The organism is Pseudomonas peli (genome assembly GCF_050563605.1).
GTDB classification, from domain to species: domain Bacteria; phylum Pseudomonadota; class Gammaproteobacteria; order Pseudomonadales; family Pseudomonadaceae; genus Aquipseudomonas; species Aquipseudomonas peli_A.
On sequence record NZ_JBNXUH010000019.1, the window covers coordinates 1 to 54,441 of the forward strand.

General features: G+C 60.7%; 56 protein-coding genes, 2 tRNA genes and 1 pseudogene (1 of these 59 only partly in view). 32 read left to right on the forward strand and 27 right to left on the reverse strand.

The annotated features are described in order from the left end of the window. The 7 genes from ACQ4LH_RS17775 to ACQ4LH_RS17805 all read left to right on the forward strand — a co-directional run. The coding region (locus ACQ4LH_RS17775) for a molybdopterin dinucleotide binding domain-containing protein (RefSeq protein ID WP_430698431.1) at window positions 1-276 on the forward strand (276 nt) is incomplete at its 5' end. 11 nt (window positions 277-287) lie between these two features. Beyond that, window positions 288-773 (forward strand): nitrate reductase cytochrome c-type subunit, encoded by a 486-nt coding sequence (locus ACQ4LH_RS17780; RefSeq protein ID WP_430698432.1) that lies wholly within the window; start codon window positions 288-290, stop codon window positions 771-773. Window positions 774-782: 9 nt separating this feature from the next. Continuing rightward, window positions 783-1,379: a cytochrome c3 family protein gene (locus ACQ4LH_RS17785; RefSeq protein ID WP_430698433.1), complete on the forward strand. Its 597-nt coding sequence runs from the start codon at window positions 783-785 to the stop codon at window positions 1,377-1,379. Between the two features lie 88 nt (window positions 1,380-1,467). Further along, window positions 1,468-2,466: an alpha/beta hydrolase gene (locus ACQ4LH_RS17790; protein WP_430698434.1), complete on the forward strand. Its 999-nt coding sequence runs from the start codon at window positions 1,468-1,470 to the stop codon at window positions 2,464-2,466. A 295-nt stretch (window positions 2,467-2,761) separates the two neighbouring features. Beyond that, a complete protein-coding gene (locus tag ACQ4LH_RS17795) occupies window positions 2,762-3,472 on the forward strand; it encodes a 4'-phosphopantetheinyl transferase family protein (RefSeq protein WP_430698435.1) in 711 nt (236 codons plus the stop codon). A 72-nt stretch (window positions 3,473-3,544) separates the two neighbouring features. Continuing rightward, a complete protein-coding gene (locus tag ACQ4LH_RS17800) occupies window positions 3,545-4,834 on the forward strand; it encodes a M18 family aminopeptidase (RefSeq protein WP_430698436.1) in 1,290 nt (429 codons plus the stop codon). After that, window positions 4,834-5,232 (forward strand): GFA family protein, encoded by a 399-nt coding sequence (locus ACQ4LH_RS17805; protein WP_430698437.1) that lies wholly within the window; start codon window positions 4,834-4,836, stop codon window positions 5,230-5,232. The genes ACQ4LH_RS17800 and ACQ4LH_RS17805 overlap by 1 nt, the downstream gene beginning before the upstream one ends. A gap of 1 nt (window position 5,233) precedes the next feature. Here the strand turns inward: ACQ4LH_RS17805 and ACQ4LH_RS17810 are convergent, their stop codons facing one another. After that, entirely contained in the window at window positions 5,234-5,950 is a 717-nt protein-coding gene (locus tag ACQ4LH_RS17810; RefSeq protein WP_160087426.1) for a UTRA domain-containing protein, read from the reverse strand. Window positions 5,951-6,292: 342 nt separating this feature from the next. Between ACQ4LH_RS17810 and ACQ4LH_RS17815 the strand changes: the two genes are divergently transcribed. The 8 genes from ACQ4LH_RS17815 (at window position 6,293) to zapE (ending at window position 13,145) form a co-directional block, all read left to right on the forward strand. Continuing rightward, window positions 6,293-7,351 (forward strand): ABC transporter substrate-binding protein, encoded by a 1,059-nt coding sequence (locus ACQ4LH_RS17815; RefSeq protein ID WP_430698438.1) that lies wholly within the window; start codon window positions 6,293-6,295, stop codon window positions 7,349-7,351. Window positions 7,352-7,409: 58 nt separating this feature from the next. Beyond that, window positions 7,410-8,216, forward strand: a complete 807-nt coding sequence (locus ACQ4LH_RS17820; protein WP_430698439.1) for an alkaline phosphatase family protein — start codon at window positions 7,410-7,412, stop codon at window positions 8,214-8,216. Beyond that, entirely contained in the window at window positions 8,213-9,058 is an 846-nt protein-coding gene (locus ACQ4LH_RS17825; RefSeq protein ID WP_430698440.1) for an ABC transporter permease, read from the forward strand. Before ACQ4LH_RS17820 ends, ACQ4LH_RS17825 begins: the two co-directional genes overlap by 4 nt. Then, window positions 9,045-9,842 carry an ABC transporter permease gene (locus ACQ4LH_RS17830; RefSeq protein WP_430698441.1) on the forward strand — a complete coding sequence of 266 codons (798 nt, stop codon included), beginning with the start codon at window positions 9,045-9,047 and terminating at the stop codon, window positions 9,840-9,842. The genes ACQ4LH_RS17825 and ACQ4LH_RS17830 overlap by 14 nt, the downstream gene beginning before the upstream one ends. Then, entirely contained in the window at window positions 9,839-10,828 is a 990-nt protein-coding gene (locus tag ACQ4LH_RS17835) for an ABC transporter ATP-binding protein (protein WP_430698442.1), read from the forward strand. The genes ACQ4LH_RS17830 and ACQ4LH_RS17835 overlap by 4 nt, the downstream gene beginning before the upstream one ends. Next, window positions 10,828-11,481 carry an HAD family hydrolase gene (locus ACQ4LH_RS17840; protein WP_430698443.1) on the forward strand — a complete coding sequence of 218 codons (654 nt, stop codon included), beginning with the start codon at window positions 10,828-10,830 and terminating at the stop codon, window positions 11,479-11,481. The genes ACQ4LH_RS17835 and ACQ4LH_RS17840 overlap by 1 nt, the downstream gene beginning before the upstream one ends. A 108-nt stretch (window positions 11,482-11,589) precedes the next feature. Further along, window positions 11,590-12,024, forward strand: a complete 435-nt coding sequence (gene arsN2, locus ACQ4LH_RS17845; RefSeq protein WP_430698444.1) for an arsenic resistance N-acetyltransferase ArsN2 — start codon at window positions 11,590-11,592, stop codon at window positions 12,022-12,024. Continuing rightward, on the forward strand, window positions 12,024-13,145 hold the full coding sequence (gene zapE, locus ACQ4LH_RS17850) for a cell division protein ZapE (RefSeq protein WP_430698445.1): 1,122 nt from the start codon (window positions 12,024-12,026) through the stop codon (window positions 13,143-13,145). Before arsN2 ends, zapE begins: the two co-directional genes overlap by 1 nt. On the opposite strand, the gene lpdA is transcribed toward zapE, so the two are convergent. Both lpdA and ACQ4LH_RS17860 read right to left on the reverse strand, forming a co-directional pair. Then, window positions 13,142-14,542 carry a dihydrolipoyl dehydrogenase gene (gene lpdA, locus ACQ4LH_RS17855; RefSeq protein WP_430698446.1) on the reverse strand — a complete coding sequence of 467 codons (1,401 nt, stop codon included), beginning with the start codon at window positions 14,540-14,542 and terminating at the stop codon, window positions 13,142-13,144. The two genes, zapE and lpdA, sit on opposite strands and share 4 nt — an antisense overlap. Window positions 14,543-14,567: 25 nt before the next feature. Further along, window positions 14,568-15,776: an MFS transporter gene (locus tag ACQ4LH_RS17860; protein ID WP_430698447.1), complete on the reverse strand. Its 1,209-nt coding sequence runs from the start codon at window positions 15,774-15,776 to the stop codon at window positions 14,568-14,570. 120 nt (window positions 15,777-15,896) lie between these two features. Here ACQ4LH_RS17860 and ACQ4LH_RS17865 point away from each other — a divergent pair, with 120 nt between their 5' ends. After that, window positions 15,897-16,478, forward strand: a complete 582-nt coding sequence (locus ACQ4LH_RS17865; RefSeq protein ID WP_430698448.1) for a PaaI family thioesterase — start codon at window positions 15,897-15,899, stop codon at window positions 16,476-16,478. A 39-nt stretch (window positions 16,479-16,517) separates the two neighbouring features. Next, a complete protein-coding gene (locus tag ACQ4LH_RS17870) occupies window positions 16,518-17,096 on the forward strand; it encodes a TetR/AcrR family transcriptional regulator (RefSeq protein WP_430698449.1) in 579 nt (192 codons plus the stop codon). Window positions 17,097-17,171: 75 nt separating this feature from the next. Here ACQ4LH_RS17870 and ACQ4LH_RS17875 read toward each other — a convergent pair whose 3' ends face one another. The 4 genes from ACQ4LH_RS17875 to ACQ4LH_RS17890 all read right to left on the reverse strand — a co-directional run bounded on the left by ACQ4LH_RS17875 (window position 17,172) and on the right by ACQ4LH_RS17890 (window position 21,559). Then, window positions 17,172-17,966: an SDR family NAD(P)-dependent oxidoreductase gene (locus tag ACQ4LH_RS17875; RefSeq protein ID WP_430698450.1), complete on the reverse strand. Its 795-nt coding sequence runs from the start codon at window positions 17,964-17,966 to the stop codon at window positions 17,172-17,174. A gap of 242 nt (window positions 17,967-18,208) precedes the next feature. Beyond that, complete coding sequence (gene ahpF / locus ACQ4LH_RS17880; RefSeq protein WP_430698451.1) at window positions 18,209-19,762, reverse strand: alkyl hydroperoxide reductase subunit F; 1,554 nt, start codon at window positions 19,760-19,762, stop codon at window positions 18,209-18,211. Between the two features lie 152 nt (window positions 19,763-19,914). After that, complete coding sequence (gene ahpC, locus ACQ4LH_RS17885) at window positions 19,915-20,478, reverse strand: alkyl hydroperoxide reductase subunit C (RefSeq protein WP_090252986.1); 564 nt, start codon at window positions 20,476-20,478, stop codon at window positions 19,915-19,917. Between the two features lie 115 nt (window positions 20,479-20,593). Further along, window positions 20,594-21,559, reverse strand: a complete 966-nt coding sequence (locus tag ACQ4LH_RS17890) for an NAD(P)H-quinone oxidoreductase (RefSeq protein ID WP_430698452.1) — start codon at window positions 21,557-21,559, stop codon at window positions 20,594-20,596. A 127-nt stretch (window positions 21,560-21,686) separates the two neighbouring features. Here ACQ4LH_RS17890 and ACQ4LH_RS17895 point away from each other — a divergent pair, with 127 nt between their 5' ends. Further along, complete coding sequence (locus ACQ4LH_RS17895) at window positions 21,687-23,768, forward strand: carboxy terminal-processing peptidase (protein WP_430698453.1); 2,082 nt, start codon at window positions 21,687-21,689, stop codon at window positions 23,766-23,768. 93 nt (window positions 23,769-23,861) lie between these two features. Beyond that, window positions 23,862-25,622, forward strand: a complete 1,761-nt coding sequence (locus ACQ4LH_RS17900) for a bifunctional diguanylate cyclase/phosphodiesterase (protein WP_430698454.1) — start codon at window positions 23,862-23,864, stop codon at window positions 25,620-25,622. A gap of 15 nt (window positions 25,623-25,637) precedes the next feature. On the opposite strand, the gene ACQ4LH_RS17905 is transcribed toward ACQ4LH_RS17900, so the two are convergent. Genes ACQ4LH_RS17905 through ACQ4LH_RS17915 form a run of 3 tightly spaced genes read right to left on the reverse strand, consistent with a single transcriptional unit; the run spans window position 25,638 to window position 26,790 of the window. Then, window positions 25,638-26,108 (reverse strand): sel1 repeat family protein, encoded by a 471-nt coding sequence (locus ACQ4LH_RS17905; protein ID WP_430698455.1) that lies wholly within the window; start codon window positions 26,106-26,108, stop codon window positions 25,638-25,640. Continuing rightward, window positions 26,108-26,473 carry a hypothetical protein gene (locus ACQ4LH_RS17910; RefSeq protein ID WP_160015055.1) on the reverse strand — a complete coding sequence of 122 codons (366 nt, stop codon included), beginning with the start codon at window positions 26,471-26,473 and terminating at the stop codon, window positions 26,108-26,110. The genes ACQ4LH_RS17905 and ACQ4LH_RS17910 overlap by 1 nt, the downstream gene beginning before the upstream one ends. Further along, window positions 26,470-26,790 carry a helix-turn-helix domain-containing protein gene (locus ACQ4LH_RS17915; protein WP_430698456.1) on the reverse strand — a complete coding sequence of 107 codons (321 nt, stop codon included), beginning with the start codon at window positions 26,788-26,790 and terminating at the stop codon, window positions 26,470-26,472. The genes ACQ4LH_RS17910 and ACQ4LH_RS17915 overlap by 4 nt, the downstream gene beginning before the upstream one ends. Before the next feature lie 152 nt (window positions 26,791-26,942). Here ACQ4LH_RS17915 and ACQ4LH_RS17920 point away from each other — a divergent pair, with 152 nt between their 5' ends. Next, window positions 26,943-27,647, forward strand: a complete 705-nt coding sequence (locus ACQ4LH_RS17920; protein WP_430698457.1) for a substrate-binding periplasmic protein — start codon at window positions 26,943-26,945, stop codon at window positions 27,645-27,647. 11 nt (window positions 27,648-27,658) lie between these two features. On the opposite strand, the gene ACQ4LH_RS17925 is transcribed toward ACQ4LH_RS17920, so the two are convergent. The 4 genes from ACQ4LH_RS17925 to ACQ4LH_RS17940 form a co-directional block, all read right to left on the reverse strand. Beyond that, window positions 27,659-28,114, reverse strand: coding sequence for a YkvA family protein (locus ACQ4LH_RS17925; RefSeq protein WP_430698458.1), 456 nt, complete (start codon window positions 28,112-28,114; stop codon window positions 27,659-27,661). 370 nt (window positions 28,115-28,484) lie between these two features. After that, window positions 28,485-29,192, reverse strand: coding sequence for an FKBP-type peptidyl-prolyl cis-trans isomerase (locus ACQ4LH_RS17930; RefSeq protein WP_430698460.1), 708 nt, complete (start codon window positions 29,190-29,192; stop codon window positions 28,485-28,487). Window positions 29,193-29,382: 190 nt separating this feature from the next. Further along, a tRNA-Asp gene (locus ACQ4LH_RS17935) sits at window positions 29,383-29,459 on the reverse strand. A 21-nt stretch (window positions 29,460-29,480) separates the two neighbouring features. Next, a tRNA-Val gene (locus ACQ4LH_RS17940) sits at window positions 29,481-29,556 on the reverse strand. Between the two features lie 266 nt (window positions 29,557-29,822). Here ACQ4LH_RS17940 and rdgC point away from each other — a divergent pair. Both rdgC and sugE read left to right on the forward strand, forming a co-directional pair. Further along, window positions 29,823-30,743, forward strand: a complete 921-nt coding sequence (gene rdgC / locus ACQ4LH_RS17945) for a recombination-associated protein RdgC (RefSeq protein WP_090252960.1) — start codon at window positions 29,823-29,825, stop codon at window positions 30,741-30,743. 163 nt (window positions 30,744-30,906) lie between these two features. Next, window positions 30,907-31,221, forward strand: a complete 315-nt coding sequence (gene sugE, locus ACQ4LH_RS17950) for a quaternary ammonium compound efflux SMR transporter SugE (RefSeq protein WP_090387039.1) — start codon at window positions 30,907-30,909, stop codon at window positions 31,219-31,221. Between the two features lie 57 nt (window positions 31,222-31,278). Here the strand turns inward: sugE and ACQ4LH_RS17955 are convergent, their stop codons facing one another. From ACQ4LH_RS17955 to ACQ4LH_RS17965, 3 genes are all read right to left on the reverse strand, one after another. Next, complete coding sequence (locus tag ACQ4LH_RS17955) at window positions 31,279-33,153, reverse strand: MFS transporter (protein WP_430698461.1); 1,875 nt, start codon at window positions 33,151-33,153, stop codon at window positions 31,279-31,281. A gap of 129 nt (window positions 33,154-33,282) precedes the next feature. Continuing rightward, window positions 33,283-33,612, reverse strand: a complete 330-nt coding sequence (locus ACQ4LH_RS17960) for an AzlD domain-containing protein (protein ID WP_160015060.1) — start codon at window positions 33,610-33,612, stop codon at window positions 33,283-33,285. Further along, entirely contained in the window at window positions 33,612-34,325 is a 714-nt protein-coding gene (locus ACQ4LH_RS17965; RefSeq protein WP_430698462.1) for an AzlC family ABC transporter permease, read from the reverse strand. Before ACQ4LH_RS17965 ends, ACQ4LH_RS17960 begins: the two co-directional genes overlap by 1 nt. A 148-nt stretch (window positions 34,326-34,473) precedes the next feature. On the opposite strand from ACQ4LH_RS17965, the gene ACQ4LH_RS17970 reads away from it, so the two are divergent. From ACQ4LH_RS17970 to ACQ4LH_RS17980, 3 genes are all read left to right on the forward strand, one after another. Further along, a complete protein-coding gene (locus ACQ4LH_RS17970; protein WP_430698463.1) occupies window positions 34,474-35,733 on the forward strand; it encodes an MgtC/SapB family protein in 1,260 nt (419 codons plus the stop codon). Window positions 35,734-36,035: 302 nt separating this feature from the next. Continuing rightward, complete coding sequence (locus ACQ4LH_RS17975; RefSeq protein ID WP_430698464.1) at window positions 36,036-36,992, forward strand: alpha/beta fold hydrolase; 957 nt, start codon at window positions 36,036-36,038, stop codon at window positions 36,990-36,992. A gap of 14 nt (window positions 36,993-37,006) precedes the next feature. Beyond that, window positions 37,007-37,897, forward strand: a complete 891-nt coding sequence (locus ACQ4LH_RS17980) for a metal-dependent hydrolase (protein WP_430698465.1) — start codon at window positions 37,007-37,009, stop codon at window positions 37,895-37,897. Window positions 37,898-37,924: 27 nt separating this feature from the next. On the opposite strand, the gene rmuC is transcribed toward ACQ4LH_RS17980, so the two are convergent. The 4 genes from rmuC to ACQ4LH_RS18000 form a co-directional block, all read right to left on the reverse strand. Next, window positions 37,925-39,289 carry a DNA recombination protein RmuC gene (gene rmuC / locus ACQ4LH_RS17985; RefSeq protein WP_430698477.1) on the reverse strand — a complete coding sequence of 455 codons (1,365 nt, stop codon included), beginning with the start codon at window positions 39,287-39,289 and terminating at the stop codon, window positions 37,925-37,927. Between the two features lie 177 nt (window positions 39,290-39,466). Further along, on the reverse strand, window positions 39,467-39,871 hold the full coding sequence (locus ACQ4LH_RS17990; RefSeq protein WP_160087476.1) for a tetratricopeptide repeat protein: 405 nt from the start codon (window positions 39,869-39,871) through the stop codon (window positions 39,467-39,469). 382 nt (window positions 39,872-40,253) lie between these two features. After that, window positions 40,254-41,006: an RES family NAD+ phosphorylase gene (locus tag ACQ4LH_RS17995; protein WP_339524586.1), complete on the reverse strand. Its 753-nt coding sequence runs from the start codon at window positions 41,004-41,006 to the stop codon at window positions 40,254-40,256. Between the two features lie 214 nt (window positions 41,007-41,220). Beyond that, a complete protein-coding gene (locus tag ACQ4LH_RS18000; protein ID WP_430698466.1) occupies window positions 41,221-41,589 on the reverse strand; it encodes an antitoxin Xre/MbcA/ParS toxin-binding domain-containing protein in 369 nt (122 codons plus the stop codon). A 147-nt stretch (window positions 41,590-41,736) separates the two neighbouring features. Here ACQ4LH_RS18000 and ACQ4LH_RS18005 point away from each other — a divergent pair, with 147 nt between their 5' ends. The 3 genes from ACQ4LH_RS18005 to ACQ4LH_RS18015 are packed head-to-tail and all read left to right on the forward strand — an operon-like array spanning window position 41,737 to window position 44,888. Beyond that, a complete protein-coding gene (locus ACQ4LH_RS18005; RefSeq protein ID WP_430698467.1) occupies window positions 41,737-44,325 on the forward strand; it encodes an intermembrane phospholipid transport protein YdbH family protein in 2,589 nt (862 codons plus the stop codon). 15 nt (window positions 44,326-44,340) lie between these two features. Beyond that, a complete protein-coding gene (locus ACQ4LH_RS18010) occupies window positions 44,341-44,532 on the forward strand; it encodes a YnbE family lipoprotein (RefSeq protein ID WP_090252927.1) in 192 nt (63 codons plus the stop codon). A gap of 11 nt (window positions 44,533-44,543) precedes the next feature. After that, complete coding sequence (locus tag ACQ4LH_RS18015; protein ID WP_090252924.1) at window positions 44,544-44,888, forward strand: YdbL family protein; 345 nt, start codon at window positions 44,544-44,546, stop codon at window positions 44,886-44,888. A gap of 190 nt (window positions 44,889-45,078) precedes the next feature. Here the strand turns inward: ACQ4LH_RS18015 and ACQ4LH_RS18020 are convergent, their stop codons facing one another. From ACQ4LH_RS18020 to oscA, 5 genes are all read right to left on the reverse strand, one after another. Next, window positions 45,079-46,071 (reverse strand): sulfate/molybdate ABC transporter ATP-binding protein, encoded by a 993-nt coding sequence (locus ACQ4LH_RS18020; protein ID WP_430698468.1) that lies wholly within the window; start codon window positions 46,069-46,071, stop codon window positions 45,079-45,081. A gap of 3 nt (window positions 46,072-46,074) precedes the next feature. Next, window positions 46,075-46,947: a sulfate ABC transporter permease subunit CysW gene (cysW, locus tag ACQ4LH_RS18025; protein WP_275963556.1), complete on the reverse strand. Its 873-nt coding sequence runs from the start codon at window positions 46,945-46,947 to the stop codon at window positions 46,075-46,077. 10 nt (window positions 46,948-46,957) lie between these two features. Then, the gene (gene cysT, locus ACQ4LH_RS18030) at window positions 46,958-47,776 is read right to left on the reverse strand and encodes a sulfate ABC transporter permease subunit CysT (protein ID WP_257779197.1); all 819 of its coding nucleotides are present in this window, start codon (window positions 47,774-47,776) and stop codon (window positions 46,958-46,960) included. 153 nt (window positions 47,777-47,929) lie between these two features. After that, window positions 47,930-48,940 carry a sulfate ABC transporter substrate-binding protein gene (locus ACQ4LH_RS18035; protein ID WP_430698469.1) on the reverse strand — a complete coding sequence of 337 codons (1,011 nt, stop codon included), beginning with the start codon at window positions 48,938-48,940 and terminating at the stop codon, window positions 47,930-47,932. 162 nt (window positions 48,941-49,102) lie between these two features. Continuing rightward, window positions 49,103-49,285: a sulfur starvation response protein OscA gene (oscA, locus tag ACQ4LH_RS18040; protein ID WP_430698470.1), complete on the reverse strand. Its 183-nt coding sequence runs from the start codon at window positions 49,283-49,285 to the stop codon at window positions 49,103-49,105. 262 nt (window positions 49,286-49,547) lie between these two features. Between oscA and ACQ4LH_RS18045 the strand changes: the two genes are divergently transcribed. Together ACQ4LH_RS18045 and ACQ4LH_RS18050 are read left to right on the forward strand one after the other, a co-directional pair. Next, window positions 49,548-50,129: an alpha/beta hydrolase gene (locus ACQ4LH_RS18045; RefSeq protein WP_430698471.1), complete on the forward strand. Its 582-nt coding sequence runs from the start codon at window positions 49,548-49,550 to the stop codon at window positions 50,127-50,129. Window positions 50,130-50,215: 86 nt separating this feature from the next. Beyond that, a pseudogene (locus tag ACQ4LH_RS18050) lies at window positions 50,216-51,167 on the forward strand (sigma 54-interacting transcriptional regulator). Here the strand turns inward: ACQ4LH_RS18050 and ACQ4LH_RS18055 are convergent. Beyond that, on the reverse strand, window positions 51,164-52,081 hold the full coding sequence (locus ACQ4LH_RS18055) for a choline sulfate utilization transcriptional regulator (RefSeq protein WP_430698472.1): 918 nt from the start codon (window positions 52,079-52,081) through the stop codon (window positions 51,164-51,166). The pseudogene ACQ4LH_RS18050 and the gene ACQ4LH_RS18055 sit on opposite strands and share 4 nt — an antisense overlap. A gap of 112 nt (window positions 52,082-52,193) precedes the next feature. Between ACQ4LH_RS18055 and betC the strand changes: the two genes are divergently transcribed. Together betC and choX are read left to right on the forward strand one after the other, a co-directional pair. After that, window positions 52,194-53,702, forward strand: a complete 1,509-nt coding sequence (betC, locus tag ACQ4LH_RS18060; protein WP_430698473.1) for a choline-sulfatase — start codon at window positions 52,194-52,196, stop codon at window positions 53,700-53,702. Between the two features lie 54 nt (window positions 53,703-53,756). After that, window positions 53,757-54,441 carry the 5' portion of a choline ABC transporter substrate-binding protein gene (gene choX / locus ACQ4LH_RS18065; RefSeq protein WP_430698474.1) on the forward strand. Its footprint extends 239 nt past the window's final position, so 685 of the gene's 924 nt are visible here — the first part of the coding sequence; it begins with the start codon at window positions 53,757-53,759; its stop codon lies beyond the right edge, outside the window.

Below are 54,441 nucleotides of genomic sequence, written 5' to 3' on the forward strand. Positions count from 1 at the left end.
CAGCGTCNGACSYGGGTGTACATGCRCCCGGATGATGCCARGGCGCTCAACGCCCGGCGCGGCAGCGAAGTCAAAGTGATTAGCCGGCGCGGTGAAATGCGCGCACGTATCGAAMCCCGCGGGCGCAACAAACCGCCACAAGGCCTGGTGTTCGTGCCGTTCTTCGACGCCAACAAGCTGATCAACAAAGTCACCCTGGACGCCACCGACCCGATCTCCAAGCAGACCGACTACAAGAAGTGTGCAGTGAAGATCGAACTGATCAGCGTGGCCTGAGGAGAACTCTGATGAACATTCGCCTACTGCCTCTCCTGCTCCTGGCCGCGTTCGGCATTGCCGTGGCCGCCGAGGTCAATTACCCACTGGACGCACCGGCTCCGGATGGCCGCCGCCCAGGCGGCACCATCAGTCAGAGCCTGCCAGCACCTCCCATCGCCAACGAGGAAAACAAGGACCTCAAGCGCGAGCGCAACTACCCCGAGCAGCCACCGACCATTCCGCACAGCATCAGCGGCTACCAGATCGACAAGAACGGCAACAAGTGCCTGGCCTGCCATAGCCGCGCCAACAGCGCACGCAGTCAGGCGCCGATGATCAGCATCACCCATTACATGGACCGCGACGGCCAGGCCCTGGCGGCGGTGTCGCCACGGCGCTACTTCTGCAACCAATGCCACGTCTCACAGAACGACGTGCAGCCGCTGGTGGGCAATAGCTTCGAGACCATCGACACGCTGTTGCAGAACGAAGCCAATACCCCGGCGAAACCCTGAGGAGGCGTCATGAAGTCATTGTTCGCCCTGCTCAAGGACTACTGGCGCATCCTGCGTCGCCCGAGCGTGCATTACAGTCTGGGCTTTCTCACCCTCGGCGGCTTTGTCGCCGGGATCATCTTCTGGGGTGGTTTCAACACCGCGCTGGAGGCCACCAACACCGAAGCTTTCTGCATCTCCTGCCACGAGATGCGCGACAACGTGTATGTCGAGCTGAAAGACACCATCCACTACAGCAACCGCTCCGGGGTGCGCGCCACCTGCCCGGACTGCCACGTACCGCACCAGTGGACCGACAAGATCGCGCGCAAGATGCAAGCTTCCAAGGAGGTGTGGGGCAAGATCTTCGGCACCATCAACACCCGCGACAAATTCCTCGCCCACCGCCGCGAACTGGCTGAACACGAGTGGGCGCGACTGAAAGCCAACGACTCGCTGGAATGCCGCAACTGCCACAACTTCGAATTTATGGACTTTACCCGCCAGGGCCAGCGCGCAAGGCAGATGCACTCCACCGCCCTGGCCAGCGGTGCCGCCACCTGCATCGACTGCCACAAAGGCATCGCCCACAAGCTGCCGGATATGAGCGGGGTTCCAGGCTGGTGAAACGCTAAACCCATAGGCTCAGATACGCCAGCCGGGTCGTAGACGCATCGCAAGGAGCCACTTGTGCCACAGACAAGGAGTACTCGCGATGAACGACTTTGTAGTCAGCGCCCGCCGTGTAAAACAAGCCGTGTTCGATGCCGAACCCGGCCCCTCACATATGCTGCTGGTACCTTCGGATGCCAACGAACCCATCCCAAAACACGGACGCATGGGTGAAAACTGGGTCAAGGCCTGGGTGCAGCAGTTACTGGCCGAGGCCATCTGGGGCACGGATGAGCGCACAGGCGCCGAGCGCGGCGACATCCTGGTCTACGTGCATGGCTACAACAACAGCGCCCCTGAAGTACTTAAACGCCATCGCCAATTGCAGAGCGACCTCAAGGCCCTGGGCTGGAAAGGCGTTGTGGTGTCGTTCGACTGGCCCAGCGACAACAAGACCGTTGGCTATCTGGAAGATCGCCACGACGCCAAGCTCAGCGCGATGCAGCTGGTTACCGACCTGATCGCCCTGCTGGCCGCCAAGCAGACCCCGGATTGCGCGGTGAACACGCACATTCTTGCCCACTCCATGGGCACCTACGTGGTGCGCGAAGCCTTCGACGACGCCGACGACGCAAGGCTGGAAAACAACAGCTGGATGATCAGCCAACTGTGCTTTATCGGCTCCGATGTCTCGGCCTCATCGTTGAGCCAGGGCCATGCCAGCAGCGACTCGCTGTACCGCCACTGCACGCGCCTGACCAACTACTTCAGCTTTGGCGACAGCGTGCTGAAGCTGTCCAACGTCAAACGCGCCGGCGTAGCACCACGCGCAGGTCGGGTGGGCTTGCCGGATAACGCGCCGGACTCGACAGCCGATGTCGACTGCACCGCCTACCATCAACAGCTGCTCAGCGATAAAGCCCTGCAGGCCCGCGACCAGCCGCATAAGTTTCTCGGCAGCGAGGACCACTCGTGGTACATCGGCAACCGCGTGTTCACCCGCGACCTGTTCGAAACCCTCAAGGGCGATCTGGACCGCAGCATCATTGCCGCCCGCAGCCCAATACCTGGCAGTAGACGTTTAAGCTTGGTGGGTAAATAGCGCTGGGCGTGGAGCGTTAGGCAGACAGCGCGACGGCCCGAAGGGTGGCGGCCAGGGATAGCCGACCAAAAAAAACGGGAGCCCAAACGGGCTCCCGTACTCATTCTCAGAGAAATGCCGGAACAAGCCTCACGCCTGCGCCAGCTACAACCTCACCTGCGTCCCCGAAGAAACGCATGCCGCAGTGTGGCAAAAAAGCCTCGGCAACTCCGTTTAGCTTTGTTGCCGCTTTGCAAAGAAATGTAAACGCCCGCAGCGGCTGGCCGTACAAACCGCCGCGCGGCAGAATAGGCCGATGAATACAGCCTACTTGCCATCCTGCTGCAGCCCACTGAATGACCTCTGGCCACTGCCGCATACGCTGCCGGCGGTGCAGCTGATCAGCACCCGCTTTAGCCCCGAGCTGCTGGATGCAGCGGACTTCAGCCGCTGCGCAGTCGAGCCGGTGCGCGGCGTGGCCAAACGCCAAGCCGAATACCTGGCCGGGCGGCTGTGTGCGCGTGAGGCCTTGATGCGTTTGACTGGCATAGCTGCCACGCCGGCGTGCGGTGAGGACCGTGCGCCGCAGTGGCCGTTAGGTATGGTCGGTTCGATCACCCACGGCAGCGGCTGGGCCGGCGCCGTAGTGGGCAACAACGCGGATTGGCGCGGCCTGGGCCTGGACATCGAGCAGATCATGCCGGCCAGCCGCGCCGAACGCCTGGCTGGGGAAATCCTCACCCCAGCCGAATTATTCCGTCTGGAAGCCTTGCCGAGCGAACAGCGCGCGCAACGCATCAGCCTGACCTTCTCGCTCAAGGAAAGCCTGTTCAAGGCGCTCTACCCGCAGGTGCTGCAGCACTTCTACTTTCAGGATGCCGAGCTGCTCAGCGTCGACGCCGACAATAAAGTGCGTATGCGTCTGCTGATTGACCTGCATGCCGACTGGCCCGCCGGCAGTGAGCTGCAAGGCCAATTCACCGAGTTCGACGGTTATCTGCTCAGCCTGGTCAGCATCGCGCGCTGATCTGTCGAGCGCGGCAGCCCAAAGCGCTAGGCAAATCCGCTAAACTCGGCCGATTGCCGTCTGGAGTGCCCTATGCGCGAAGATTTGAATCAAGGCCTGATCGAGTTCCTCAAGGCCTCGCCAACCCCTTTTCATGCCACCGCCAGCCTGGCTCAGCGCCTTGAAGCGGCCGGTTTTCAGCACCTGGACGAGCGCGCCAGCTGGCACACCGAGGCCGGCGGCCGCTATTACGTCACGCGCAACGACTCCTCGATCATCGCCTTCAAGCTAGGCAAGCGCGCGCCGCTGGAAGGCGGTATCCGCCTGGTTGGCGCGCACACCGACAGCCCGTGCCTGCGGGTCAAACCGCAACCTGAGCTGCAGCAACAGGGCTTTTTCCAGCTCGGCGTTGAGGTATACGGCGGTGCATTGCTGGCGCCCTGGTTCGACCGCGACCTGTCGCTGGCCGGTCGGGTGACCTATCGCCGCGACGGCAAGGTGGAAAGCCAGCTGATCGACTTCCAGAAGCCGATTGCGATCATTCCCAACCTGGCCATTCACCTCAACCGTGAGGCCAACCAGGGCTGGGCGATCAACCAGCAGATCGAGCTGCCGCCGATCCTGGCGCAGCTATCCGGCGATGAGCCGGCCGATTTCCGCGCCCTGATCACCGATCAACTGGCCCGCGAACACGACTTCAGCGCCGATGCGGTGCTCGATTACGAACTGAGCTTCTACGACACGCAAAGTGCTGCGGTGATTGGCCTGAATGGCGACTTTATTGCCGGCGCGCGGCTGGACAACCTGCTGTCCTGCTACGCCGGGCTGCAGGCGTTGTTGGCGGCACCGGATGAAGAAAGCTGCGTGCTGGTGTGCACCGACCACGAGGAAGTCGGCTCCTGCTCGGCCTGCGGCGCCGACGGCCCGATGCTCGAACAGGTTTTGCGCCGCGTACTGCCGGACGGCGATGCCTTCGTGCGTACCATCCAGCGCTCGCTGCTGGTCTCAGCCGACAACGCCCACGGCGTGCACCCCAACTACGCCGACAAGCATGATCAGAACCACGGCCCAAAACTCAACGCTGGCCCAGTGATCAAGATCAACAGCAACCAGCGCTACGCCACCAACAGCGAAACCGCCGGGTTCTTCCGTCATCTATGCCTGGAAAATGAAGTGCCGGTGCAGAGCTTCGTCACCCGCAGCGACATGGGTTGCGGCTCGACCATCGGCCCGATCACCGCCAGCCAGCTGGGCGTACGCACCGTGGACATCGGCCTGCCGACCTTCGCCATGCACTCGATCCGCGAACTGGCCGGCAGCCATGACCTGGCGCATCTGGTGAAAGTGCTGACGGCGTTTTACGCCAACGCCGAGCTGCCGTGATGCTGACGGGTAGCTGTTTGTGCGGTGCGCTGGCCTACAGCGTCGCGCGCCTGGACAAGCCTATTGGCCACTGTCACTGCATGACGTGTCAGAAAGCTCATGCAGCCCCGTTCGCCACTACGGCTGGCGTGCTGCGTGAGGATTTTCACTGGCTGCGTGGTGAAGACAAGCTCTCCAGCTATGAGTCTTCGCCGGGAAAGCTGCGCCACTTCTGTTCAGTCTGCGGTTCTCAGCTGGTGGCTGAACGACCTGCCCAGCCCCACGTAATCATCCGCGTGGCCACGCTGGATCAGGACCCCGGCGAACGCCCTGCCCAGCATATCTGGACCAGCCACGACCGACCCTGGCTTTCAACCGCAGCGCTGCCTAGCCATGACGAGTGGCCGCCAGGTCGCTAAATCACTCCGGCACCTCGACGCTCACATGCAGGGCGTCGTGGCGCCAGAACTCCAGATCGCAATCAATCAACCGACCATGCTGGTCGCGGTTGATCCGCACGATACGCAGCGCCGGGCTGCCCACCGCCACTTTCAATGCCGACGCGGCTTCGCTGTGCAACGCCGTGGGCACCATATCGAAGCGCACACGGCCGTAATGAATGCCGTATTCGCTGGCGTACAACTCGGTCAGCGAACGGGTCAGATCGAAATCCAGGATGCCGGCGAAGTAATTCGGATTGAGGTAGTGCTCGACATACAGCACCAGACGGCCGTCGATGCGCCGCGCGCGGCGGATCTGGTAGACGCTGGACAGCGCCGGCAAGGCCAGTAGCTGACAGATCTCGGCGCTGGCCGGAATCAGCTTGGCGCTCAGCACTTCAGTGGCCGGCACCCGCCCCTGCTCGCCGACCATCGCATGGAAATGGCTGCGCACCAGCGGGTTGTAGGCCACGCGCGGCGGCGAGACAAACCAGCCGCGACGCTCCTCACGATAGATCAGCCCCTGAGCCTCAAGCTGGCCCAGCGCCTCACGCAGGGTGATGCGCGTGGTATCGAATACCTCGCTGAGCTTGCGCTCGGCCGGCAACTGACTTCCCGACGGCAACAGGCCGTGTTCGATCTGCTCTTCCAATGCCCGGCATATAGCTGTGACTGCCCGCGGCGCTTCATCGCGCATCAAGACCTCCAAAATTGGACTAGTCCAGCCCCATTTCGGGGCATCAACATGTGAATGCAGCTGTAAAAACCATGTTTCAAGTTTAAGCAGTCTTGATGACCACGCCATGACAACTTTCTTTCAGCGCCAGTAAAAGCTGATAAAACTTGGCCTGCACGCCATACATGACTGAATTTGTTCATGGTCTACGCTAGTGGTGCGCCAGTTTGTGCAACCCGGCTCGAGCCGGTAAATGACCAACATACATAAAACTGTCATTTAACAAGCCTAAATTGGCCTGGGTCTTGCTGATCTAGACCAGAACTTTTCACTGCACGCACTTCAATCGCAAAGGAGTTTCCAATGAAACAACTGCTGCTGGCTTCACTGATGGGCTCAGCCATCGCCCTGGCCACCTCGGCCATGGCTGCTGAAACGGACTTGCAAGCACTGGAAAAGGCCGCGCGCGCTGAAGGCGCGGTGAACAGTGTGGGCATGCCGGACAGCTGGGCCAACTGGAAGGACACCTGGGTTGACCTGAACAAGCTGTATGGCTTGAAGCATATGGACACCGACATGAGCTCGGCCCAGGAAATTGCCAAATTCGCCGCTGAGAAAGACAACGCCACCGCCGATATCGGCGACGTAGGCGCGGCCTTTGGCCCCATCGCAGTGCAGCAGGGTGTTACCCAAGCCTACAAACCCAGCACCTGGGAACAGATTCCAACCTGGGCCAAGGACGCTGACGGCCACTGGATGCTCGCCTACACCGGCTCTATTGCCTTTATCGTCAACAAGCAGCTGGTCAAGGACGTGCCACGCTCCTGGGCCGACCTGAAACAAGGTAAGTACAAGGTCGCCATCGGTGACGTCAGCGCCGCCGCCCAGGCGGTGAACGGTGTGCTGGCCGCGTCCATCGCCAACGGCGGCGACGAGAAGAACATCCAACCTGGCCTGGATTTCTTCGCCGAAATCGCCAAACAGGGCCGCCTGGGCCTGTCCAACCCGACCATCCAGACCCTGGAAAAAGGCGAAGTGGAAGTCGGCATCGTCTGGGACTTCAATGGCCTGTCTTACCGCGACCAGATCGATCCAAGCCGCTTCGAAGTGCTGATCCCATCCGACGGTTCGGTGATCTCAGGCTACACCACAGTGATCAACAAGTACGCCAAGAACCCCAACGCGGCCAAGCTGGCGCGTGAGTACATCTTGAGCGACGCAGGCCAGATCAACCTAGCCAAGGGCAACGCCCGGCCGATCCGCGCCGAGCACCTGACCCTGCCGGCCGAAGTGCAGGCCAAGCTGCTGCCAAACGAGCAGTACGCCAAGGTGCAGCCGATCAAAGACCCAGCCGCCTGGGAAGCCACCTCGAAAGCACTGCCGCAGCTGTGGCAGGAAAATGTGATCATCGAAATGCAATAAACGCTCGTCCACAGCCCGGCGCTCGCCGGGCTGTGTTTTTGCTCAAGGAAATCGCTCGATGAAACACAACGTCATCCTGGTGGTACTGGATGGCCTGAACTATGAGGTGGCCCGCCATGCGCTGGGGCATCTGCAGGCCTACTGCGGCGCTGGCCGCGCTGCGCTGTACAAGCTCGAGTGCGAGCTGCCCTCGCTGTCCCGCCCACTCTACGAATGCATCATGACCGGCGTAGCGCCGATCGACAGCGGCATCGTGCACAACGATGTGGTGCGCCTGTCCAACCAGCGCAGCATCTTCCACTACGCCCGTGCTGCCGGTCTTTCCACCGCTGCGGCGGCCTATCACTGGATGAGCGAGCTGTATAACCGCGCACCCTTCGATGCGGCCCGCGACCGCCATACCAGCGACAGCGCTCTGCCGATCCAGCAGGGCCATTTCTATTACGCCGACCACTACCCGGACTCGCACCTGTTCGCCGATGCCGAGCACCTGCGCGTGCAGCACAAGCCGAACTTCCTGCTGGTGCACCCAATGAATATCGATGACGCCGGCCACAAATTTGGCCTGGACTCGCCGCAATACCGCAACAGCGCACGACACGCCGATCTGCTGCTGGCCGAATACCTGCAGCGCTGGCTGGATGCTGGCTACCAGGTGCTGGTCACTGCCGATCACGGCATGAACAACGACCGCTCGCACAACGGCCTGCTGCCGGAAGAGCGCGAAGTACCGTTGTTCGTTGCTGGCAGCGCCTTCAGCCTGGATGGCAACGCGCAGCCACGGCAAACCGAATTATGCGGCACCATCTGTGCCCTGCTCGGTGCCGCGCATGACAAACCCTGGTGCAAGGAACTGCTCAAGTGACGGCAAGCAAACCCCGCGGCAAGTGGCTGGCCCTGCTGTGCCTGCTGCCCTTCGCGATCTTCTTTATCGCCTTCCAGATCGCCCCGCTGGTGTGGGTAGCGGTGCACAGCCTGAGCGTCGGCGACGCCTGGGGCCTGGGCAATTACCAGAAGATCTTCAGCTCCAAGTTCTACCTGCAAGCGATCAAGCACAGCCTGCAGATCGCCTTCTGGTCGAGCCTGTTCGGCATTGTCATCGCCGTGCTCGGCAGCTACTCGCTGCGCCAGGTCGACTCCAAGCTGCGCGACTTCGTCATGGCCTTCTCCAACATGACCACCAACTTCGCCGGGGTGCCGCTGGCTTTCGCCTTCATCATCATCCTCGGCTTCAACGGTGCGCTGACCCTGCTGCTCAAGCAGGCAGGGATCATCGAAGACTTCAACCTGTACTCGAAAACCGGGCTGATTGTGCTCTACACCTACTTCCAGATTCCCCTCGGCGTGCTGCTGCTCTACCCGGCCTTCGACGCCCTGCGTGAAGACTGGCGCGAATCCGCGGCGCTGCTCGGTGCCGGCACCTGGGACTTCTGGCGGCATATTGGCATTCCGGTACTGACCCCGGCGCTACTCGGCACCTTCGTCATCCTCCTGGCCAATGCCCTCGGCGCCTACGCCACGGTGTATGCGCTGACCACCGGCAATTTCAACGTCCTGCCGATCCGCATCGCCGCCATGGTCGCCGGCGATATCAGCCTCAACCCGGACATGGCCAGTGCCCTGGCGATGGTACTGGTGGGCCTGATGGTGGTGATCACCGCCGCACACCAGTGGCTGCTGAAGAGGAGCTACCATGTCGCACGCTGATGCCAAACCGGCCGCGCTGTACCACCGTGTGGTGGTCTGGCTGCTGTTCCTGACCCTGCTGTTGCCGCTGGCCGGCACCCTGCTCTACTCGCTGTCCACCAGCTGGTCGGCGACCATTCTGCCGTCCGGCCTGACCTTCAAGTGGTACGTGGCGCTGTGGAGCGATCCGCGCTTCCTCGCGGCCTTTGGCCAGTCACTGCTGGTGTGCTTCGGCTCCCTGCTGCTGGCCACCGTGTTGATCCTGCCGCTGCTGTTTGTGGTGCATTACCACTTCCCCAAACTCGACGGCCTGATGAACATCCTCATCCTGCTACCGTTCGCCGTGCCGCCGGTGGTGTCCTCGGTGGGCCTGCTGCAAGTCTATGGCTCCGGGCCGCTGGCGATGGTCGGCACGCCGTGGATCCTGATCGGCTGCTACTTCACCGTGGCCCTGCCGTTTATGTACCGGGCGATCACCAACAACCTGCAGGCGATCAACCTGCGCGACCTGATGGACTCCGCGCAACTGCTCGGTGCCAGCACCTGGCAGGCCGCCTTTCTGGTGATCCTGCCCAACCTGCGCAAGGGTCTGATGGTGTCGCTGTTTCTCTCCTTCAGCTTCCTGTTCGGTGAGTTCGTGTTCGCCAATCTGCTGGTAGGCACGCGCTACGAAACCCTGCAGGTGTACCTGAACAACATGAAAAACAGCAGCGGCCACTTCAACAGCGCGCTGGTGATTTCCTACTTCTTCTTCGTGCTGATCTTCACCTGGGCAGCCACTCGCCTGAACAAGGACAGACCATGAGTTACCTGAGCATCCGCGGCCTGCATAAAAGCTACGGCACCACCCCGATCTTCAGCGAGATCGATTGTGAAATCGGCAAAGGCGAGTTCATCACCCTGCTCGGCCCGTCCGGCTGCGGCAAATCCACCCTACTGCGCTGCATTGCTGGCCTGACCGGAGTGAATGGCGGGCAGATTCTGCTCGACGGCCAGGACCTGGTACCCGTCGCCCCGCAAAAGCGCGGTATCGGCATGGTGTTCCAGAGCTACGCGCTGTTCCCCAACATGAGCGTGGCGCAGAACGTCGCCTTCGGCCTGCGCATGCAGAAGGTCAAGGGCAGCGAAGCCGAACAGCGGGTCAAAGAAGTGCTGGAGCTGGTCGAACTCAACGACTTCGCCGGCCGTTACCCGCATCAGCTGTCCGGCGGCCAATGCCAGCGTGTGGCCCTGGCTCGTTCACTGGTCACCCGCCCACGCCTGCTGCTGCTCGATGAGCCGCTGTCAGCGCTGGACGCGCGGATTCGCAAGCACCTGCGCGAGCAGATCCGCAGCATCCAGCAGGAGCTGGGCCTGACCACCATCTTCGTCACCCATGATCAGGAAGAAGCCCTGGTCATGAGCGACCGTATCTTCCTGATGAACGCCGGCAAGATCGTCCAGAGTGGCGACGCGGAAACCCTCTACACCGCCCCCGCCGATGCCTTTGCCGCCGGCTTTATCGGCAACTACAACCTGCTCGACGCCGATGCCGCCAGCCGCCTGCTGCTACGCCCGATCAGCAGCCGCGTGGCGATTCGTCCGGAAGCCATCCAGATTGGCGCGCACGGCAGCATTCAGGGGCAGATTTGCAGCCACCGTTTGCTCGGCAACGTGATCCGTTACCGCGTCGAGGCGCGCGGCGTCGAACTGCTGGTGGACGTGCTCAACCGCTCCCCGGCGGACCTGCATGCCCGCGGCCAGCAGATCAACCTGAATATTGAAGACAACGCAATCTGTGAGGTGGCCTGATGGCCCTGGCAATTTTCGACCTGGACGAAACCCTGATCGGCGGCGACTGCGCTAGCCTGTGGACCCAGGAAATGGTCAAACTCGGCTGGGCCGACGCCGACAGTTTTATCGCCCATGAGCAGGAGCTGATGCGCCAATACGCCGCTGGCAGCCTGGCCATGGAAGACTATATGGCCTTCACCCTGTCGCCGCTGGTGGGCCGCACGCCGGAAGAAGTCGCCCACGTGGTCGAACCGTTTGTCGAAGACGTGATCGAGCCGATTTTCTACAGCGACGCCACCCGCTGCCTGGCCAATCACCGCGCCGCCGGTGACCGGGTGCTGGTGATTTCCGCCTCGGCGCATTTTCTGGTCAGCGCTGTCGCCGCGCGCTTGAAGATCGAAGAAGTGCTGGCCATCGATCTGGAAGTCCAACACGGCCATTACAGCGGCCGTACTCAGGGCGTAATGACCTACCGCGAAGGCAAGGTCACGCGCCTGCGTGATTGGCTGCAAGAGCACGGCGAAGTCCTCGACGGCGCCTACTTCTACTCCGACTCACGCAACGACCTGCCGCTGCTGCAGGTGGTCGACAAGCCCTATGTGGTCAACCCCGACCCTACTCTGCTTGCGCACGCGCAGCATGCCGGCTGGCCAATTCTGAGCTGGCGCTGATAGCGCTCGGTTGAATGCAAAAGACCCACACCTGTGGGTCTTTTGCTATGCGCTCGGGTAAAGTGCCAGCGCTGTACTGATCCGATTGTCTCGCCCAGATGGACGCCCATGATTTTTTACCGCCACCCGCCGGCTGAGGCCGCCAAGGCGTTGCTGGCCGCTGCCGGGCTGCCAACCGCCGATCTTGCAGCTGAACACTTCGCGCACTTTATCGCTGCCGGCCCGGCGCACGCCCCCGAGGCGTTGATTGGCTTACAGCCTTATGACGACGTGGCGCTGCTGCGTTCACTGGTGGTCAGCCCAGCGGTGCGCGGCAAAGGGTATGGCGGCGCGCTGGTCGCCGAGGTCGAGGCCTATGCACAGCAACTGGGTGTACGTGAGCTTTACCTACTGACCAATAGCGCCGAAGCCTTCTTCAGCCGCCGTGGTTACAGCTGCGTCGAGCGAGCCAGCGTGCCTGAGGCGATTCGCCAGACAGCCGAGTTCTCCAGCCTCTGCCCCGCCAGTGCGGTCTGTATGCACAAGCCTATCGAGGCGCGCTGATGGACTGCAGTTCCCCGCTCACCGCCTACCAGCAGGCCATCGATCGCGACGGTTTTAAATCCGACCCGGCGCAGTGGCAGGCCGCCCAAGCCCTGCATGATTGTCATCAGGCCTTGCACCAGGCCACAACGGCGCATGCCATCAACGGGGTGTATCTGTGGGGGCCGGTTGGCCGTGGCAAGACCTGGCTGATGGACAGCTTTTACAAGGGACTGGAGGTCCCAGCACGGCGTCAACACTTCCATCACTTTATGCGCTGGGTGCATATGCGCCTGTTTCAGCTCACCGGCACGCCTGACCCATTGCAGGCGCTGGCCGTGGAGCTGAGCCGCGAGGTGCGCGTGCTGTGCTTCGATGAGCTGTTTGTCAGCGATATCGGCGATGCGATTATTCTCGGCCGGCTGTTCCAGGTGATGTTCGAGCAGGGCGTGATACTGGTCGCCACGTCCAACCAGCCGCCCGAACTGCTGTATGCCGAAGGCTTTAACCGCGAGCGCTTTCTGCCTGCGGTGGCCGCCCTGCAGCGGCATATGCAGGTGGTGAGCATCAACGGTGAGGAAGACCATCGCCTGCACCCAGGCATCGCCCATCCCCGTTACTGGGTCGCCACGCCTGGGTTGCCCAGTGTGCTAAGCCGGACCTTCAGTCAGTTGGCCGCAGGTAGGCCCAGCAGCGACCAACCGCTCACGCTCGGCAACCGCAGCGTACAGACTCTGCGCCACTGCGACGGCGTGCTCTGGTGCCGCTTTGCCGATCTGTGCGAGCAGCCCTTGGCCGCGCCAGACTTTATCGCCCTGTGCGACCGCTTCCAGGCCATTCTGCTTAGCGAAGTGCCAAACCTGAGCAGCCCGCAACGCGCGGCGAAGATCGCCCGTGGCACCGAAGATGGCGTCGAGCGGGTGCAGGCCGGCGATCGCCAGTTGCCGGCCCTGTCGGTCAAGGATGACAGCGTGCGGCGCTTTATCGCCCTGGTGGATGAATGCTACGACCGCAAGGTGCCGCTGTATCTCGAAGCCCAGGTGCCGCTGGCCGAACTCTATACCGAGGGCTACCTGAGCTTCGCCTTTCGCCGCACCCTAAGCCGGCTACAAGAAATGCAGTTGCAGCGCTTTGGCGCTTAAGCCTGCATGGCCCAGCCATGTACATTCATCGCTGCCTGGCGTAGCGCTTCCGAGCGGGTTGGGTGCGGATGGCAGATCAGCGCAATGTCCTCAGCCGAAGCGCTGAACTCCAACGCCACGCAGTACTCGCCGATCAGTTCGCCGGCGCTGGGGCCGATGATATGCACGCCGAGAATCTGGTCGGTGCGCTCATCGGCTAGCACTTTGACGAAGCCTTCGGCCTCATGGTTGATCTTCGCCCGGCTGTTGGCGGTGAAGGGAAACTTGCCGACCTTGTAGGCCCGCCCCTCGGCCTTCAACTGCTCCTCGGTCTTGCCCACGGTGGCAACTTCCGGCTTGGTGTAGATCACCCCGGGAATCGCCTCGTAATTGACCTCGGCGGCATGCCCGGCGATGCGCTCGATACAGGCGATGGCTTCATCTTCGGCCTTGTGCGCAAGCATCGGTCCGGAGGTGACGTCGCCGATAATCCAGATACCCGGCACGCTGCTGCGGTGCTGCTGGTTTTCCAGCATGCCGCGCTTGTCGGTGGCCAGGCCGACGGTCTCCAGACCCAGGCCGGCGGTATAGGGGCGACGGCCAATGGCGACCAGCACATAATCAGCCTGTAGTTGCTCGACAGCACCGCCAGCAGCTGGCTGCAGGTCAAGGGTCACGCCTTTTGCCGTGGCCTTGGCGGCGCTGACCTTGGTTGCCAATTTGAAATTCATGCCCTGCTTGCTCAGGGTGCGCTGCAGGGTTTTCGCGGTTTCGTTATCCAGGCCCGGGCAGATGCGATCGAGGTACTCCACCACCGTCACTTCGCTGCCCAAACGCCGCCACACCGAACCCAGTTCCAAGCCGATCACCCCAGCGCCGATCACCACCAGATGCTTGGGCACCTTGGGCAGGGCCAGAGCGCCGGTGGAGTCGAGGATGCGCTGGTTATCAATATTCACCCCTGGCAGCGGCGTCGGTTCCGAGCCGGTGGCTATCACGATGTCCTTGGCCTGCAACTCGCGCACACTGCCATCGGCGAGGGTCACCGTGACCTTGCCCGGCCCGTTCAAACGGCCCCAGCCCTTGATCCACTCGACCTTGTTCTTGCGAAACAGAAACTCGATGCCCTTGGTCAGCGCCGTTACGCTCTCATCCTTCTGCTTCATCATCTGCGCCAGATTGAGCGTCGGAGTGACCTCGATACCGAGGTTGTTGAGCTCGCCGCTGGTCGCCGCTTCGTACAACTCCGAGGCATGCAGCAACGCCTTCGACGGCATGCAGCCGACATTCAGGCAGGTGCCACCCAATGTCTCGCGCCCCTCGATGCAGGCGACTTTCAGGCCCAGTTGCCCGGCACGGATGGCGGCGTTGTAGCCGCCGGGGCCGCCACCGATGATCAGCACGTCATAGTTGCTCATTGAGTTACTCCTAGGCTGCAGAAATTTAGCGAACCAGGGCCGCGTTCGCTGCCGGCCGTGGGCGCAGCAGGTGGAAGGCGCAGAACGCCGCGACGGCAAATAAACTGTTCAGCAACACCATAGGCCACGCCGAGCCATCCGCCAGCAGGCTAAGCAGGACGCCGCTGCAGGTGGCACCGGCCATTTGCGCAAAGCCCATAAAACCTGCGGCCAGACCAGCGCGGTGGGCATTGGGGATCACCGCCCCAGCCACCGATGCCGGCAGCAACATGCCCCCCCCCAAGGTGACCAACACCTGGGGTAATGACAGGCCGAGCAACGACAAACCAAACAGCAGATAAATCGCCAAGGTGGCCAGCGCTCCGCTCGCCACCAGCGCCGCACCTATGCCGACTATCTTCTCCGGGCCCAGCTGCAAAATGCGCCGCTGGGTAAACAGCGCGCCGGCGATCAGCGCCGAAACAATTGCCGCAAAGGTGATGCCGTATTGCGCCGGGCTCAGCCCGAGCAGGCCGATATACACAGCCGAAGAGCCGGCAACTACCGCAAACATCGCGCCATAGGTGCAGGCCAGCGTCAGGGCCAGCGCGCGAAACGAGGCGGCGCGCAGCAGATCGGCATAGTTGCCGGCCAAGCGGCTGAGCTGCCCGGCCTGCGGGTCGAGCTGCCGATTACTTTCCCGGTACAGGCCCAACACCGCACAAACGATGCCTACGCCGATCAGTAGTGCCAGGGCAATCGGCGCGCGCCAGCCGCCATACAGCGTCAGCACGCCGCCCAGCATCGGCGACAGGACGATCGCGCAGAGCATGCCAATCACCGTCAGCGCCAATGCCGGCCCAGCCTGCGCCTGCCACACATCGCGGACGATGGCCCGCGCCAGCACCAATGCCGCGCAAGCCCCAAGCCCCTGCAGCACGCGGGCGGCAATAAGTTCACCCATGCTGCTGGCCAGCAGCATCCACAAGGTGGCGAGCAGATAGACCAGCAACCCGGCGATCAGCACCGGACGCCGGCCGATACGATCCGACAGCGGGCCGAGCAACAACTGGCCCAGGCCAAAGGCGGCGACGAAAGCCGATAAAGCCAGCAGGCTGCTGCCGGGGCGGGCCGTCATGATTAGTTCGATAACGCCCAGACTGGGGATGATCAGCTGAGTGGAAATTTCTCCAAGGGCAGTCAGGGCCACCAGAATCAGCAGCAGGCTGCGCGACGGCAAGGGATAGGGATGCATGGGCGTGGGTCCTGTGATCACGGGCTGGCGTGGTTCGCCAAACTTTAATATTTCAACCATAATACAAACAATTAAATTACGCTTGTAATTTTACAGCCGCCACAAACAGAGGCCCGCCCCATGAGCATCCCATCACGCGAAGAAAAACTGGCCGAATGGCTCGCCGCCGAACAGGCCATTCGCACCAACCTCGGTGCACCCGGCAGCATGAGCCTGGCGCAGGTCAGCGAACTGTTGCCGCAGGAATTCTTTGACGGCATCGGCCGCGGTGAACTGCCCTCGCCGCCCATCGGCTATCTGCTGGATTTTGTCCCGCTGGAGTGGTCATCCGGGCGCTTCGTCTTCCAAGGCACGCCGGACGCACGCCACTACAACCCGCTGGGCAGCGTGCACGGCGGCTATGCAGCCACCCTGCTCGACTCCTGCATGGGCTGCGCCATCCACACCCAATTGCAGCGCGGCCAGGGTTACACCACCACCGATCTGCGCATCAGCTACATTCGCGCCCTCAGCACCAAGGTCGGGCCGATCCGCGCCGAAGGTCGCATCGTGCACATCGGCCGCACCACCGCGCTGGCCGAAGGGCGCATTTACGATGTTGACGACCGTCTGTACGCCGTCGGCTCAACCACCTGCCTGATTCTCAGCATGCCTGGGATATCGCCTACACCCGGCACTGAAACACCGGGGCGAAGCGAGTAAGATGGCAGGCAACATCTGAAACCAGCGGCCAGGTACTCCATGCGATATTCCGAAGACCACAAAGCCCAGACCCATCAGCGCATCATCGAAGAGGCCGCGCGCCTGTTCCGCCGCGACGGCGTTGGCGCCACCGGCCTGCAGCCGCTGATGAAGGCCTTGGGCCTGACCCATGGCGGTTTCTACGCCCACTTCAAATCGAAAGATGAGCTGGTGGAAACCGCCCTGCGCCACAGCGCTGACAAGCTGACGGCGGTCACCAATGAGATGGCCAACAGTGATAAACCGCTGACCCGCCTGATCAGCGGTTACCTGTCGTCCGCCCATCGCGCCGATCCGGGCGATGGCTGCCCACTGCCGACCATGTCCGCCGAGCTGGGCCAGCGCGGCGCACCCAGCCCGGTGACCGATGAGCTGATCCGCGACCGCCTGCAAACCATCGAAGCCAGCCTTGGCGTTGAGCATGCCGATGAGCAAAGCGTGCTGATCCTCAGCGCCATGGTCGGTGCCCTGCTGCTGTCACGCAGCGTAAGCGACCCGGAACTGTCTGACCGACTGCTGAAAACCACCCGCCGCCTGCTGATCGAACAGAACACCGGCGACGCGGCGCAAAGCACCTGATTGCAGAAAATCAGTGCTACACAAGAAAAGCCCTGACTGTCTCCAGCCAGGGCTTTTCTTGTTACGGCCAGCGATTTACTTGTAACGAGCAGCCGCACTGCTGTGCGACAGGTTCGGCGCCAGCTTGCCGCGGGCATCGGTAAAGGCCTGCCAGTCAGCGGCATCCGGCAGCGATGGAATGGTGATTAGCTCGCCCTGATCGAAACCGGCCAGCGCCGCATCAACCATTTCACCGACCTCCATGATCATGCTCGCCGGCAATGCCGAGTCATCCATGCCGCTACGCTCCCAGATCTCGGTGCGGGTAATACCGGGCAATACGGCCTGCACCTGCAGGCCCTGGGCCTTCACTTCACCGTTAAGGGTCTGGGTCAGGCTCAGCACATAGGCCTTGGTGGCGCTGTACACGGCATTGAACATTTCCGGAGCCAGGGCCACCACCGAGGCGATATTGATGATTGCCCCACGTCCGGCGGCGGTGAAATTAGCAGCGGCTGCGGTGGACAGGTGAGTCAGCGAAACCACGTTGAGCAGAATCATCCGATCTACGGTGTCGAGGTCGGCCTCGACCAGTTGACCGTTCATGGCCATACCGGCGTTGTTGACCAGCAAGCTGATGGCCTTGTCGGTACGCAGGCGCTGGGTAACGGCGTGCAGATCAGCCTTGTCGGTGAGGTCGGCCTTCAGCACTTCGATCTTTACCCCGTATTGCTCGGTCAAACGCACAGACAGTGCCTGCAGGCGCTGCAGATCGCGGGCAACCAACAGCAGGTTGTAACCGCGCTGCGCCAGGCGCTCGGCGTAGGTGGCGCCAATGCCTGACGAGGCGCCGGTGATCAATGCAGTGCCTTTCTCGTTATGCGTGCTCATGGTGCGTCTCCTGGGTGTGCGTGGGTAGTTAGGCTGTCTGGAGGTATAGTGCGCCAATTCATATTACATACATAATATAAATATTATATGTCGAACATAATAAAAGCTATCGACAGCTATTGCGCAGACATTCCGGGCGTCAACGCCGCAGGAAACCATGGTTAAGCTCCTGATCGCAGCGCAAAAAAAAGCGGACAACCGGTGAAGGTTGTCCGCTTTTGTGCGACGTAGCGCGTCTAGCTTTAGCTGCGTATCAGATGATCGAAGGCGCTCAGGGAGGCCTTGGCGCCCTCGCCCACGGCAATCACGATCTGCTTGTACGGCACGGTGGTGACGTCACCGGCGGCAAACACGCCAGCGATATTGGTGGCGCCCTTGGCGTCGACGATGATCTCGCCGAAACGATTGAGCTCCACGCTGCCCTTCAGCCAGTCGCTGTTGGGCAACAGGCCGATCTGCACGAAGATGCCTTCCAGCTCGACGCTGTGCAGCTCTTCGCTGGTGCGGTCCTTGTAAACTAGCGCATTGACCTTCTGACCATCGCCTTTGACTTCGGTGGTTTGCGCGCTCTTGATCACGGTGACGTTCGGCAGGCTGTAGAGCTTCTTCTGCAGCACAGCGTCGGCACGCAGGGTGTCGGCGAACTCCAGTAGGGTTACGTGGGCGACGATGCCGGCGAGATCAATCGCTGCCTCGACGCCGGAGTTACCGCCGCCGATCACCGCGACACGCTTACCCTTGAACAGCGGACCGTCGCAGTGCGGGCAGAAGCACACACCCTTGGCCTTGTATTCCTGCTCGCCCGGCACACCCATCTCGCGCCAGCGCGCACCGGTGGAGAGGATTACGGTCTTCGCCTTGAGGCTCGAACCGTTCTCGAACTTCACCTCATGCAGGCCGCCTGCGCTGCTCGCCGGCACCAGTGCGCTGGCACGCTGCAGGTTCATGATGTCGACTTCGTACTCACGCACGTGCTCTTCCAGAGCGCGTACCAGCTTCGGCCCTTCGGTTTCCTTTACCGAGATAAAGTTCTCGATGGCCATGGTGTCCAGCACCTGACCGCCGAAACGCTCGGCAGCAATCGCAGTACGGATACCTTTGCGCGCAGCGTAAATGGCCGCTGCAGCGCCGGCTGGGCCACCGCCCACCACCAGCACGTCGAACGCCTGTTTGGCGCTCATCTTCTCGGCGTCGCGGTTGGCTGTGCCGGTGTCGATCTTGGCGAGAATTTCCTTCACTTCCATACGGCCGGAGGCGAATACCTCGCCGTTCAGGTAGATGCTCGGCACGGCCATGATCTGGCGGCGCTCGACCTCTTCCTGAAACAGCGCGCCATCGATGGAGACGTTGCGGATATTCGGGTTGAGCACGGCCATCAGATTCAGCGCCTGGACCACGTCCGGGCAGTTCTGGCAGGACAGCGAGAAGTAGGTCTCGAACTCGAATTTTCCTTCAACAGCCTGGATCTGCGCGATGGTTTCGGCATCCAGCTTGGACGGGTGACCACCCACCTGCAGCAGCGCCAGTACCAACGAGGTGAACTCGTGGCCCATGGGGATGCCCGCGAAGGTCAGGCCGATGTCCGCACCAGGGCGGTTGAGCGAGAACGACGGGCGACGGGCGTCGCTGCCATCGGTCTTCAGGGTGATCTTGTCGGTCAGGCCGACGATGCTCTGGAGCAGTTCAAGCAGCTCCTGAGATTTCGCACTGTCATCGAGGGACGCGACGATCTCGAACGGCAGGGTGACCTTTTCCAGGTAGGCCTTCAACTGGGTTTGCAGGTTAGCGTCCAACATGGCGGATAGTCCTCAATGACAAAAATTCTGGGCAATAAAATGCCCGGGCGGATCGCGCCCGGGCATCGGGCACCACTAGGGTCGGGTTGCGACCCTGACAGCGCTAAGAACTCCCCTCCCCGAGCCTAAGCCCAGAGAAGGTGTTGGCAGATTTAGATCTTGCCAACCAGGTCCAGCGACGGAGCCAGAGTCTTCTCGCCTTCTTTCCACTTGGCTGGGCACACTTCGCCTGGGTGAGCAGCGGTGTACTGAGCAGCTTTCAGCTTGCGCAGGGTTTCCGATACGTCACGAGCGATTTCGTTGGAGTGGATTTCAACGGTCTTGATCACGCCTTCCGGGTTGATCAGGAAGGTGCCGCGCAGAGCCAGACCTTCTTCTTCGATGTGCACACCGAAAGCGCGAGTCAGAGCGTGGGTTGGATCACCAACCAGCGGGAACTGAGCCTTGCCTACAGCAGGCGAGGTTTCGTGCCAGACTTTGTGGGAGAAATGGGTGTCGGTGGTGACGATGTAAACTTCGGTGCCGGCATCGCGGAACGCAGCGTAGTTGTTGGCAGCGTCTTCGATTTCAGTCGGGCAGTTGAAGGTGAAGGCAGCTGGCATGAAGATCAGTACCGACCACTGGCCTTTCAGGGACTGCTCGGTCACTTCAATGAACTTGCCGTTGTGGAAAGCGTTGGCTTTGAACGGTTGAACTTGGGTGTTGATGAGATTCATCTCTGGTTCCTTTTGAGGGTTAGAAATTTACAGGGCGCATTTTAACGCCTTATGCAAAAAAAGCTTATTGATTGCCGCCATGATTCCGATTGATTAAGCCAATCGACCGCCGGACTCATACGAATGCAGGGTCTATTACCAAAACCAGCTTGCCGTTGACCTGATTACTCGCCAGCGCAGCAAAGGCGGCCTCGGCATCTTTGAGCGCATAAGCCTGCTGAAGTTGCGGTTTGAGACGCCCCTCGGCAAATAGTGGCCAAACAAACTGCTGCAAATCGCGCAGCAGATCAGCCTTGAACTGCTCATCACGATTGCGCAGGGTCGAACCAATCAGCGCAATCCGCTTACCCAACAATGCCGCCAGATCCAGCTCAGCCTTGCGCCCGCCGAGCAAACCGATGTTTACCCAGCGGCCATCCACAGCCAGCAAATCCAGGTTAAGCGCAGCGTAGCTGCCGCCTACAGGGTCAAGAATCACATCGAACGGGGCGAAATCACGCAACGCCTGCAACTGCTCTTCACCGCGCAGCACGCCGCCCTGAGCGCCCAGGCTTTCGCAGTAGGCCACGCGCTCCGGCGAACCGACGCTGACCCAGCACGGACTGCCAAAGGCTTTACACAATTGAATGGCAGCCGAACCAACACCACTGGCGCCGGCATGCAGCAGGACCTTCTGCCCAGGCTTCAAACCCGCCAGCTGGAACAAATTGAGCCAGGCCGTGGCGTACACCTCAGGCAGTGCCGCCGCCTCAACCAGCGTCATACCCTCCGGCACCGGCAAGGCGTGCCGCGCATCGACCACCACCTCTTCGGCCATGCCGCCACCGCTCAACAGCGCGCAAACCCGGTCGCCAATTTTCCAGTCACATCCGGCGCCCACTTCACTGACGATACCGGCGCATTCCAGCCCGAGCACCTCGCTGGCGCCAGGCGGTGGCGGATAAAGGCCGGCACGCTGCAACAAGTCGGCACGATTCAACCCGGCGGCCGCTACACGGATGCGAATTTCCCCTACATCACAGGCCGGTGCTGGGTATTCTGCCCAATCCACACGGCCTTCAACGCCTTGCAATGCCTTCACGCTGCCTCCATAGTGCATTTGAACCGAGTCCGGCGCTGCCGCCGGGCTTTTGCATTGCGCCGATGGAATCTGGCGCCCTTAAAGACGGCCTAATATGCGTTATCAATTGCCCACACGTCGAATTAGCATGAAGCGATCCCTGCTCAGCGTCACCCTCGCCTTTTCGTTTGCCCTGAGCGCCCTGCCGCTCGCGGCTAAAACCACCAGTGACGACTCCTGGGAATACCTGCAGCCTGATCGCGAGCAGGTCATCGCCAGCCTCAACGTCGTGGAATTGTTGAAGCGCCATCACTACAACAAGCCACCGCTGAATGACGAGCGCTCAGAAAAGATCTATCAGGGCTACCTGAAGATGCTCGACCCGTCGCGCAGCTACTTTATTGCCTCCGATATCGCCGAGTTCGATCAATGGCGCACGCGCTTTGACGACCTGCTGAAAAACGGCGATCTACAACCTGGCTTTGCCATCTACACGCGCCATCTTGAGCGCCTGCAGAGCCGCCTGCAGTTCACCCTGAACATGCTCGAACAGGGCGTCGACAAGATTGATCTCGACAGTGATGAAAGCCTGCTGATCGACCGTGAAAACGCTCCTTGGGTCAAAGATATCGCCGAACTCGACGACCTTTGGCGCAAGCGCGTTAAAGATGAAGTGCTGCGCCTGAAAATCGCCGGCAAAGAGCCTAAGGCGATTCAGGAGCTGCTGACCAAGCGCTACAAGAACCAGCTTGCACGGCTCAAGCAAACCCGCGGCGAAGACGTGTTCCAGGCTTATATCAACGCCTTTGCCATGTCCTACGACCCGCACACCACCTACCTGTCGCCAGACAACGCAGAAAACTTCGACATCAATATGAGCCTGTCGCTCGAAGGTATTGGTGCCGTGCTGCAAAGCGACAACGAACACGTCAAGGTCGTACGCCTGGTGCCAGCTGGCCCGGCGGAAAAGAGCAAGCAGATCTCCCCTGCCGACAAGATCATCGGCGTGGCCCAGGGCAGCAAGGAAATGGTCGACGTGATCGGCTGGCGCCTGGATGAAGTGGTCAAACTGATTCGCGGCCCGAAAGGCTCGCAAGTTCGCCTGGAAGTGATTCCAGCGAGCAATGCACCGAACGATCAAACCAGCAAGGTGGTTGCCATCACCCGCGAAGCGGTCAAGCTGGAAGAGCAAGCAGCGAAGAAATCCATCCTCAACCTCAAGCACGACAACCGTGACTACAAGCTTGGGGTGATCGAGATTCCGGCCTTCTACCTGGACTTCAAGGCCTTCCGTGCCGGCGATCCGAACTACAAAAGCACCACCCGTGACGTCAAACGCCTGTTGACCGAACTGGAGAAGGAAAAAGTCGACGGCGTGGTCATCGACCTGCGCAACAACGGCGGCGGCTCGCTGCAGGAAGCCACAGAACTCACCGGCCTGTTTATCGACCAGGGCCCAACGGTGCTGGTACGCAACAGCGATGGTCGCGTCGATGTACTGGCCGACGAAAACAGCGGCATTTACTACAAAGGCCCGCTGGCCGTATTGGTCAACCGTCTATCCGCTTCGGCTTCGGAAATTTTCGCCGGTGCCATGCAGGACTATCACCGCGCGCTGATTCTCGGTGGCCAGACCTTCGGCAAAGGCACCGTGCAGACCATCCAGCCGCTCAACCATGGCGAGCTGAAGCTGACCCTGGCCAAGTTCTACCGCGTCTCCGGGCAGAGCACCCAGCACCAGGGCGTGATTCCCGATATCCAGTATCCAGACATCATGGATACCAAGGAAATCGGCGAGAGCGCCCTGCCCGAGGCCCTGCCGTGGGACAGCATCAAGCCGGCGATCAAGCCGGAACTGGATCCGATCAAACCGTTCCTCGTCGAGCTGCAGAGCCGTTTTGAAAACCGTACCGCGCAGAACCCGGACTTCACCTTCGCCCGTGAACGCCTGCAACTGGCGCAGAAGCTGATGGAAGAAACCACCGTCAGCCTCAATGAAACCAAGCGCCGCGCCCAGCAGACGGATATCGAAGGCCAGCAGTTGGCCATCGAGAACAGCCGCCGCAAAGCCAAAGGTGAAGCGCTGCTGAACAAGCTCAAGGAAGAAGACGAAGACGCCCTGCCGGTGGAAGATGAAAAAACCAAACCGGAAGATGATGCCTACCTCGCCGAAAGCGGGCGCATCCTGCTCGACTACCTCGGTTTGAACACTCGCCTGGCCAAACAGTAAACAGCGAGCGTCATCAAAGGGTCATCAAACTGTCGTGAAATGCGGGGACTGGTAGCAATGCCAGTCCCCGTTTTTTATGCACAGAGAGCCGCCATGATCGTCACCGAGCAGTTCAGCGCGTTGGACACCATCCTCGCCAATGGCGACCTGCACAGCCTGTTTCAACCAATTTTCTCGCTCTCCGAGCGGCGCATTCTCGGTTACGAAGCCCTCAGCCGCGGCCCGTCCAACAGCGCCCTGCACTCGCCGATCAACCTGTTTGCCGTGGCGCGCAGCGCGGGCCGCCTGAGTGAGCTGGAGCTGCTCTGCCGCAAGAATGCCTGCCAGCGTTTCAGTCAGCTCAAGCTCGATGGCAAGCTGTTCCTCAACGTCTCGCCAGACTCACTGATGGAACCCAAACATCAACCGGGGCGCACCCTGCAGCTGCTACAAGCCCTAGGTATTCCACCAAGCCAGGTGGTGATCGAGCTGACCGAGCAATCGCCCACCGATGACTTCGCCCTGCTCGACACCGCCCTGCACCACTACCGCGCCATGGGCTTTTCCATCGCCCTGGATGACCTCGGTGCGGGCTATTCGAGCCTGCGCCTGTGGTCGGAACTGCGTCCGGATTACGTGAAGATCGACCGCCACTTTATCGACGGCATTCATCAGGACGCGGTCAAGCGCGAGTTCGTCGGCTCCATACTGAAAATGGCCAAAGCCTCCCGCGCCCAGGTGATCGCCGAAGGTATCGAACTGCCTGAAGAACTCGCTGTGCTCGCGGAAATGGGCGTCGACCTGATCCAGGGCTACCTGCTCTGCCGCCCGCAGGAGCAACCGCCGCGTGATGCCACCAATCTGCTGCCCAGCACCGCCTCCAGCAGCCCGTTGAGCGAGGACGTCAGCGACCTGCGCGGCCTGCTCAACCCGCAACGTGCAGTACCCCTGAGCACTCCAACCAGCGAAGTGCTGGAAATGTTCCGCGCCCAGGCCAACCTGAACTCGCTGGCGGTACTCAACGAGGCGCAGCAACCCGCAGGCATCGTCCATCGCCACTCGCTGGCCGAAGCCCTGCTCAAACCGTTTGCCAACGAGCTTTTCTCCCGCAAACCCATCAGCCGCCTGATGAGTGATGACTACCTGGCAGTGGAATCCAGTCAGTCGCTGCAACAGGTCAGCCGCCTGCTCACCAGCCGCGCCCGCCAGCGTATCGAAGAAGATTTCATCATCATTGAAGACGGCTGCTATATCGGGCTCGGCCGGGTAATCGACGTGCTCAAGCTAATCACCGAACTGAAGATCCAGCAGGCCCGCTACGCCAATCCGCTGACCCTGCTGCCAGGCAATGTGCCAATCCAGCAATGCCTGACTCGCCTGTTGCAGCAGGGCCGTGAAGCGGTGGTGTGTTATGTGGATATCGACAACTTTAAGCCGTTCAACGACATCTACGGCTACGCCAGAGGCGATGAAGTGCTGCTCAGCCTGGCGCAGTGCCTGAATGACCGGGTCGACCCAACGCGGGATTTTGTTGGCCATATCGGCGGCGATGACTTTCTGCTGGTGCTCGGTTCGCAGGACTGGCGCGCGCGGCTTAATCGCCTGCTGGAAGACTTCCAGAGCCAGTGTCGACGTTTCTACCGCGAAGAAGATCTACACGCGGGCTGCTTTGTAGCCCATGACCGCAACGGCAAACGTCAGGAATACGCACTGCTGTCGTTATCTTTGGGTGTGGTGCATGTGCATCCCGAGCAGTGCGCACAACTGGATGCTAGCCAACTGGCAGCCCTGGCCTCAGAGGCCAAACGCCACGCCAAGGCGGTGCCGGGTTACAGCCTGCATATCATCGACACCCAGGCTGATACGGCGGCCTGATCGCAAAAGCCTGAATCAGAGGCCACTCAGGCGATTGGACAGCGCAGAGAAGTGCTCGGCCTGCACCGCATCAGCGGCAACGCCCGCAGCGCCGCTGCGGTACAACTCAGCCAAGCGATAGGCCGCAGCCGGGTGGCCTGCCTGTGCGGCCAGCGTCCACCAATCGATGGCCTGCTGCGCATCTGCCGCATGCTGGGTATCGCCGGAAAGACTCAGAACACCGAGCTGGTAAGCGGCCTTGGCATCGCCGGCCTTGGCCGCTAAACCGAGCAAACGCCGACCTTCGTTGCGTGCCCCCAGACCCTGACCGCGAAACAGCAGGATATGCCCGTAGAAGCTTTGCGCCTGGGTATCACCCAGATTGGTCATGCGGGCGAACTGCCCTTCCAGCCAGCGCCAGGCACGTGGTTGCTTGACCAGCCATGCCCAGTGGAACAGGCGGCGCGCCAGCAGGTAGCCAATACGCGCACGAAGCGCGCCGAACATCAGGCGTCTTCCGGGTAGCTGAACTCAAACACGCGGGCCACTTCGGCGGCATGCCAGGACGCGGCGGCGATGCCGTCCGATGCACCGCTAAAGCGGCCCAATCGGCTGACGCACTCGAAGAAACCGGTACGCGGCAAACGGCTGGCACCCTGGCTGATTACAAGCGCACTGCGCAGCGGGCGCTCGGCACGCGCATCCAGCGCGGCCAGGTGCTCCAGCGCGGCGGCTAACGTCTGCATGGCAGGGCTAGGCAAGGCCAGACGCTCGATCAACGCGCGGTAGGTCAACAGATGACGTTGACGCTGGGCATCTTCAAGCTCACCGAGCAACGCCTGCCAATGTTGCCGACTGATGCTTACGCTCAAGGCTGCGCCTCCCAACCATCAACCCCAAGATGCCAGGCCAGTGCGCGCTGGATGGCGGCGTCCGGCTGGCGTTCGCCGCTCTCGATCATACCCAGATAATGCGGGCTGATGCCGACATTGCGCGCCAGCTGCTCGGCACTCATGCCTTTGGCCTCGCGCAGTGCCGCCAATTGGCTCAAGGCTGGCTTGCCGGCCTCAACCACCACGGCGGCAACCTCAGGCACACGCCCGGCTGCTTGCAGTAATGCCTGATACTGCGACCAGGGCAGCACCGCATACTCCGGCTGACCATCGCGCTCGATCACTTGCACATTCATCTGTAAATCTCCATGCAGAGCATTTCCATCACTCTCAGCAACTCCAGAACAGGCGGCCATCTTAACAGCCCGGCACGATAAAGAGCGTGATCTATACTGCCTCAAGGTTATCAAGCGGCAGTTGGGGGCAGGCTTTGCGCACACTGATAACAATGCTGTTAATTGGCTGCAGCGGCTGGGCCTGCGCAGATGAGTTGCGCTGGGGCTTCGCCACGGCTGACGGCATGCCCTATGTCGATGTGCACGAGCAGCAATTACGCGGTGGCGTTATCTACAAACTAGGCCAGCTGGCCAGCCAGCAACTGGGTTTTCAAGCTGAATTTGTCGAAACCCCGAACAAGCGCATCGATGAATTTATGCAGCGCGGCCGCATCCATGTGATCTGCAACAGCAACCCGCAATGGATCGACAAACCCGAGCGTTATCACTGGTCCGCCCCGCTCTACAGCGAAGAGGACGTGCTGCTACTGCACCGCCAGCATGCCCCGATCAACAGCCTGCACGAACTCCACGGCAAAACTCTCGGCACTCAACTGGGCTATGTCTACAAAAGCGAACTGATGGAAGCCTTCGCCAAGCGACAGATCATTCGTCAGGATCTGCGCGACCACAGCGCCGGGCTCAACCTGCTACGCAAACAGCGTCTGGATGCGATCATCGACATGCGCCGGCCACTGGACTTCCAACTGGCCAAGCGTGCGGATGCACCACTGCAGATCAATCCCTGGGTAATCGATCGCTACGACATGCACTGCACATTCAGCCCGCAACTGCCGGTGAGCGCCGAACTACTGGACAAAACGCTGCAGCAATTACGCGACCAGGGCCTGATCGAGCAGATGTTCAACGACATCTGAGACTGCCCGCGCTACTCCACGCGCCCCTGTAGTGGCGTAAGCGACTCATCCACATCGGGCAAACGTTCGACTGCCAGCAGCACCTCTGGAGCCTGATCCGCTCGCCACTGCTGAAACGCCGCAAGCTCTTCCTGCCAGGTACGTAACACCCAGGCCAGCACAGCCAGGTCATCGACCAGGCCGAATCCCAGTAACCAGTCAGGGATGGCATCCAGCGGCGTAACGAAGTACAGCAACGCCGCCACCACCGCCAGTAACGCCCGGGAATCGATTGCCCGATATTCACCACGCCACCAGGCCAGGCAAAGCGCCTGCAACTGCTTCAGCTGATCGGCCAATCCAGCAAAGCCATTGCCGAGTTTTTCACGCTTTCGAGCGACCGATAACAGCAACGTCGGTAACCGTCCGGCCTTGAGGAAACGCTTTGCCAAAAACTGGTAACGCGCGAAATTTTTCGGTGCTTTCATCGCCCTCTCCCGGCAACCCCGCGTGTCCGCTGGGCTGGCCATGGTTATCCACTAAAGCTGTGGATAACCTTGTGAACAGTTTCTCGATAACCCTGGCAAACGCCCAGCCCATGCGGCCTCGCCACAGATCGGACATTTTTTGCCCACACAGTAAAAAATCATATAAATCAATAAGTTAAAAATGGCAAAGGGTTTCTTCAAGAGAGTTACCATAACCCGTCACGGCCAATCTGGGAAATGTGCATAACCGTAACACCACACCGCCTACACACGTCCTTTAAGACCCTCCCGTCAAGCGAAAAGTGCAGATTGTGACCAGCAGAAACGACAACGCCCCGTCGAGACGGGGCGCTGCGGAAAACGCTAGAAATTACTCTTGAGTGGCTGCGTCTTTGATCGCAATCAGCTCCAGATCAAACACCAGCACCGAATTGGCTGGAATCGCCGGAGTCGGGCTCTGCTCGCCGTACGCCAGCTCGCTTGGGATGTAGAGTTTGTACTTCTCGCCAACGTGCATCAGCTGCAAACCTTCAACCCAACCTGGGATCACGCCGTTAACTGGCAGATCAATCGGGCTGCCACGCTCAACCGAGCTGTCGAACACGCTGCCATCGGTCAGCTTGCCTTCGTAATGAACAGTCACCACGTCGGTGGCTTTCGGCTGAGGGCCGTCGGCCTTCTTCACAACTTCGTACTGCAGGCCGGAAGCGGTGGTGGTCACGCCTTCACGCTTGGCGTTGTCTTCCAGGAACTTCTTGCCGGCTTTGGCCGACTCTTCATTCAGAGTAACCATGCGCTCTTCGGCACGTTTTTGCAGGAAGGCAAAGGCTTCGATCAGCTCTTCGTCTTTCAGGCGTTGTTCTTTCTTGCCAATGGCGTCTTCGATGCCTTGTGCAACGGCGTTGGAATCCAGGTCATCCATGCCTTCCTGAGCCAGGCTTTTGCCCATGTTCAGGCCGATACCATAGGACGCTTTCTGTGCTGGGGTTTCCAGGGTGATTTCGCTGGTTTGCGAATCGCAACCTGCGAGAACCAAACCTACCAGGGCGACCGCCGCTGCTAAACGATGCTGTTTCATGCTTGTTCCTTGTCCGGTGCGCCCTAGGGCTAATGGTGTGAAAGCGCGAGCTTAGCAGGCTGCCGCGATCACTGGCTACCGTGTTAGGAGACAGAAAATGCGTATAAGTTCAGATGTTTAGCTGATAATTCAGAAAGGGTTTTGCGAGGCGTTGCGATATGTCACAGAGGGGATGAAGCGAGGAGAAAAATGGCGCAGCGGACGGGACTCGAACCCGCGACCCCCGGCGTGACAGGCCGGTATTCTAACCGACTGAACTACCGCTGCGCGTAACTTCAAAAAGCGAGTTGGTGGGTGATGACGGGATCGAACCGCCGACCCTCTGCTTGTAAGGCAGATGCTCTCCCAGCTGAGCTAATCACCCTTCACTCTCGAAGTGGGGCGCATTCTAGAGAGCCATCGACACCTTGGCAAGCACTGTTTTTAAAATTTTTTATTGATGCAGCAAAGGCTTAGCGCAGACTTGGCCTCAGGCACCGCTCGGGGGAATAATGCGCCCCGAATGCAACGCACAGGTTGCCCAACGGGTCATACCGCTTCGACCAACCTGAAACAGCACCCACATAGGGTACTGACGACTTGTGATACCTGCCGCTGCCGGCGGGTCTGTTAATGGAGATACACCCTCTTATGTGGTTCCGTAACCTGCTGGTTTATCGCCTCACCCAGGACATCCCGTTTGATGCCGAGGCGCTCGAAACGGCCCTCTCAGCCAAACCGGCCCGCTCGTGCGCCAGTCAGGAACTCAGCACCTACGGTTTTATCGCGCCCTTCGGCAAAGGTGGCGATGCACCGCTGGTACACGTCAGTGGTGATTTCCTGCTGATCGCCGCACGCAAGGAAGAACGCATCCTGCCGGGCAGCGTGGTGCGCGATGCGCTGAAGGACAAAGTCGACGAAATCGAAGCCGAGCAGATGCGCAAGGTCTACAAGAAGGAGCGCGACCAGCTCAAGGACGACATCGTGCAGACCTTCCTGCCACGCGCCTTTATCCGCAAATCCGCTACCTTCGCCGCCATCGCGCCAAAACAAGGGCTGATTCTGGTCGACTCAGCCAGCGCCAAGCGCGCCGAAGACCTGCTGTCGACCCTGCGCGAAGCCATCGGCTCGCTGCCGGTGCGCCCACTGACCGTGAAGATCGCGCCAAGCGCCACCCTCACCGATTGGGTCAAGGTGCAGCAAGCCGCGCCAGATTTCCACGTGCTGGACGAGTGCGAACTGCGTGACACCCATGAAGATGGCGGCGTGGTGCGCTGCAAGCGCCAGGACCTGACCAGCGACGAAATCCAGCTGCACATGAGCTCGGGCAAGCAGGTTACTCAGCTGTCCCTGGCCTGGCAGGACAAGCTGTCCTTCATGCTGGACGACAAGCTGGTGGTCAAGCGCCTGCGCTTTGAAGACCTGCTGCAGGATCAGGCCGAACAGGACGGCGGCGACGACGACCTCGGCCAGCAGGACGCCAGCTTCACCCTGATGATGCTGACCCTGGTGGACTTCCTCCCTGCGCTGTTCGAAGCCCTGGGCGGCGAAGAGATTCCGCAGGGGATCTAAGCCGCTGCACGGCCGTAGAGGAACCAGAGAAACAGACCACTGGTCCTCTGCGGCTTGCCCTACCCCTGCCAATGTGCAAAATACTGCACAGCGTGAGGACGACCTCACCACTCTGCGAGTGATCACCACGGGACGGCCCCTCTATTTGTTTTTGGAGGTTTGTATGTCCTGGTTCATTCTGCTGCTGGCCGGCCTGTTCGAAGTAGGCTGGGCTGTTGGCCTGAAATACACCGACGGCTTTACCCGTCCTCTCCCCACTCTCCTGACTGTTGCGGCGATCATCGTCAGCCTGGCATTGCTTGGCCTGGCCATGAAGGAATTGCCCCTGGGCACCGCCTATGCAATCTGGACCGGTGTCGGCGCAGTGGGTACGGTGATTGCCGGGATCATGCTGTTTGGCGAGGCCGTGACGCTGCTGCGTATCGCCAGCGTGGCGCTGATCGTCTGCGGCCTGATCGGGCTAAAACTCAGCCACTAAGCCGCTCAAGCTGCACAAAAAAGCCCGCCAATTGGCGGGCTTTTTCATCTCTGCGGTTTAACGCCGCTCACCCCGCAACTCAGCCACCTGGGCCTGCAGCAACTCGCGCTTGACCAACTCGGGCGCTACCGGCGTACCGGCCACCAGGGTGATGCGCGACCACAGGCGCTTGAACAAGCCCTTGTGCGGATCACGACTGAAAAAGCTGCCCCACAAGCCCTGCAACGCCATGGGAATCACCGGCACCGGGTTGGCTTCGACGATGCGCTCGATGCCATTCTTGAACTCATTCAGCTCGCCATCGGTGGTCAACTTGCCCTCAGGGAAGATGCACACCACTTCACCATTGCGCAGGTATTCGGCGATTTTCTTGAACGCGGCGTCGTAGATCAGCAGGTCTTCGTTGCGCCCGGCAATCGGCACGGTGCCGGCGGTAAGGAAGATGAAGTTGAGCACCGGCAGGTTGTAAATCTTGTAGTACATGACAAAACGCACCGGCCGGCGCACTGCGCCACCGATCAACAGCGCATCGACAAACGACACGTGGTTGCACACCAGCACCGCCGCGCCTTCATCAGGAATCGTCTCCAACCCCTTGTGCTCAACCCGGTACATCGAGTGGCTGAGCAGCCAGATCATAAAGCGCATGCTGAATTCGGGGACGATCTTGAAGATGTAACTGTTGACCGCGATGTTCATCAGCGAAATGGTCAGGAACAGCTGCGGAATCGACAGTTCAGCAACGCTGAGAAACAGGATCGAGACGATCGCTGAGAGCACCATAAACAGCGCATTGAGGATGTTGTTGGCCGCGATCACCCGCGCCCGCTCATGCTCCACCGTGCGCGACTGAATCAGCGCATACAGCGGCACGATATAGAAGCCGCCGAACAGGCCGATGCCGAGAATCGAGCCGAGAATCCACCAGGCCTGGCCATAGCTCAGCACCGCCAGCCAGTCATGCGCCACCGCTGCTTCGGGGAAGCCACCGGAGAACCACCAGAGCAGAATGCCGAACAGGGTCAGGCCGATCGAGCCGAACGGTACCAGGCCGATTTCCACCTTGTGACCACTCATACGCTCGCAGAGCATCGAGCCCAGCGCGATACCCACCGAGAACACGGTGAGAATCAACGTGACCACGCTTTCATCGCCGTACAGCCACTCTTTGGCATAGGCCGGAATCTGCGTCAGGTACACCGCGCCGAGAAACCAGAACCAGGAGTTGCCCACCAGCGAGCGCGACACGGCCGGACGCTGGCCCAGGCCGAGTTTCATGATCAGCCAGGACTGACGCAGGATGTTCCAATCCAGCTTGAGCTGCGGCATCGCCGCTGATGCCGCAGGAATGCCGCGACTGGCCAGGTAGCCAAACACCGCCACCAACACCACGCAGGCCGCGACGATATGCGCATAACCGCTGCTGGCCATGATGATGCCCGCGCCAATGGTGCCGGCAAGAATGGCCAGGAAGGTGCCCATTTCCACCAGTGCGTTGCCGCCCACCAGCTCTTGCTCTTCAAGGTGCTGCGGCAGGATCGAATACTTCACAGGACCGAACAGCGCCGACTGCGTGCCCATGGCAAACAGCACGGCGAGCATCATTGGCAGATTGCCGAGCAGCACACCGACTGCTCCCAGCAGCATGATCACGATCTCGGCGAACTTGATCTTGCGGATCAGCGAGTCCTTGGCGAACTTCTCGCCAAACTGGCCGCCGAGGGCCGAGAACAGGAAGAACGGCAGAATAAAAAGCAGCGCGCAGAGGTTGACCAGCAAAGCCTTGTCGGCACCGGAGCTGATCTTGAACAGAATGGCGAGAATCAGTGATTGCTTGAAGATGTTGTCGTTGAAAGCACCCAGCAGCTGGGTAAGGAAAAACGGCAAAAAGCGCTTTTTACCCAGCAATGCGAATTGTGATTGTTCGGTCATCGTCCGTGTACCTGTCTGCAGTGGCCAAGCGGGTTGTCAGGCATTTGACTGCAAGAACACCTCACAAAGCCACAGCGAAACCTGCCTTTTGCTGCATTTTCTACAAATGCAGGGGGCAAATGACCCTGCTTACAGGGGCAACTGACCCAATAGCCAACGCACTATAAAGAACACCAGCAAGCCGCCACCGATGGTGGCCAGCAGGTGCCGGGTCAGCGCGGCGATGGCAATAGTCGCCAGCCCGGCCAACAGGTAGGCATTGTCCAGACTGAACGCCCAGTGCTGGCCATCGGGAATCAGCATGCCCGGCAGCACGATGGCGCTCAGCACGGCGGTCGGCACGTAATGCAGCCCCTGACGCACCAGCGGCGGGAAACGCAGATCGGGAAAGGCAAACAGGCTGTAGCGAATCGCAAAGGTGATCAGCGCCATACCGAGAATCAGCAGCCAGATAGCCATCACGCGCCCTCCCCGACAGCCAACGGTGTTTTGCAGCGCTCCAGCCATACGCCGACCGTAATACCGCTGAGTGCGGCCGCCATCAGCCCCAGCTTGTACGGCCAGGCGTGGCACAGCAGCGCCACTGCGCCGGCCACCAGAGCGGCAGCAATCTGCGGCTGATTGCGCAGCGCCGGCACCACAATGCCGATAAAGGTCGCCAGCATGGCGAAGTCCAGCCCCCAGCCCGCCAGGTTCGGCACGCTCTGACCAAACAACGCGCCCACCAATGAGCTGGACACCCAGGACAGGTACAGCGCCAACGCCACACCGGCGTGATACCACTGGCCGTGCTCGGTCATGCCACGGGCCAGGTAACGGCGCTGCACCACAGCAAAGGTCTCATCGGTCAGGCCGAACGCCAATGGCACCCGCCAGCGCTGCGACAGCCTGCCGACATAGGGTTGCAGCGCCGCGCTGTAGAGCACATGGCGCAAATTGACCACCAGCGTGGTCAGCAAGATCACCACTGCGCCGCTACCAAGCGTCAGCAAGCTGATGGCAATAAACTGCGCCGAGCCGGCATACACCAGTAGAGACATGCCTACCGCCTGCCCCAGGCTCAGCCCAGCCAGGCTAGCCAGCGCGCCATAGATCAGACCAAACGGCAGAATCCCGACAATCATCGGAATGCTGTCGCGACACCCATAGAGAAACTGCTGCAAACGGCTCATGCGCCCTCCTTTGCTGCATAGCCTGGCGCATCCCGATCGCGACGTCTTGAACAATCTTGCGCAGCAATAACGCCGCTGGCTGACCTGCCGCAATACAGCACAACGCCTACTGGCTAGACTGCCAGCATTGCCCGCCCAGGATCTGCTCATGCCGGAAGCCCTCGACACCCTGCTGAACTTCGCCAGCGCCTTGGCCGCCGGCCTGTTGATTGGCGCCGAACGCGGCTGGCAGGGACGCAATACCGAGGACACTCAGCTGGTCGCGGGGATTCGCACCTTCGCCCTGAGCAGCCTGCTCGGCGCCTTTGCCATGTTGCTGGGTGAACACTTCGGCGTAGTGGCCTGGGCGGTGATCTTTACCGGTTTCGCCCTATTGGTGGTGGCCTCCTACTTTGGCGAACTGCAGCGCCTGGGCGATCTGGGCCTGACAAGCGAAGTGGCGCTGTTGATCACCTTTCTGCTCGGTAGCCTGGCCATGGCCGGTTATGCCGGGCTAGCGGCGGCCGGGGCAGTGGCGGTGGCACTGCTGCTAAGCCTCAAGCAATCCCTGCACGGCGCCCTGCAGCGGCTCAGCGAGGCGGAAGTGTCCGGCGCACTGAAGCTGCTGTTTATTTCCCTGGTGTTGCTGCCGGCGCTGCCCAATCAGGGTTACGGCCCGTGGCAAGCCTTCAACCCCTACGCCATCTGGTGGATGGTGGTGCTGATCGCCAGCATCGGCTTTGCCGCCTATGTGGCGATTCGTCTAGTGGGCACGCGCCATGGCCTGTTGATCACCGCGCTACTCGGCGGCGTGGTGTCGTCCACGGCGATGACCGTGACCCTGGCGCGCCTGGCTCAGGGGCGCAATCTGCAAGCAATCCTCGCCTGCGGCCTGCTTGCCACCTCGGCGCTGATGTTTCCACGCGTGCTGCTGGAAGTCGGCCTGGTCAACGCCAGCCTGTTGCCGCAGCTGGCCTGGCCGCTGGGCATCGCCACCCTGGTGTATGCCGGCGGTGCGCTGCTGTACTACCGCCGTGCCGGCACAGAGAGCGAAGAACAAGCCGAACCGCCGCTGAAAAACCCCTTCGAGCTGGGCCCGGCGCTGCGCTTTGCCGCGTTGCTGGCGCTGATTTTATTGATGGTCGAAGGCGCGCAACACTGGCTGGGCGATGTCGGCGTTTATCTGGTGGCGCTGCTCTCGGGGCTGGCCGATGTGGATGCCATCACCCTGTCGCTAGCCCGCAGCGCCAAGGGCGAATTGCATGCTCAGGTAGCGGTGCAGGGAATCTTTCTCGCAGCGCTAAGCAACAGCCTGGTCAAAGGCTTTCTGGTCGCGCTGATCGGTGGCCGCAAACTGGCGCTAATGACCCTGCCGGTGATGGCTGCCGGCTTGCTGGCCGGCGCGGCGGCATTACTGCTGCTCGCATAGCCGCCCCTGCAATCCCCCCAACCAAGGGCTGGACTTGCTTTACCAAGCGACTCAGCTGCCAACGCACAACCCGCGCACAGCCCTATTGCAGAGGGGCTCCAGCCTCCTCAGTAACACCGTAACAGGCCCTGCTATTAGCCCAAAAGTTGGCTAGGCAGATACCTACCGAGCGTCCAACACTGCCCGAGACATCCAATGATGTAACGGTCAGCCATGACAATCCGGAGACGCCGCATGCCCATCGACCTCGCCTTTATCACCCAGCGCTACTCACTAACGCTCGCTCTGCATCGGACATTCGTATGAACGCGCCAGCAGTGCTGCCATATAAAGAGCTGCAGGCCGAACAGCTGTGGGTTCAGGGCGATGGCGTGCAGCTGGCGGCCTATCGCTGGGGTAAGTCGAGCGGCCCAACTCTGCTGCTGGTGCACGGCTACCCGGACAACCACGAAATCTGGCTGCCACTGGTACGCGAATTGGCAGGTGATTACCAGATCATTGCCTACGACGTGCGTGGCTTTGGCGCCTCGGATATTCCACGCAAGCGCCTGGACTATCACCTGGAGAAACTGGCGAATGATCTGGAGGCGGTGATCAAGGCCCTCAGCCCCGACCAGCCGGTGCATCTGGTGGCCCATGACTGGGGTTCGATTCAGGCCTGGGAAGCAATCACCGAGCCGCGTATTCAGCCACTGCTGGCCTCCTACACCAGCATCTCCGGGCCTTGCCTGGACCATGTCGGCCACTGGATGCGCGACAAGCTCAAGCAGAAGACTCCGCGCGCGCTGCTGCAGGTGCTCGGCCAGTTGCTCAGCTCCTGGTATATCGCGATGTTCCACACCCCACTGCTGCCCGAACTGACCTGGCGCTTAGGTCTGGACCGCGCCTGGCCCCAGCTGCTGCACAAAGTCGAAGGGCTGCGCAATGTGCCGATTAGCAGCAGCCAGCGCTCCGATGGGGTACACGGGGTCAAGCTGTACCGCGCCAACTTTATCCGCAGCTTGTTCACGCCACGCCTGCGTCATACCCAGGTGCCGGTGCAGCTGATCGTGCCGACCCGCGACCGCTTCGTCCGACCGCAGCTGTTCGACCAACTACAGCACTGGGCACCCACGCTGCAACGGCGCGAGGCAAATGCCGGGCATTGGCAACTGCTGGCCGAACCGCAGCAGCTCGCAGCATGGCTACGTGAGTTCACCGCTCAGGTACAAAGCGGCGCAGGCAGCAACGCGCACGTCCACGTGAGTCTGGCGGGTTGATAAGGAGAGTCGAGATGAGCGAACAGCACCGCCTGGAACAACGCAAAGTACGCTTCGACTTTGCCAACACGCCGCTGCACTGGGTGCCGAACGAGCCGGAAGCCTCGCATATCATGAACAGCCTGCATCTGATCCTGCCGGCTGGAGAGTTCTGGTTCTGCCGGGTCTACAACAAGGCTCTGCCGCTGGTCACCGACCCGCAACTGCGCGAGGACGTACAGGGCTTCGTCAAACAGGAAGCGCAGCACGCCCGCGCCCACGACAGCGCGCTAACGCCCTACCTGCTGCGCCATGGCATCGATCCGACGCCGTTCACCGGACCGATCCACTGGCTGTTCGAGCGCGTGCTGTGCGACCACCCGCTGGGCGATAACGCCATCAGCCGTTTTCTGCAGCCCTGGTGGCTGCGTCAACGGGTCGGATTGATCGCCGCAGTGGAGCACTTCACCTGCGTGCTGGGCGACTGGATTATCACCACCCGCAGCCTCGACCATGCCGACCCGGTGATGCTTGACCTGCTGCGCTGGCACGGCGCCGAGGAAGTCGAACACCGCAGCGTGGCCCACGACCTGCACGTGCATATCGGCGGCAGCCTGCTGATGCGCTGGGTGTATATGCTGATTGCCACGCCAGCGCTGATCTTTCTGTTCAGCACCGGGATGAAAACCATGATGCGCCAGGACCCGGTCACCCGTTACCGCCCCGGTTTTCTGCGCCTGTGGTATCACCTGGGCAAGCGTGGCTTGCTGCCACGCATGGGCAGTATCGGCCGTTCGGTGTTGCGCTATTTCAACCCCAGCTATCACCCACGCACCGAAGGCGATATCCGCATAGCGTTGGACTACCTGGCCAACTCACCGGCGGCGCAACGCGCGGCAGCAGAAAAAGCCCAGGTCCCGGCCTGATAGCGCGTCAACCAACAGTAGCGCGCCCTACTCGGCCGTCTCATCATCCAGCACCATCACCCCAGCCGCCTGCTCGAGCAACTCGGCAGGCAGGCTCTTGCTGGCACGGGCGCCGAGCAGCTTGAGGTTTTCCACCCGGCTGATGATATTGCCGCGCCCCTCGCAGAGCTTGTTGCGCGCCCCGGCGTAGGCCTTATCCAGTTGCTGCAGGCGCGCGCCCATTTCATCCAGGTCCTGAATAAAGGCGACGAACTTGTCGTACAGCGCCCCAGCGCGCTCGGCAATCTCACGGGCGTTCTGGCTCTGCCGCTCCTGCCGCCACAGGCTGTCGATCACCCGCAAGGTAGCCAACAGCGTGGTCGGGCTGACGATCACGATATGTTGATCGAAGGCCTCCTGAAACAACCCGGGGTCGGCCTGCAGCGCCGCTGCAAAAGCCGCCTCGATTGGCACGAAGAGCAGGACGAAATCCAAGCTGTGCAGGCCTTCCAGACGCTGGTAGTCCTTTAGCGACAAGCCCTTCAAATGGCTGCGTAGCGACAGCACATGCTGTTTGAGCGACAGCTGCCGGCTGACGTCGTCTTCAGCGGCAATATATTGCTGGTAAGCGGTGAGGCTGACCTTGGCGTCCACCACCACCTGCTTGTCGCCGGGCAGCTGAATCAGCACATCCGGCTGGAAGCGTTCGCCATCGGCGCTTTTCAAGCTGACCTGGGTCTGGTACTCGCGGCCTTTCTCCAGGCCGGCGTGTTCCAGCACTCGCTCCAGCACCAATTCGCCCCAATTGCCCTGGGTTTTCTGGCCCTTGAGCGCACGGGTCAAGTTGGTCGCCTCATCGCCCAGACGCTGGTTAAGCTGTTGCAGGCGCTCCAGTTCCTTGCCCAGGGAAAAGCGCTCGCGAGCCTCCTGCTGATAGCTTTCTTCCACACGTTTTTCGAAAGACTGGATGCGCTCCTTGAGCGGGTCGAGCAGCTGGCCGAGCTGCTGCTGGCTGGTCTCGGCAAAACGCTGCTCGCGCTCATCGAAGATCTTCCCGGCCAGCTCGGCAAATTGCGCGCGCAACTCATCGCGCGAGCCCTGCAGGTCGCTCAGGCGCTGCTGGTGGCTATCTTGTTGTTCTTTAAGCTCGGCGCTGAGGGCAGCACGCTGGGCATCCAGGCGGCGGATTTCAGCTTCTTGCTGTTCGCGCTGGTTGCTCCAAGCCTGAGCGGCTTCGCGGGCGATCTGGCGTTCCTGTTGCAGCAAGTCGGCTTCACGACGCAGCGCCGCCAGTTCGGCCTGCTGATCAGCCTTGATCTCGCTGATCTCGACGAATTCCTCGCGACAGTCATCTAGCTGCGCCGTCAGGCCGGTCTGAGCCAGCTGCGCATTGTTCAGGCGCTCTTGCAGCAGGCTGAATTCCAGTTGCTGATTAGCCAAGCGGCGTTGCAGCGACCAGGCCATATATAGAAGAGGAAGTGCTGCGGCGGCAAAGCCGAGCAACGCAGGTGCCAACGCGGTGGACAGATCGATGGGCATAAGCAGCTCCGCAGAAAAGTACTGGTAGTATAACCAGTACTCCAGACTGCGTCAGAGCTGTTTAAGCAGTTGCTGCGCCTCTGGCGAACCCTGCCCCGCAGCCAGTTCCAGCCAATGGCGGGCCTGCTGCGGTTCATTGTTGCGCGGCTGGCTATACAGCTGGCCTAGTTCCAGCTGGGCGCCCATATCGCCGGCGCGGGCGGCCTGGCGTAGCAGCTCAAAACCCATGCGCCGATCACGCGGGTTGCCGCAATCACGACAAAGCATCTGCCCCAGTCGACTCTGCGCCTGCACTACACCCTGCAAAGCAGGCTGCTTAAGCAGATGACCAGCAAAGCGTTTGACGCTAGGGGCATGACCGAGGCGAGGACTGTCCAGTAGCCAGAGCGCCACACGGGTGGGCAGGCGAGGAACCGAGGTTGAAGCGATAGGTAGTCGAGTGATTGCGCGAGGCATAAAAAGCAGCGGTAGCCGGGAAGGCGCGCAACTCTACTCCTTTTTTCGCCAAGGTAAAGCCTTGCAAAAAAGTGCCAACCAGCGGTCTAGAGCAAGCGCTCGGGTTAATCCACAGAAGCTGTGGATAACTTCGTGGATAACATGGGAGCAAGCGCTCTCAGCGCCTATGGCGTGGGGCCCAAGGTCAAACTGGTGGTTTTTTCACCAGCGTAAAAAATCTATATATTTCATTGACTTATAAAATCAATAAAAAGAATCAAGGGTTTACGTCAAGCACTGCATCCTGCTTGACAAGGCGCATCGCAATTGTGCACAAGTTGCTGCGTCACGCCGTCGCACTGCCCTTTTTCAGGGCAAAAGCGCCTTGAAAAAGCCGCCCCGTCTAGGCCGGGCGCGGTAGGCGGCCATCCACCTGATAGGCATCCAAGCGAAAGACTCTAGGGGTATCCGGAACCTGGGCATTTTTGAAGGCGACATAGTCGTCGGTGGTTTCGCACAGCCAACTCAGTAGGTTGCGCGGGCGCTTTTCTGCCAAAGCGCCTGGGACGAATAGCGCAACGTTGTTGCCCTTCAGCGGGCAGCGCGCCGAACGGTATTCGAACGCCTCAACCCCTGCCCCGCGCATGGCTGCGCCTACAGCCTGACAAGGTTGATAAGCGCTGGCGTGACAGAGCTCGGCCTGGAAATCCGCAAACGGCGGATGCTGCAACTGAATACCGCGCTCGACCTGATAGCGCGCCTCGAAGGTGCAATGCTCGGAAAGGATGCGCCCGCTGGGGGGCGCGATGCTCATACCATCCCAGAGCAGAAAGCGGTAATACGCCGCCTCGGCCATGGCGGTGTCGATACGCAGCGCGCCATAGAACAGGCTCGGCTCATGCACCGAACCAAAGCGTGAGCCCCAGCGCAGCGGCGGATAACGGAACGGGGTTTTCAGCAGGTAATGCAGCGGCTCGGCGCTCTGCGGCAGCGGCGGCTTGCTGGTTTCCAGCAACTCCTCAAGCAGCGCCTGTTCGGCGAGGGTATCGACCAGTTGCAGCGTGGCGACCTGAGCCTGGCTCTCGACCAGACGCACCAGGCGTCCACGCAGCGGTTTGATCTGGGCCGGGCCTTGGCAGTGTTGCCAGATATCCATGGTGGCGTTGTCCTTAGCTTTTATTATTGTTGGGTACTGCGCTTGTAGCTTGATGTTTAGAAGCTGTTTTAAGACCTCGCGAGCTAGAGTCATGCAAGGCGCTACGTCAGTAACAGCCTCCGGCTGTTCAAAGCGGCGAGGAAGCGAACTGGGCTCGCATCCGAGCCTGTTTTTAACGCTGCGGGGCCGACGCGCAGCAGGTCATAAACAGCTTCTAGCCTTTGCCACGAATCGCATCGAGATATTCCACCACCCGCACCAACCCCTGCACCTGCATCATCAGGGATAAGGGCGGCGCATCCAGATGGCGGTTATCGGTGCGCAGAAAATGCTGCATATCCGCCAGGTTGCCGCCGAACAGGGCAAACAGTGAGCGGTAAACACGGACCAGCAGCAAGGCCAGCTCACCGGTCTTGCTGTGCACGCGCAGGCCACCATCAGCCCAGCGCGAGATCGCTGTACGGTGTACGCCAATGATGTCCGCCAGCTCCTGCTGGGTCAGGCCCAGCTGTTCACGGGTATTGAGCAGCGCTTTGGCCAGCACCGCATCGGCGTCGGCAACCGGTCGAATCAATGCGCTCATCACGGCCTCCTACTTCACAATGTCTGTTTACAGCAAAAATAACACCAAATGCTGCAATTACACAGAAGAGAATAACCTGTGATTGGCAGCCTGCCAGACATGGGTTAACGTCCTGCCACGCAACTCCCCCACTATGGATCCGTGCTTATGCCCAGCCGGCGCACCTGGCTGCGACTTATCAGTTGCCTGGTTTTACTGCTCGTACTGCTCGGCGCTTACGGCTACCTGAGCCTGAATCGTCTGCTCGAACGCGAGCAGATCGAAAACCTTGAATGGCGCGGCCTGGGCCTATCCACCCAGGGCATTCAGCTTGACCAGCTCAGCCTGCAGCACCCCAGCGGCGCAGTGCAGCTGCAACAGGTGCAATTGCACTGGCGCGGATTCAGCCTGGCGCTGCCCTTCTGGCAGCAGGTGCATATCACCAGCCTGCAACTGAATCTGCCCTCTCAAGCCGAGCCTGCAGCTGAAGACAGCACGGATTTTCAGGTGCTGCTGGAGCAGCTCGCCGCCGTTATCAGCCTATTGCCGCAACGCGTGCAGCTCGATGCGCTGCAGATTGAGCTGCCCTGCGCCGATACGCGCTGCCAGTTGCTGGGCGATCTGCTGCTACGCAAAGACGCCACACAGTTTGATGCTCAGCTCAATCTGCAACATCAGCAGGACCAGCTGAGCTGGCACGCACAATTGCAGGGCGACGCCACAACTGCAGTGCTGCAGCTGAGCCTGGCGATCAATCAGCAACCGCAACTGCAGCTCAGCAGCAGCCTGCAACAGAACGCCACTGGGCAACTCTGGCAAGGTGATTTCACCGGTGATCTACAGCAAAGCGCGGTGCTGCAAAGCTGGCTAAGCCAATGGCTGCCCAATGCAGCAAACACATTGCCTGAGGCTCCGACGGCAGCGCAGCTGAAGGCAAGCTGGCAACTGCAGCTTGCGCCAGGCCCCCTTAACCTGGCGCAGCTGCAGCTGGCCAGCGGCCAGTTGCAAGCCAGCGCCAACCTGCCAGAGCCCTGGCCCATTCCCGCTATCGGTCAGTTGCAGGGCAGCTTCGATCTGTCCGCCCAGGCGCTGGATGGGCAGTGGCTAGCCGATAGCCTGAACGCCGACCTCAACCTCAAGCAGATTGCCAATGACCTTATAAGTGGCGTACCAGCGGAACTGCATCCCGAAGCGCTGCAGCTAAAAATCCAGGCCACGCAAACGCCCGACAACCTGGCTCCACAACTAGTTGGTCGCGCCCTGCCCCTGCAACTGCTGTTAAAGGGTCAAGGCCGCAGCCAATTCGAGCTGCGGGGAACGCTGGCCCTGGCCAATGGCTTGCCCTGGGGCTTGCAACTGCTGAGCGGCAGCCTAAATGCATCCACCCCGGCATTTCAGCTGGAGGGCTGGAAGATCGGCGCACTGCAGACGCAGTTGCAACTCGACGCCTATCTGGACCCGCAGCAGTTGGATCTCGCCCTCGGCAAAGGCTCACAGCTCAGCCTTGAGCACCTGCGTAGTGCGGATATGCAGGCGCAGCAACTCAAGGCCAGTAGTAGCGGGCTGCAACTGCAGGCAAAACTGGCGGCAGGCGCACTGCTCGACTGGCAGCTAAAAGGCCCGCTCGACCTCAGTGCGCAGCTGCAGCATGGGCAATTGCAGCCCCAGCGCTGGTACTGGCAAGGCCCCTTGACTGCCAACCAACTGCAAGCGGAGCTGGACGGCACACTGCGCAACGATGCCGGGCTGCAACTCAAGCTGCAGGCGCAACACAGCAGCGCCAAGGGCCTAAGCCTGCAAGCACAACTGGCAGAGCTTTTTCTGCGCAGCGGCAACCCTTTAAAAGACAGCCTCACGGCCTGGCCAGCCCTGCTGGAGCTGAACAACGGTCGCCTGAATGCCAACGCCAGCCTGACTCTGGCCAGCGCTCAGCAACTGCCCACGGTCAAACTCGAACTTACCGGCAAGGGTCTGGGCGGGATTTATGACCGCACCGCATTGGAGGGGCTGGATAGCCGTATCAATGTGCGAGTCGACCCCAAACAGCTGCAGCTTGAGTTGAGCGAGCTGCGCCTGGCCCAGGCCAACCCCGGCATACCGCTAGGCCCGCTGCAGCTCAGCGGCAGTTACAGCGCCACCCTGCAAACACCGACCCAAGGCCAACTCCAGCTGCGCCAGGCCGAAGTAGCGCTGATGGGCGGCAAGCTGCAACTGGCGCCTGGACAATGGCGCCTGGCAGACGAGCCGCTGCTATTTCCCGTACAGGTGCAGGGCCTGGAACTTGAGCAGCTGTTTATCCTCTATCCCACAGAAGGTTTAGCCGGTACAGGCACCCTCGATGGCAACTTGCCGCTGCAGATCGGCAGCCAGGGCGTGACCATCGAACAAGGCCAACTCAACGCACGTGCACCGGGTGGCAAACTGCAGTTCCACTCCGAACGCATCCGCGCCCTCGGCCGCAGCAACCCAGCGATGCAGCTGGTGACCCAATCGCTAGAGGATTTTCGCTTTACGACTCTGAGCAGCCAGGTCAACTACGATCAGCAAGGCAAGTTGGCTCTGGCCATGCGCCTGGAGGGACAGAACCCGGCCATCGAACAAGGCCGACCGATCCACTTCAATATCAACCTGGAAGAAGACATTCCGACCCTGCTGGCCAGCCTGCAACTGACCGACAAAGTCAGCGATATCATCAAGCAGCGTGTGCAACAGCGTATGCTGGAACGCAATGCCAAAACGGCCCCGACAGAGCCATGACCAAGGAGAAGCGCCATGCGCTTGCGTAGTTGTTTCGCCGTCCTGCTACTAGGGCTGCTCAGTACGGCCTGCACCCCGACCGTACAGCTGGCGATGCCCAATGAGCCGATCAACATCAACCTCAATGTGAAGATCGAGCACGAAATCTATATCAAGGTGGATAAAGCCCTGGACAGCATGTTCAGCGAATCCAGCGGATTGTTCTAAGGAGCCCGAGCATGAACCTCTATAAACGCCTTGCCAGCCTGTTACTGCTGCTCAGCCTGAGCCTGCCGGCCGTAGCCCTGAACCTCAACGAAGCCATGTCCGCCTTGGGTGACGCCAAAGCCAGCGGCCAATTGGGCGAAATGCCCAATGGCTATCTGGGCGTGGTCAGTAACGGTGGCCAGGCCGCCGAAATCGCCCAGTTGATCAACCAGGCGCGGCGCACCGAATACCAGAAGCTGGCGGCGCAGAACGGCATCCAGCTCAGCGATGTGGAAGCGATTGCCGGGCAGAAAGCCATCGACAAGACCCCTGCCGGGCAATACATCCAGCTTGAAGGTAAGTGGCAGCGCAAATAACACGATCTGCTGCGCGTCGGCCCTGCTGCGTTAAAAACAGGCTCGGAATGCTCATGTACAAAAGTACACTCCGCTTCCTCGCCTCTTTTTGCCTTGCATGACTCTAGCTCGCAAGATCGTGAGCAGACTCTAACCGCCTAAAACCAACAAGGAGCGCATTGCACTCCTTGTTGGTTTTACACGCCAAAATTCAGCGCTGCTGAATCACCGGCTGCCCAGCTTTCGGTTTGAAATACAGCGTTTCACCGCGAGTGAGGTTGGCCAGGCTGAGGTGATCCTTGGCCACTTCGGCTTCGATCGGCTCGCTCTGCCCGGCGACTTTCAGGGTCACGCGGGTGATTGCGCCGAGCGGGCGGATGTCGCGTACTTCGCCAGCCTGGTGGCCTTCTTCGGCTTGGCGCGAAAGATGAATCTCGTGCGGACGGAACAGCACGTGGTGGTCATCGCCAACATACAAACGGTTGGCATCGCCGAGGAAGTGATAGACGAAATCACTGGCCGGATTTTCGTACACCTCACCTGGCGAGCCAATCTGCTCAACCACACCCTTGTTCATCACTACGATACGGTCAGCCACCTCCATGGCTTCTTCCTGGTCGTGGGTGACGAATACCGAGGTCAGGTGTACTTCTTCATGCAAGCGCGCCAGCCAGCGGCGCAGCTCCTTGCGCACCTTGGCATCCAGCGCGCCGAAAGGCTCATCAAGCAGCAGCACTTTCGGCTCCACCGCTAGGGCGCGGGCCAGGGCGATACGCTGACGCTGACCACCGGAAAGCTGCTCGGGATAACGATCCGCCAACCAGTCAAGCTGCACCAGATCGAGCAGGTCGTGGACCTTCTTCTTGATCACGTTTTCGTTCGGCCGCTCGCCTTTTGGCTTCATGCGCAGGCCGAAGGCGACGTTGTCGAACACCGTCATATGGCGGAACAACGCGTAATGCTGAAACACGAAGCCGACGTTACGGTCGCGCACATCGTGGTTGGACACATCTTCGCCGTGGAACTCGATGCTGCCACTGTCCGGGGTTTCCAGGCCGGCGATGATGCGCAGCAACGTGGTCTTGCCGCAGCCGGACGGGCCGAGCAAAGCGACCAGTTCGCCACTCTGGATATTCAGATTGATATCGTTCAGCGCTTTGAACGCATTGAAATTCTTGCTGACGTTAGAGATTGCAATCGACATGACTTATTCCTCGCCAGCACTGGCTTTCAGGCGGTTGATACGTGACTCGCTCCACTGCTTGAGCAGCAGGATAAACACCGCCAGCAACAGCAGCAGGCTGGCGACGCTGAAGGCGGCGACGTGGTTGTATTCGTTGTAGAGAATCTCGACATGCAGCGGCAGCGTATTGGTGTAACCACGGATATGCCCGGAGACCACCGACACCGCGCCGAACTCGCCCATGGCCCGCGCAGTACACAGCACCACGCCGTAGATCAGGCCCCATTTGATATTGGGCAGGGTCACGTGCCAGAACATCTGCCAGCCGTTGGCGCCTAGCAGGCGTGCGGCCTCCTCTTCCTGAGTGCCCTGCTCCTGCATCAGCGGGATCAGCTCGCGGGCAACAAAGGGCACGGTGACAAACACCGTGGCCAGGACGATGCCCGGCAAGGCGAAGATGATCTGGATATCGTGCTCACGCAGCCACGGGCCGAAGAAACCCTGGGCACCGAACAGCAGCACGTAGATCAAGCCGGCGATCACTGGCGACACCGAGAACGGCAGGTCGATCAGGGTGACCAGAATGCTCTTGCCGCGGAACTCGTACTTGCTTACGCACCAGGCTGCAGCAACGCCGAACACCAGGTTGAGCGGCACCGAAATGCCCACGGCGAGCAGCGTCAGTTTTAGCGCGGAGATGGCATCGGCCTCGAAGATCGCACCAAAGAAGGTGCCGAAGCCGTGTTTTAACGCCTCACTCAACACTATAAACAGCGGCAACACGAGGAACAGCACAAACACCAGCCAGGCGCTGATGATCAGCAGCCTGCGACCGAGCACATTGCCGCGCCGTGCGGCGTTGGCCGAGGCTGACGCGCTTAGGGTTACAGATGACATGGCGACCTCCTCAGGACTTTGCAATCTGGCGCTGCAGCAGGTTGATCAGCAGCAGCAGAATGAAGGAGACCACCAGCATCAAAACGCCAATCGCGGTGGCGCCGGTGTAGTCGTACTGGTCGAGCTTGACCATGATCAGCAGCGGCAGAATCTCGGTTTTCATCGGCATATTGCCGGCGATAAAAATCACCGAACCGTACTCACCAACGCCACGGGCAAAGGCCAGGGAGAAGCCTGTAAGCCAAGCTGGCAGCAACGCTGGCAGCAGCACATGGCGAAATACCTGCAGTGGTTTGGCACCGAGGCAGGCAGCGGCCTCTTCGACCTCGCGGGGAATATCAGCCAGCACCGGTTGGATGGTGCGCACCACAAACGGCAGGGTGACAAAGGTCAGCGCCAGGGTGATGCCGATGGGCGTGTAGGCAATCTTGAAGCCCAGGTCGGTGGCGAACTGGCCGACCAGCCCGCTCGGTGCATACAGCGCGGTCAGGGCGATACCGGCAACAGCGGTGGGCAAGGCAAAAGGCAGGTCGATCATCGCCTCTATCACCTTGCGTCCCGGGAAGGTGTAACGCACCAGCGCCCAGGCCAGTAATGTACCGATAATGCCGTTGATCACGGCGGCCGCGAAGGCAGTGGCAAAGCTCAGCTTGAGCGCTGCCAGTACCCGCGGTGCGGAAATGATGGCCCAGAATTCAGCCCAGGTAAGCTGAGCGGCGTGAACAAACATGGCACCCAGAGGAATCAGCACCAACAGGCTGAGGTACACCAGGGTGTAACCCAGCGTCAGCCCGAAGCCGGGTATGACGGGGGAAGTACGACGAGACATGATTTGGCCTTGTGCTTGTTAAGCGACGATCTAACGACGCGTTGCGAGCGAAGGTCAGACAAGGCGAAAGCCGGCGAGGGACGCGGAGTTTACGGGCTGTAAATGAGCAGTCCCGAGCCGGCTTTCAACGCAGTATGACCGAGCGCAGTAGCGTCACTGCGCCTGATAGATCTGATCGAAAACCCCACCGTCGTTAAAGAACTTCGGCTGTGCGGTTTTCCAACCGTTGAAGTCCTTGTCGATGGTCACCAGCTTCAGTTCCGGGAACTGCTTGGCGAACTCACCGGCAATGGCCTGGTTACGCGGACGGTAGAAGTGCTTGGCCGCCAGACGCTGACCTTCATCGCTGTACAGGTAGTTGAGGTAGGCCTCAGCCACTTTGCGCGTGCCCTTCTTGTCGACGTTTTCATCGACTACAGCCACCGGTGGCTCGGCCAGGATCGACAGTGACGGTGCGACGATTTCGAAGTTGTCGCCGCCCTCTTCTTTCAATGCCAGGAAGGCTTCGTTTTCCCAGGCCAGCAGCACGTCGCCGATCTGGTTGTTGACGAAAGTGATGGTTGAGCCGCGCGCGCCGGTGTCGAGTACCGGCACATTCTTGTAGAGCTTCTCGACAAACTCCTGAGCCTTGGCTTCGCTGCCGAATTTCTGCTGGGCGTAGGCCCAGGCGGCGAGGAAATTCCAGCGCGCACCGCCGGAGGTTTTCGGGTTCGGGGTGATCACTTCCACGCCCGGCTTGACCAGATCATCCCAGTCCTTGATGCCTTGCGGATTGCCCTTGCGCACCAGGAACACGATGGTCGAGGTGTAGGGCGTGCTCGATTGCGGCAGACGCTCCTGCCAGTTTTCCGGGATCAGCTTGCCGAGCTTGTGCAGCTCGTCGATATCACCGGCCAGGGCCAGGGTCACCACATCGGCGCGCAGGCCGTCGATTACCGCCCGGGCCTGCTTACCCGAGCCACCGTGGGATTGCTGAATGGTGATGGCCTCATTGCCCTGGGCTTGCCAGTGCTTGTTGAAGGCAGCGTTGAATTCGCTGTACAGCTCACGGGTCGGGTCGTAGGACACGTTGAGCAGGGTTTCAGCGGCGGCCACCGGGCCTGCGGCCCCGGTAATAGTCAGTGCGCTGGCGAGGGCGGCAAAAGCAAAACGGCGAATGGACATGGTGCGGCTCCTACTGGGACAAATACGGGGTTGGCGTTCAATGGGTCGACTGCTCTCGCGATCTGCCGCGGCTATACGGCGCGGTGCGCATGGGCTCGACTCTTGTCATTGCACGCCCTCCGGTGGTCCGGTCGGGCCTTGCTGCTGGTGGCGTTGCTGGCTTTAGCTGATCTTGTTGCTTGGGGCTGGCAGGCGAAATTTTTCCTTGCGTTCGATCTGCACGACCTGGCCGTTGTGCACGGTGATTTCCACAGAGCCAAACTTCAGGCCATTCAGCGCAGCCTGGATCTCGCGCAGGATGCTGGCGTCGTCCTGACCTTCAAGGTTTTTTAGGGTTGCGGTCATGGTGGTGCTCCTTGAAATAGCCCCACTGCGAGCGACGAAAACGGGTCGTGGTCAGTGGGCGTGGAGCGGATAGTAGAGAACCGCTAATATTCTTAAAAATATTATTTAAGAACATTTATATGCTTTTTTTGCATATACAAATCCATAACCTTCTCGCACAGAGAAATGAGATTTCAGGCATAAGCAAATAAGTTCTTATTCTTTTTGATATTCATCAGTCCTCCCTACACTGCAGCCATTCACATCTGCAGGAGGGCGCACGATGCGCAACGAAACTATCCGTTACCTGATAGTGCCGGGCTGGCAAGGATCGGCCGACGAGCATTGGCAGAGCCACTGGCAGCGCAGCCTGCCGAACAGCGCCCGGGTGGAACAGGCCGACTGGCTAAACCCCAAGCGTGAAGACTGGGTCGCCGAACTGCAGCGCAGCATCGCCAGCGATCCGCGCCCGACCATCCTGATTGCCCATAGCCTGGGCTGCATCACGGTGGCGCATTGGGCAGCCCAGGCACCGCTCGAATCGCTGCGCCGGGTAAGGGCCGCGCTCTTGGTCGCACCAGCCGATGTGGAACGGGCCAACTGCCCGCCAGCGCTGCAGAACTTTGCACCGATCCCCCAGCACTCACTGCCCTTCCCCAGCCAGTTGGTCGGCTCGGATAACGACTCGGCTGCCACTGCTGCACGGGCGATTGAGCTGGCCCGCGACTGGGGCAGCGATGTAGCGATCCTCAGCGGCGCTGGGCATATCAATGTGAAGTCGGGGCATCAGCGCTGGGAGCAAGGTTTTGCCTACCTCTATCGCCTGCAGAGCCGCATCGAACAAGCCGACCGCCGCCGCGCCTGATAAGCCAATCGCCTGACCGGCCGCAGGCCCTGTATAGAACATGCAACCTGCCTGCTCGCAATCCGGGCCGGGCTGGAGACTCGTTGATGAGCCAGAACCATTTCAGTGGCCAACCGCTGCTGACCTTTCCCGATGCGGAAAAAAGCCCGCTAAGCATCCGCGCCAAAGCGCTGGTGTTTATTGATCCACGCTCCCGGCAGCTGCGCGACCAGGTCGAGCAGCTCGCCACACAACCTTTACCGCTGCTGATCGAAGGTGAAACCGGTACCGGTAAAGAGTTGTTGGCGCGACATATCCACCGCGCCAGTGAACGCACGGGGTTGTTCGTGGCACTGAGCTGCAGCGGCCTGAGCAGCCAACATGCCCAAGCCGAACTGTTCGGCTATGCCGCCGGCGCCTATCAAGGCAGCGCCAGCAGTCGAGCCGGCTGGTTTGGCTCGGCCAACCACGGCACTCTGTATCTGGATGAAATCGGTGACCTACCACTGCCGCTGCAGGCTGAACTGCTTAGTGCCCTGGAAACCGGTGAAGTGCTGCGGGTCGGCGCCAGCCAGCCGAGCCCGGCAGATGTCCGGCTGCTGGCTGCAACCAGTATCGACCTGGCTCAGGCTGTGGCCGCAGGCAAATTCAATGAGCGGCTGTACGGTTATCTCAGCGACGGCCGCCTTGACCTGCCGCCACTGCGTGAACGCATCGGCGATATTCTGCCCATGGCGGAATACTTCCTCGGCATCTATGCCCAGCGCCTGAGTCTGCCGCTGCCAGTCATCAGCGATGCCGCACAGCAGCGCCTGGAAGCGCACAACTGGCCAGGCAATACCCGCGAGTTGGAAAACGTTATCCACTTCGCCCTGCTGGTCAGCAGCGGTGAGGAAATCCTCAGCCAGCACCTCAACCTGACGGGCAGCGTTGCGCCCCCTGACGGCTATTCAGCGGGGCCTTGAACAGTTACTTGGCGATGCCAATCCGCAGCAGCTGGCTAGCCTGCGTCAGTTGCTGCAGCAAACCGAACAGCGTCTGAACCAGCTCGTCGGTTAAACGCCTGGCCCCTTGGCCAGTTCGGCTTGTAGCCAGGCAACAAATACCTGGGTCAGGCGCTGGCGACGTTTGCGCTCGGGCAGCACCAGGTAGTAACCCATATCCGAATGCGCAACTTCATCACCCACACGGCACAGCAGGTTCTGCGTCAGCAGTTCATCGACCAGATGCCGCCAGCCGATGGCCACACCCTGCCCGGCGATGGCCGCCTGAATCAGCAGCGTGTAATTGTCAAAACGCAGGCTGCCTGGGCTCGGCGTTTGCTGCAGGCCGAAAGCGCGAAACAGCCCAGCCCAATCGAACCAGCGCGAACGGTTTTCCGGGCGCAGATGCAGCAGCGGCAAACTGGCCAGCGCCGCCGGTGGCAAAGGCAACGTTTGCCCCTTGAGCAGTTGCGGGCTGCACACCGGAAAAACCTCTTCGCGAAACAGCAGCTGCGCCTCGGCGTGTTTGAAGCGGCCATCGCCGAAGTTGATCGCCACATCGATCTCCGCCGGCAGCGCGCCCTGATCACGCTCACTGGTAATCAGGCTGACATCCACCTCCGGATGCAGCTGATGGAAACGCTGCAAGCGCGGCATCAGCCAGTAGGCGGCAAAGGCAAAGTCGGTGGCCACCTGCAGCACCTCGTGCTGCTGCTGCGCAGTCACGGCCTGCAGGCCGGCATCCAGGCTCTGCAGGCCGTCCTGCACATAGCGCAGCAACAGCTCGCCGGCATCGGTGAGGACGATACCGCGGTAGACCCGATCAAACAGACGCGTGGACAGCTGCTGCTCCAGGCGTTTGATCTGCTGACTGATCGCCGGCTGGCTGGTGCCCAGCTCGCTGGCTGCGGCGGTAAAGCTCAGCTGGCGGGCGGCGGACTCGAACACCCGCAGCACATCCAGCGACACGCCTTCGATGCTTTTAAACATAAGCTGTGGTTATCCAATGCATGTACTAACAGCAGGTTTACCAGGATTTTTGTTAGCTGGATGATCAAGCCAGCACTGTCGCATAAATCTTTTATATGGAATACCGGCTGCCATGAAACGCCCGAACATCCTCTTTATCATGGCCGATCAGATGGCCGCGCCGATTCTGCCGCTGCACGATGCCGCCTCACCGATCCAGATGCCCAACCTGATGCGCCTGGCCGCCGAGGCCGTGGTGTTCGACGCCGCCTATTGCAACAGCCCACTCTGCGCGCCGTCGCGCTTCACTCTGGTGAGCGGCCAGTTGCCCTCGAAGATCGGCGCCTACGACAACGCCGCCGACTTCCCCGCCGATGTACCGACCTACGCCCATTACCTGCGCAGCCTGGGCTATCGCACCGCGCTATCGGGCAAGATGCATTTCTGCGGCCCGGACCAGCTGCATGGTTATGAAGAGCGTCTGACCAGCGACATCTACCCCGCCGACTACGGCTGGGCGGTGAACTGGGATGAGCCGGACGTGCGCGCCAGCTGGTACCACAATATGTCCTCGGTGCTGCAGGCCGGCCCGTGCGTGCGCACCAACCAGCTGGATTTCGATGAAGAGGTGGTGTTCAAGGCCCAGCAGTTCCTCTATGACCACGTGCGCAGCGATGGCGAGCAACCCTTTTGCCTGACCGTGTCGATGACCCACCCGCATGATCCCTACACCATCCCGAGCGAGTTCTGGGACCTCTACCGCGACGAGGACATTCCGCTGCCGCGCCACACCATCGCGCAGAATGAGCAAGACCCACACTCGCAACGCCTGATGAAAGTCATCGACCTGTGGGACAAGCCGCTGCCCGAACAGAAGATCAAGGATGCACGCCGCGCCTACTTCGGTGCCTGCAGCTATATCGACAGCAATATCGGCAAGCTGCTGAAAACCCTCAAGGACTGCAACCTGAGCGACAACACCATCATCGTGTTCTCCGGCGACCACGGCGACATGCTTGGCGAGCGCGGCCTCTGGTACAAGATGCACTGGTTTGAAATGGCCGCCCGGGTGCCGCTGCTGGTGCATGCGCCCAAGCAGTTTGCCGCACGCCGAGTGAGCCAGAACGTCTCGACCATGGACCTGTTGCCGACCCTGGTGGAACTGGCCGGCGGCACGCTGCAAGCCGATCTACCGCTGGACGGCCGCTCGTTGCTGGCGCACCTCGAAGGCCGCCAGGGTCACGATGAAGTGATTGGCGAATATATGGCCGAAGGCAGCATCAGCCCGCTGATGATGATTCGTCGCGGCGAGTGGAAATTTATCTACTCCGAGCTTGATCCCCTGCTGCTGTTCAACCTGCACCACGACCCGCAAGAGCGCGAAAACCTGGCAGAGTCCGCCGAGCACCAAAGCTTGCTGGCCGACTTTATCAACCAGGCGCAGGCGCGTTGGGACATGCCGGCAATCCATCAGGCCACCCTGGCCAGTCAACGCCGTCGACGTTTCGTCGCCAGCGCTCTGACCCACGGCCGCCTGACCAGCTGGGACCATCAACCGATGGTCGATGCCAGCCAGCAGTACATGCGCAACCACATCGATCTCGACGACCTCGAACGTCGCGCCCGCTTTCCGCAAACCTGATTGCAAGCCACTGCCGCGTTGATCCATAACTAATAATTCAAGGGGACATATGCCATGCACAGATTCAGCACAGCACTTATCGGCGGCCTGTTACTGGCCGCCAGCAGCTACAGCCTCGCCGAAGACGCCAGTTGCGCCACGGTGAAACTGGGCGATCCGGGTTGGAGTGATATTGCCGTGACCAACGGCATCGCCAGCTTCCTGCTCGACGGCCTGGGCTACAAGGCGCAGCCGCAGACACTGGCAGTGCCGATCATCTTCGCCGGGCTGCAGAAAGGTCAGGTGGATGTGTTCCTCGGCAACTGGATGCCAGCGCAGCAGAGCAATTACGACAAGTTCGTTAGCACAGGTGAAGTCGAGCAGGTGGTGGAAAACCTCAGCGGCACTGAATACACCCTGGCGGTGCCCGCCTATGCCTATGAGGCCGGGGTGAAAACCTTTGCCGATCTCGATCAGCATGCCGACAAGTTCAAGCACAAGATCTACGGCATCGGTTCCGGCGCACCGGCCAACGAGTCGATCCAGAAGATGATCGCCGCCGACGAATTCGGTCTCAAGGACTGGAGCCTGGTCGAATCCAGCGAGCAGGCCATGCTGGTGCAGGTCGGTCGCGCGGTGAAACGCGAGCAGTTTGTGGTGTTCCTCGGCTGGACCCCGCACCCGATGAACGTGCAATACGACATGCGCTACCTCAAGGGCGGCGAGAAGTACTTCGGCGCCAGCGGCAGCGTCAACACCC

What these genes read in the sequence shown, in the direction of transcription:
- ACQ4LH_RS17780 (WP_430698432.1), top strand. Translation starts at nt 288, where the DNA reads ATGAACATTCGCCTACTGCCTCTCCTGCTCCTGGCCGCGTTCGGCATT.
- ACQ4LH_RS17785 (WP_430698433.1), top strand. Translation starts at nt 783, where the DNA reads ATGAAGTCATTGTTCGCCCTGCTCAAGGACTACTGGCGCATCCTGCGT.
- ACQ4LH_RS17790 (WP_430698434.1), top strand. Translation starts at nt 1,468, where the DNA reads ATGAACGACTTTGTAGTCAGCGCCCGCCGTGTAAAACAAGCCGTGTTC.
- ACQ4LH_RS17795 (WP_430698435.1), top strand. Translation starts at nt 2,762, where the DNA reads ATGAATACAGCCTACTTGCCATCCTGCTGCAGCCCACTGAATGACCTC.
- ACQ4LH_RS17800 (WP_430698436.1), top strand. Translation starts at nt 3,545, where the DNA reads ATGCGCGAAGATTTGAATCAAGGCCTGATCGAGTTCCTCAAGGCCTCG.
- ACQ4LH_RS17805 (WP_430698437.1), top strand. Translation starts at nt 4,834, where the DNA reads ATGCTGACGGGTAGCTGTTTGTGCGGTGCGCTGGCCTACAGCGTCGCG.
- ACQ4LH_RS17810 (WP_160087426.1), bottom strand. Translation starts at nt 5,950, where the DNA reads ATGCGCGATGAAGCGCCGCGGGCAGTCACAGCTATATGCCGGGCATTG.
- ACQ4LH_RS17815 (WP_430698438.1), top strand. Translation starts at nt 6,293, where the DNA reads ATGAAACAACTGCTGCTGGCTTCACTGATGGGCTCAGCCATCGCCCTG.
- ACQ4LH_RS17820 (WP_430698439.1), top strand. Translation starts at nt 7,410, where the DNA reads ATGAAACACAACGTCATCCTGGTGGTACTGGATGGCCTGAACTATGAG.
- ACQ4LH_RS17830 (WP_430698441.1), top strand. Translation starts at nt 9,045, where the DNA reads ATGTCGCACGCTGATGCCAAACCGGCCGCGCTGTACCACCGTGTGGTG.
- ACQ4LH_RS17835 (WP_430698442.1), top strand. Translation starts at nt 9,839, where the DNA reads ATGAGTTACCTGAGCATCCGCGGCCTGCATAAAAGCTACGGCACCACC.
- ACQ4LH_RS17840 (WP_430698443.1), top strand. Translation starts at nt 10,828, where the DNA reads ATGGCCCTGGCAATTTTCGACCTGGACGAAACCCTGATCGGCGGCGAC.
- arsN2 (WP_430698444.1), top strand. Translation starts at nt 11,590, where the DNA reads ATGATTTTTTACCGCCACCCGCCGGCTGAGGCCGCCAAGGCGTTGCTG.
- zapE (WP_430698445.1), top strand. Translation starts at nt 12,024, where the DNA reads ATGGACTGCAGTTCCCCGCTCACCGCCTACCAGCAGGCCATCGATCGC.
- lpdA (WP_430698446.1), bottom strand. Translation starts at nt 14,542, where the DNA reads ATGAGCAACTATGACGTGCTGATCATCGGTGGCGGCCCCGGCGGCTAC.
- ACQ4LH_RS17860 (WP_430698447.1), bottom strand. Translation starts at nt 15,776, where the DNA reads ATGCATCCCTATCCCTTGCCGTCGCGCAGCCTGCTGCTGATTCTGGTG.
- ACQ4LH_RS17865 (WP_430698448.1), top strand. Translation starts at nt 15,897, where the DNA reads ATGAGCATCCCATCACGCGAAGAAAAACTGGCCGAATGGCTCGCCGCC.
- ACQ4LH_RS17870 (WP_430698449.1), top strand. Translation starts at nt 16,518, where the DNA reads ATGCGATATTCCGAAGACCACAAAGCCCAGACCCATCAGCGCATCATC.
- ACQ4LH_RS17875 (WP_430698450.1), bottom strand. Translation starts at nt 17,966, where the DNA reads ATGAGCACGCATAACGAGAAAGGCACTGCATTGATCACCGGCGCCTCG.
- ahpF (WP_430698451.1), bottom strand. Translation starts at nt 19,762, where the DNA reads ATGTTGGACGCTAACCTGCAAACCCAGTTGAAGGCCTACCTGGAAAAG.
- ahpC (WP_090252986.1), bottom strand. Translation starts at nt 20,478, where the DNA reads ATGAATCTCATCAACACCCAAGTTCAACCGTTCAAAGCCAACGCTTTC.
- ACQ4LH_RS17895 (WP_430698453.1), top strand. Translation starts at nt 21,687, where the DNA reads ATGAAGCGATCCCTGCTCAGCGTCACCCTCGCCTTTTCGTTTGCCCTG.
- ACQ4LH_RS17900 (WP_430698454.1), top strand. Translation starts at nt 23,862, where the DNA reads ATGATCGTCACCGAGCAGTTCAGCGCGTTGGACACCATCCTCGCCAAT.
- ACQ4LH_RS17905 (WP_430698455.1), bottom strand. Translation starts at nt 26,108, where the DNA reads ATGTTCGGCGCGCTTCGTGCGCGTATTGGCTACCTGCTGGCGCGCCGC.
- ACQ4LH_RS17915 (WP_430698456.1), bottom strand. Translation starts at nt 26,790, where the DNA reads ATGAATGTGCAAGTGATCGAGCGCGATGGTCAGCCGGAGTATGCGGTG.
- ACQ4LH_RS17920 (WP_430698457.1), top strand. Translation starts at nt 26,943, where the DNA reads ATGCTGTTAATTGGCTGCAGCGGCTGGGCCTGCGCAGATGAGTTGCGC.
- ACQ4LH_RS17925 (WP_430698458.1), bottom strand. Translation starts at nt 28,114, where the DNA reads ATGAAAGCACCGAAAAATTTCGCGCGTTACCAGTTTTTGGCAAAGCGT.
- ACQ4LH_RS17930 (WP_430698460.1), bottom strand. Translation starts at nt 29,192, where the DNA reads ATGAAACAGCATCGTTTAGCAGCGGCGGTCGCCCTGGTAGGTTTGGTT.
- rdgC (WP_090252960.1), top strand. Translation starts at nt 29,823, where the DNA reads ATGTGGTTCCGTAACCTGCTGGTTTATCGCCTCACCCAGGACATCCCG.
- sugE (WP_090387039.1), top strand. Translation starts at nt 30,907, where the DNA reads ATGTCCTGGTTCATTCTGCTGCTGGCCGGCCTGTTCGAAGTAGGCTGG.
- ACQ4LH_RS17955 (WP_430698461.1), bottom strand. Translation starts at nt 33,153, where the DNA reads ATGACCGAACAATCACAATTCGCATTGCTGGGTAAAAAGCGCTTTTTG.
- ACQ4LH_RS17960 (WP_160015060.1), bottom strand. Translation starts at nt 33,612, where the DNA reads ATGGCTATCTGGCTGCTGATTCTCGGTATGGCGCTGATCACCTTTGCG.
- ACQ4LH_RS17965 (WP_430698462.1), bottom strand. Translation starts at nt 34,325, where the DNA reads ATGAGCCGTTTGCAGCAGTTTCTCTATGGGTGTCGCGACAGCATTCCG.
- ACQ4LH_RS17970 (WP_430698463.1), top strand. Translation starts at nt 34,474, where the DNA reads ATGCCGGAAGCCCTCGACACCCTGCTGAACTTCGCCAGCGCCTTGGCC.
- ACQ4LH_RS17975 (WP_430698464.1), top strand. Translation starts at nt 36,036, where the DNA reads ATGAACGCGCCAGCAGTGCTGCCATATAAAGAGCTGCAGGCCGAACAG.
- ACQ4LH_RS17980 (WP_430698465.1), top strand. Translation starts at nt 37,007, where the DNA reads ATGAGCGAACAGCACCGCCTGGAACAACGCAAAGTACGCTTCGACTTT.
- ACQ4LH_RS17990 (WP_160087476.1), bottom strand. Translation starts at nt 39,871, where the DNA reads ATGCCTCGCGCAATCACTCGACTACCTATCGCTTCAACCTCGGTTCCT.
- ACQ4LH_RS17995 (WP_339524586.1), bottom strand. Translation starts at nt 41,006, where the DNA reads ATGGATATCTGGCAACACTGCCAAGGCCCGGCCCAGATCAAACCGCTG.
- ACQ4LH_RS18000 (WP_430698466.1), bottom strand. Translation starts at nt 41,589, where the DNA reads ATGAGCGCATTGATTCGACCGGTTGCCGACGCCGATGCGGTGCTGGCC.
- ACQ4LH_RS18005 (WP_430698467.1), top strand. Translation starts at nt 41,737, where the DNA reads ATGCCCAGCCGGCGCACCTGGCTGCGACTTATCAGTTGCCTGGTTTTA.
- ACQ4LH_RS18010 (WP_090252927.1), top strand. Translation starts at nt 44,341, where the DNA reads ATGCGCTTGCGTAGTTGTTTCGCCGTCCTGCTACTAGGGCTGCTCAGT.
- ACQ4LH_RS18015 (WP_090252924.1), top strand. Translation starts at nt 44,544, where the DNA reads ATGAACCTCTATAAACGCCTTGCCAGCCTGTTACTGCTGCTCAGCCTG.
- ACQ4LH_RS18020 (WP_430698468.1), bottom strand. Translation starts at nt 46,071, where the DNA reads ATGTCGATTGCAATCTCTAACGTCAGCAAGAATTTCAATGCGTTCAAA.
- cysW (WP_275963556.1), bottom strand. Translation starts at nt 46,947, where the DNA reads ATGTCATCTGTAACCCTAAGCGCGTCAGCCTCGGCCAACGCCGCACGG.
- cysT (WP_257779197.1), bottom strand. Translation starts at nt 47,776, where the DNA reads ATGTCTCGTCGTACTTCCCCCGTCATACCCGGCTTCGGGCTGACGCTG.
- ACQ4LH_RS18035 (WP_430698469.1), bottom strand. Translation starts at nt 48,940, where the DNA reads ATGTCCATTCGCCGTTTTGCTTTTGCCGCCCTCGCCAGCGCACTGACT.
- oscA (WP_430698470.1), bottom strand. Translation starts at nt 49,285, where the DNA reads ATGACCGCAACCCTAAAAAACCTTGAAGGTCAGGACGACGCCAGCATC.
- ACQ4LH_RS18045 (WP_430698471.1), top strand. Translation starts at nt 49,548, where the DNA reads ATGCGCAACGAAACTATCCGTTACCTGATAGTGCCGGGCTGGCAAGGA.
- ACQ4LH_RS18055 (WP_430698472.1), bottom strand. Translation starts at nt 52,081, where the DNA reads ATGTTTAAAAGCATCGAAGGCGTGTCGCTGGATGTGCTGCGGGTGTTC.
- betC (WP_430698473.1), top strand. Translation starts at nt 52,194, where the DNA reads ATGAAACGCCCGAACATCCTCTTTATCATGGCCGATCAGATGGCCGCG.